This is a genomic window from Actinomadura sp. NAK00032 (assembly GCF_013364275.1).
Taxonomy (GTDB): Bacteria; Actinomycetota; Actinomycetes; order Streptosporangiales; family Streptosporangiaceae; genus Spirillospora.
In genome coordinates this window covers 112,833-166,281 of record NZ_CP054932.1, presented here as the reverse complement: position 1 = coordinate 166,281, position 53,449 = coordinate 112,833, and the positions used below count along the sequence as shown (strand labels likewise).

Annotated in this window: 61 protein-coding genes and 1 riboswitch (2 of these 62 only partly in view); of the genes, 29 read left to right on the top strand and 32 right to left on the bottom strand. The window is 70.4% G+C overall.

Annotated elements, in window-relative coordinates; translation table 11 throughout:
• Positions 1-633, top strand: partial view of an arginine deiminase gene (locus HUT06_RS00835; RefSeq protein ID WP_254714903.1) — the 3' portion only. It extends 570 nt beyond the left edge of the window; 633 of the gene's 1,203 nt are visible here — the last part of the coding sequence; its start codon lies beyond the left edge, outside the window; the stop codon is at positions 631-633.
• A gap of 564 nt (positions 634-1,197) precedes the next feature.
• Here the strand turns inward: HUT06_RS00835 and HUT06_RS00830 are convergent.
• The 4 genes from HUT06_RS00830 to HUT06_RS00815 form a co-directional block, all read right to left on the bottom strand.
• A complete protein-coding gene (locus HUT06_RS00830) occupies positions 1,198-1,719 on the bottom strand; it encodes an ATP-binding protein (protein ID WP_302931877.1) in 522 nt (173 codons plus the stop codon).
• Between the two features lie 395 nt (positions 1,720-2,114).
• On the bottom strand, positions 2,115-4,121 hold the full coding sequence (locus HUT06_RS00825) for a PAS domain-containing protein (protein WP_176193921.1): 2,007 nt from the start codon (positions 4,119-4,121) through the stop codon (positions 2,115-2,117).
• A gap of 76 nt (positions 4,122-4,197) precedes the next feature.
• Entirely contained in the window at positions 4,198-5,568 is a 1,371-nt protein-coding gene (locus HUT06_RS00820) for a cytosine permease (RefSeq protein WP_176193920.1), read from the bottom strand.
• A riboswitch (TPP riboswitch) is annotated at positions 5,561-5,678 on the bottom strand. (Overlaps the previous gene by 8 nt.)
• 55 nt (positions 5,679-5,733) lie before the next feature.
• The gene (locus HUT06_RS00815; protein ID WP_176193919.1) at positions 5,734-6,069 is read right to left on the bottom strand and encodes a rhodanese-like domain-containing protein; all 336 of its coding nucleotides are present in this window, start codon (positions 6,067-6,069) and stop codon (positions 5,734-5,736) included.
• Between the two features lie 46 nt (positions 6,070-6,115).
• Between HUT06_RS00815 and HUT06_RS00810 the strand changes: the two genes are divergently transcribed.
• From HUT06_RS00810 to HUT06_RS00795, 4 genes are all read left to right on the top strand, one after another.
• The gene (locus HUT06_RS00810; protein ID WP_176193918.1) at positions 6,116-6,577 is read left to right on the top strand and encodes an SSI family serine proteinase inhibitor; all 462 of its coding nucleotides are present in this window, start codon (positions 6,116-6,118) and stop codon (positions 6,575-6,577) included.
• A 227-nt stretch (positions 6,578-6,804) separates the two neighbouring features.
• Entirely contained in the window at positions 6,805-7,932 is a 1,128-nt protein-coding gene (locus HUT06_RS00805) for a hypothetical protein (RefSeq protein WP_176193917.1), read from the top strand.
• 88 nt (positions 7,933-8,020) lie between these two features.
• Entirely contained in the window at positions 8,021-8,890 is an 870-nt protein-coding gene (locus tag HUT06_RS00800) for a hypothetical protein (RefSeq protein WP_176193916.1), read from the top strand.
• 127 nt (positions 8,891-9,017) lie between these two features.
• Positions 9,018-9,545, top strand: a complete 528-nt coding sequence (locus tag HUT06_RS00795) for a DUF4240 domain-containing protein (RefSeq protein WP_176193915.1) — start codon at positions 9,018-9,020, stop codon at positions 9,543-9,545.
• Here HUT06_RS00795 and HUT06_RS00790 read toward each other — a convergent pair.
• Entirely contained in the window at positions 9,533-9,751 is a 219-nt protein-coding gene (locus tag HUT06_RS00790) for a DUF397 domain-containing protein (RefSeq protein WP_176193914.1), read from the bottom strand. The genes HUT06_RS00795 and HUT06_RS00790 overlap by 13 nt on opposite strands.
• Before the next feature lie 13 nt (positions 9,752-9,764).
• Complete coding sequence (locus HUT06_RS00785; protein ID WP_176193913.1) at positions 9,765-10,610, bottom strand: helix-turn-helix transcriptional regulator; 846 nt, start codon at positions 10,608-10,610, stop codon at positions 9,765-9,767.
• 255 nt (positions 10,611-10,865) lie between these two features.
• Here HUT06_RS00785 and HUT06_RS00780 point away from each other — a divergent pair, with 255 nt between their 5' ends.
• Together HUT06_RS00780 and HUT06_RS00775 are read left to right on the top strand one after the other, a co-directional pair.
• Entirely contained in the window at positions 10,866-11,174 is a 309-nt protein-coding gene (locus HUT06_RS00780) for a hypothetical protein (RefSeq protein ID WP_176193912.1), read from the top strand.
• The gene (locus HUT06_RS00775) at positions 11,174-11,440 is read left to right on the top strand and encodes a hypothetical protein (protein WP_176193911.1); all 267 of its coding nucleotides are present in this window, start codon (positions 11,174-11,176) and stop codon (positions 11,438-11,440) included. The genes HUT06_RS00780 and HUT06_RS00775 overlap by 1 nt, the downstream gene beginning before the upstream one ends.
• Before the next feature lie 367 nt (positions 11,441-11,807).
• Here HUT06_RS00775 and HUT06_RS00770 read toward each other — a convergent pair whose 3' ends face one another.
• Positions 11,808-12,584, bottom strand: a complete 777-nt coding sequence (locus HUT06_RS00770; RefSeq protein ID WP_176193910.1) for a hypothetical protein — start codon at positions 12,582-12,584, stop codon at positions 11,808-11,810.
• Positions 12,585-12,685: 101 nt separating this feature from the next.
• Positions 12,686-13,549 (bottom strand): Fpg/Nei family DNA glycosylase, encoded by an 864-nt coding sequence (locus HUT06_RS00765; RefSeq protein WP_176193909.1) that lies wholly within the window; start codon positions 13,547-13,549, stop codon positions 12,686-12,688.
• A 200-nt stretch (positions 13,550-13,749) separates the two neighbouring features.
• On the opposite strand from HUT06_RS00765, the gene HUT06_RS00760 reads away from it, so the two are divergent.
• The 3 genes from HUT06_RS00760 to HUT06_RS00750 all read left to right on the top strand — a co-directional run bounded on the left by HUT06_RS00760 (position 13,750) and on the right by HUT06_RS00750 (position 17,292).
• Positions 13,750-13,956 (top strand): heavy-metal-associated domain-containing protein, encoded by a 207-nt coding sequence (locus tag HUT06_RS00760; protein WP_176193908.1) that lies wholly within the window; start codon positions 13,750-13,752, stop codon positions 13,954-13,956.
• A gap of 61 nt (positions 13,957-14,017) precedes the next feature.
• A complete protein-coding gene (locus HUT06_RS00755; RefSeq protein ID WP_176193907.1) occupies positions 14,018-14,986 on the top strand; it encodes a hypothetical protein in 969 nt (322 codons plus the stop codon).
• A gap of 32 nt (positions 14,987-15,018) precedes the next feature.
• Positions 15,019-17,292, top strand: coding sequence for a cation-translocating P-type ATPase (locus HUT06_RS00750; RefSeq protein WP_176193906.1), 2,274 nt, complete (start codon positions 15,019-15,021; stop codon positions 17,290-17,292).
• Between the two features lie 69 nt (positions 17,293-17,361).
• Here the strand turns inward: HUT06_RS00750 and HUT06_RS00745 are convergent, their stop codons facing one another.
• Complete coding sequence (locus tag HUT06_RS00745; protein ID WP_176193905.1) at positions 17,362-17,799, bottom strand: MarR family winged helix-turn-helix transcriptional regulator; 438 nt, start codon at positions 17,797-17,799, stop codon at positions 17,362-17,364.
• Between the two features lie 96 nt (positions 17,800-17,895).
• On the opposite strand from HUT06_RS00745, the gene HUT06_RS00740 reads away from it, so the two are divergent.
• Positions 17,896-18,279: a RidA family protein gene (locus HUT06_RS00740; protein ID WP_138637382.1), complete on the top strand. Its 384-nt coding sequence runs from the start codon at positions 17,896-17,898 to the stop codon at positions 18,277-18,279.
• Positions 18,280-18,284: 5 nt separating this feature from the next.
• A complete protein-coding gene (locus HUT06_RS00735) occupies positions 18,285-19,370 on the top strand; it encodes an alkene reductase (protein ID WP_176193904.1) in 1,086 nt (361 codons plus the stop codon).
• Positions 19,371-19,388: 18 nt separating this feature from the next.
• Here HUT06_RS00735 and HUT06_RS00730 read toward each other — a convergent pair whose 3' ends face one another.
• The 3 genes from HUT06_RS00730 to HUT06_RS00720 all read right to left on the bottom strand — a co-directional run bounded on the left by HUT06_RS00730 (position 19,389) and on the right by HUT06_RS00720 (position 22,921).
• Positions 19,389-19,997 (bottom strand): TenA family protein, encoded by a 609-nt coding sequence (locus HUT06_RS00730; protein ID WP_176193903.1) that lies wholly within the window; start codon positions 19,995-19,997, stop codon positions 19,389-19,391.
• Between the two features lie 225 nt (positions 19,998-20,222).
• The gene (locus HUT06_RS00725; protein WP_254714902.1) at positions 20,223-22,385 is read right to left on the bottom strand and encodes a bifunctional polysaccharide deacetylase/glycosyltransferase family 2 protein; all 2,163 of its coding nucleotides are present in this window, start codon (positions 22,383-22,385) and stop codon (positions 20,223-20,225) included.
• A gap of 2 nt (positions 22,386-22,387) precedes the next feature.
• On the bottom strand, positions 22,388-22,921 hold the full coding sequence (locus HUT06_RS00720) for a hypothetical protein (protein WP_176193902.1): 534 nt from the start codon (positions 22,919-22,921) through the stop codon (positions 22,388-22,390).
• Positions 22,922-23,038: 117 nt separating this feature from the next.
• Here HUT06_RS00720 and HUT06_RS00715 point away from each other — a divergent pair, with 117 nt between their 5' ends.
• Together HUT06_RS00715 and HUT06_RS00710 are read left to right on the top strand one after the other, a co-directional pair.
• A complete protein-coding gene (locus HUT06_RS00715) occupies positions 23,039-23,644 on the top strand; it encodes an RNA polymerase sigma factor (protein ID WP_176193901.1) in 606 nt (201 codons plus the stop codon).
• Entirely contained in the window at positions 23,641-24,357 is a 717-nt protein-coding gene (locus HUT06_RS00710) for a hypothetical protein (RefSeq protein ID WP_176193900.1), read from the top strand. The genes HUT06_RS00715 and HUT06_RS00710 overlap by 4 nt, the downstream gene beginning before the upstream one ends.
• A gap of 15 nt (positions 24,358-24,372) precedes the next feature.
• Here the strand turns inward: HUT06_RS00710 and HUT06_RS00705 are convergent, their stop codons facing one another.
• Both HUT06_RS00705 and HUT06_RS00700 read right to left on the bottom strand, forming a co-directional pair.
• Positions 24,373-25,188: a transporter substrate-binding domain-containing protein gene (locus HUT06_RS00705; protein WP_176193899.1), complete on the bottom strand. Its 816-nt coding sequence runs from the start codon at positions 25,186-25,188 to the stop codon at positions 24,373-24,375.
• Positions 25,189-25,303: 115 nt separating this feature from the next.
• Positions 25,304-25,906: a TetR/AcrR family transcriptional regulator gene (locus HUT06_RS00700; RefSeq protein ID WP_176193898.1), complete on the bottom strand. Its 603-nt coding sequence runs from the start codon at positions 25,904-25,906 to the stop codon at positions 25,304-25,306.
• Between the two features lie 85 nt (positions 25,907-25,991).
• Here HUT06_RS00700 and HUT06_RS00695 point away from each other — a divergent pair, with 85 nt between their 5' ends.
• The gene (locus tag HUT06_RS00695) at positions 25,992-27,842 is read left to right on the top strand and encodes a cellulase family glycosylhydrolase (RefSeq protein ID WP_254714901.1); all 1,851 of its coding nucleotides are present in this window, start codon (positions 25,992-25,994) and stop codon (positions 27,840-27,842) included.
• On the opposite strand, the gene HUT06_RS00690 is transcribed toward HUT06_RS00695, so the two are convergent.
• Entirely contained in the window at positions 27,835-28,242 is a 408-nt protein-coding gene (locus tag HUT06_RS00690) for a phosphoribosyl-AMP cyclohydrolase (protein WP_176193897.1), read from the bottom strand. The two genes, HUT06_RS00695 and HUT06_RS00690, sit on opposite strands and share 8 nt — an antisense overlap.
• A 45-nt stretch (positions 28,243-28,287) precedes the next feature.
• Positions 28,288-29,136, bottom strand: coding sequence for a LysR family transcriptional regulator (locus HUT06_RS00685; protein ID WP_176193896.1), 849 nt, complete (start codon positions 29,134-29,136; stop codon positions 28,288-28,290).
• A gap of 111 nt (positions 29,137-29,247) precedes the next feature.
• Between HUT06_RS00685 and HUT06_RS00680 the strand changes: the two genes are divergently transcribed.
• A complete protein-coding gene (locus HUT06_RS00680) occupies positions 29,248-30,126 on the top strand; it encodes an MBL fold metallo-hydrolase (protein WP_176193895.1) in 879 nt (292 codons plus the stop codon).
• On the opposite strand, the gene HUT06_RS00675 is transcribed toward HUT06_RS00680, so the two are convergent.
• Positions 30,072-30,911 carry a helix-turn-helix domain-containing protein gene (locus HUT06_RS00675; protein WP_176193894.1) on the bottom strand — a complete coding sequence of 280 codons (840 nt, stop codon included), beginning with the start codon at positions 30,909-30,911 and terminating at the stop codon, positions 30,072-30,074. The genes HUT06_RS00680 and HUT06_RS00675 overlap by 55 nt on opposite strands.
• 87 nt (positions 30,912-30,998) lie before the next feature.
• Here HUT06_RS00675 and HUT06_RS00670 point away from each other — a divergent pair, with 87 nt between their 5' ends.
• Positions 30,999-31,427, top strand: a complete 429-nt coding sequence (locus HUT06_RS00670) for a hypothetical protein (protein WP_176193893.1) — start codon at positions 30,999-31,001, stop codon at positions 31,425-31,427.
• Positions 31,428-31,432: 5 nt separating this feature from the next.
• On the opposite strand, the gene HUT06_RS00665 is transcribed toward HUT06_RS00670, so the two are convergent.
• Complete coding sequence (locus HUT06_RS00665) at positions 31,433-32,011, bottom strand: TetR/AcrR family transcriptional regulator (RefSeq protein ID WP_176193892.1); 579 nt, start codon at positions 32,009-32,011, stop codon at positions 31,433-31,435.
• A gap of 137 nt (positions 32,012-32,148) precedes the next feature.
• On the opposite strand from HUT06_RS00665, the gene HUT06_RS00660 reads away from it, so the two are divergent.
• Together HUT06_RS00660 and HUT06_RS00655 are read left to right on the top strand one after the other, a co-directional pair.
• On the top strand, positions 32,149-33,471 hold the full coding sequence (locus HUT06_RS00660) for an MFS transporter (protein WP_254714900.1): 1,323 nt from the start codon (positions 32,149-32,151) through the stop codon (positions 33,469-33,471).
• Between the two features lie 54 nt (positions 33,472-33,525).
• Entirely contained in the window at positions 33,526-34,017 is a 492-nt protein-coding gene (locus tag HUT06_RS00655; RefSeq protein ID WP_176193890.1) for a GNAT family N-acetyltransferase, read from the top strand.
• On the opposite strand, the gene HUT06_RS00650 is transcribed toward HUT06_RS00655, so the two are convergent.
• Positions 33,998-34,585, bottom strand: a complete 588-nt coding sequence (locus HUT06_RS00650; RefSeq protein WP_176193889.1) for a TetR family transcriptional regulator — start codon at positions 34,583-34,585, stop codon at positions 33,998-34,000. The two genes, HUT06_RS00655 and HUT06_RS00650, sit on opposite strands and share 20 nt — an antisense overlap.
• A gap of 53 nt (positions 34,586-34,638) precedes the next feature.
• Here HUT06_RS00650 and HUT06_RS00645 point away from each other — a divergent pair, with 53 nt between their 5' ends.
• Positions 34,639-35,532, top strand: a complete 894-nt coding sequence (locus HUT06_RS00645; RefSeq protein WP_254714899.1) for an SDR family NAD(P)-dependent oxidoreductase — start codon at positions 34,639-34,641, stop codon at positions 35,530-35,532.
• Between the two features lie 2 nt (positions 35,533-35,534).
• Positions 35,535-36,041 carry a GNAT family N-acetyltransferase gene (locus tag HUT06_RS00640; RefSeq protein ID WP_176193888.1) on the top strand — a complete coding sequence of 169 codons (507 nt, stop codon included), beginning with the start codon at positions 35,535-35,537 and terminating at the stop codon, positions 36,039-36,041.
• On the opposite strand, the gene HUT06_RS00635 is transcribed toward HUT06_RS00640, so the two are convergent.
• Positions 36,013-37,191, bottom strand: coding sequence for an MFS transporter (locus tag HUT06_RS00635; RefSeq protein WP_176193887.1), 1,179 nt, complete (start codon positions 37,189-37,191; stop codon positions 36,013-36,015). The genes HUT06_RS00640 and HUT06_RS00635 overlap by 29 nt on opposite strands.
• A 270-nt stretch (positions 37,192-37,461) precedes the next feature.
• Here HUT06_RS00635 and HUT06_RS00630 point away from each other — a divergent pair, with 270 nt between their 5' ends.
• From HUT06_RS00630 to HUT06_RS00615, 4 genes are all read left to right on the top strand, one after another.
• Complete coding sequence (locus HUT06_RS00630; RefSeq protein WP_217711134.1) at positions 37,462-38,220, top strand: hypothetical protein; 759 nt, start codon at positions 37,462-37,464, stop codon at positions 38,218-38,220.
• Positions 38,221-38,835: 615 nt separating this feature from the next.
• A complete protein-coding gene (locus tag HUT06_RS00625) occupies positions 38,836-39,486 on the top strand; it encodes a hypothetical protein (protein WP_176193886.1) in 651 nt (216 codons plus the stop codon).
• Positions 39,487-39,625: 139 nt separating this feature from the next.
• On the top strand, positions 39,626-40,201 hold the full coding sequence (locus tag HUT06_RS00620) for a GNAT family N-acetyltransferase (protein ID WP_176193885.1): 576 nt from the start codon (positions 39,626-39,628) through the stop codon (positions 40,199-40,201).
• Positions 40,202-40,321: 120 nt separating this feature from the next.
• Complete coding sequence (locus HUT06_RS00615) at positions 40,322-40,807, top strand: hypothetical protein (RefSeq protein ID WP_176193884.1); 486 nt, start codon at positions 40,322-40,324, stop codon at positions 40,805-40,807.
• Here the strand turns inward: HUT06_RS00615 and HUT06_RS00610 are convergent, their stop codons facing one another.
• Positions 40,808-40,957 (bottom strand): hypothetical protein, encoded by a 150-nt coding sequence (locus HUT06_RS00610; protein ID WP_176193883.1) that lies wholly within the window; start codon positions 40,955-40,957, stop codon positions 40,808-40,810.
• Positions 40,957-41,898, bottom strand: a complete 942-nt coding sequence (locus HUT06_RS00605; protein WP_176193882.1) for a hypothetical protein — start codon at positions 41,896-41,898, stop codon at positions 40,957-40,959. The genes HUT06_RS00610 and HUT06_RS00605 overlap by 1 nt, the downstream gene beginning before the upstream one ends.
• Before the next feature lie 244 nt (positions 41,899-42,142).
• Between HUT06_RS00605 and HUT06_RS00600 the strand changes: the two genes are divergently transcribed.
• Entirely contained in the window at positions 42,143-42,658 is a 516-nt protein-coding gene (locus HUT06_RS00600; protein ID WP_217711133.1) for a pyridoxamine 5'-phosphate oxidase family protein, read from the top strand.
• On the opposite strand, the gene HUT06_RS00595 is transcribed toward HUT06_RS00600, so the two are convergent.
• From HUT06_RS00595 to HUT06_RS00585, 3 genes are read right to left on the bottom strand one after another with little or no spacing between them, the layout of a single operon-like run.
• Positions 42,591-42,830 carry a DUF397 domain-containing protein gene (locus HUT06_RS00595; protein WP_176193881.1) on the bottom strand — a complete coding sequence of 80 codons (240 nt, stop codon included), beginning with the start codon at positions 42,828-42,830 and terminating at the stop codon, positions 42,591-42,593. The genes HUT06_RS00600 and HUT06_RS00595 overlap by 68 nt on opposite strands.
• Before the next feature lie 23 nt (positions 42,831-42,853).
• A complete protein-coding gene (locus HUT06_RS00590; protein WP_176201056.1) occupies positions 42,854-43,078 on the bottom strand; it encodes a DUF397 domain-containing protein in 225 nt (74 codons plus the stop codon).
• 4 nt (positions 43,079-43,082) lie between these two features.
• Positions 43,083-43,937: a helix-turn-helix transcriptional regulator gene (locus HUT06_RS00585; RefSeq protein WP_176193880.1), complete on the bottom strand. Its 855-nt coding sequence runs from the start codon at positions 43,935-43,937 to the stop codon at positions 43,083-43,085.
• 171 nt (positions 43,938-44,108) lie between these two features.
• Here HUT06_RS00585 and HUT06_RS00580 point away from each other — a divergent pair, with 171 nt between their 5' ends.
• Positions 44,109-44,549, top strand: a complete 441-nt coding sequence (locus HUT06_RS00580; protein WP_176193879.1) for an ATP-binding protein — start codon at positions 44,109-44,111, stop codon at positions 44,547-44,549.
• Here HUT06_RS00580 and HUT06_RS00575 read toward each other — a convergent pair.
• Entirely contained in the window at positions 44,536-44,877 is a 342-nt protein-coding gene (locus HUT06_RS00575) for a helix-turn-helix domain-containing protein (RefSeq protein WP_176193878.1), read from the bottom strand. The two genes, HUT06_RS00580 and HUT06_RS00575, sit on opposite strands and share 14 nt — an antisense overlap.
• A 97-nt stretch (positions 44,878-44,974) precedes the next feature.
• Between HUT06_RS00575 and HUT06_RS00570 the strand changes: the two genes are divergently transcribed.
• Positions 44,975-45,850 carry an NAD(P)-dependent oxidoreductase gene (locus tag HUT06_RS00570; RefSeq protein WP_176193877.1) on the top strand — a complete coding sequence of 292 codons (876 nt, stop codon included), beginning with the start codon at positions 44,975-44,977 and terminating at the stop codon, positions 45,848-45,850.
• Positions 45,851-45,938: 88 nt separating this feature from the next.
• Here HUT06_RS00570 and HUT06_RS00565 read toward each other — a convergent pair whose 3' ends face one another.
• The 5 genes from HUT06_RS00565 to HUT06_RS00545 all read right to left on the bottom strand — a co-directional run bounded on the left by HUT06_RS00565 (position 45,939) and on the right by HUT06_RS00545 (position 51,499).
• Positions 45,939-47,966, bottom strand: coding sequence for a protein kinase (locus tag HUT06_RS00565; protein ID WP_176193876.1), 2,028 nt, complete (start codon positions 47,964-47,966; stop codon positions 45,939-45,941).
• A gap of 145 nt (positions 47,967-48,111) precedes the next feature.
• The gene (locus HUT06_RS00560; protein WP_176193875.1) at positions 48,112-48,645 is read right to left on the bottom strand and encodes a GNAT family N-acetyltransferase; all 534 of its coding nucleotides are present in this window, start codon (positions 48,643-48,645) and stop codon (positions 48,112-48,114) included.
• A gap of 77 nt (positions 48,646-48,722) precedes the next feature.
• Positions 48,723-50,108 carry an FAD-binding oxidoreductase gene (locus HUT06_RS00555; protein ID WP_254714897.1) on the bottom strand — a complete coding sequence of 462 codons (1,386 nt, stop codon included), beginning with the start codon at positions 50,106-50,108 and terminating at the stop codon, positions 48,723-48,725.
• Positions 50,109-50,158: 50 nt separating this feature from the next.
• Positions 50,159-50,965, bottom strand: a complete 807-nt coding sequence (locus tag HUT06_RS00550) for an SDR family NAD(P)-dependent oxidoreductase (protein ID WP_176193874.1) — start codon at positions 50,963-50,965, stop codon at positions 50,159-50,161.
• Between the two features lie 93 nt (positions 50,966-51,058).
• Entirely contained in the window at positions 51,059-51,499 is a 441-nt protein-coding gene (locus HUT06_RS00545; RefSeq protein WP_254714896.1) for a hypothetical protein, read from the bottom strand.
• A 127-nt stretch (positions 51,500-51,626) separates the two neighbouring features.
• On the opposite strand from HUT06_RS00545, the gene HUT06_RS00540 reads away from it, so the two are divergent.
• Positions 51,627-52,823: a site-2 protease family protein gene (locus HUT06_RS00540; protein ID WP_176193872.1), complete on the top strand. Its 1,197-nt coding sequence runs from the start codon at positions 51,627-51,629 to the stop codon at positions 52,821-52,823.
• Between the two features lie 102 nt (positions 52,824-52,925).
• On the opposite strand, the gene HUT06_RS00535 is transcribed toward HUT06_RS00540, so the two are convergent.
• Positions 52,926-53,449: the final stretch of an MFS transporter gene (locus tag HUT06_RS00535; protein ID WP_176193871.1), read on the bottom strand. The gene runs 940 nt beyond the window's last position; 524 of the gene's 1,464 nt are visible here — the last part of the coding sequence; its start codon lies beyond the right edge, outside the window — the gene reads right to left on this strand; the stop codon is at positions 52,926-52,928.

The following is a 53,449-nucleotide window of genomic DNA, read 5'->3' as shown; positions in this document are numbered from 1 at the left end:
TACGCCCACCACCCCCGCTTCGCCGAGGTGGAGCCGGTGTACTCGCCGTCCCTCGAACACGTCGAGGGCGGGGACGTCCTCCTGCTGTCCCCGGGCGTGATCGCGGCCGGCACCGGCGAGCGGACGACCCCCGCCGGCGTCGAGCGCCTGGCCCGCCAGGTCTTCGCCGCGAACCTCGCGCACACCGTCCTGGCGGTCCCGATCGCCCAGGAGCGCGCCACCATGCACCTCGACACCGTCTGCACGATGGTCGACGCCGACACCGTCGTGATGTACCCGCCGGTGGCGCACTCGCTGACGGCCCACACGGTCACCCTCGCGAACGGCGACCTGCGCGTCTCGGAGCCGCGCCCCTTCCTGGAGGCCGCCGCCGAGGCGATGAAGCTCGACCGCCTCAAGGTCATCGACACCGGCCTGGACCCGGTCACCGCCGAACGCGAGCAGTGGGACGACGGCAACAACACCCTCGCCGTGGCCCCCCGCCTCTGCGTCGCCTACGAGCGCAACATAGAGACGAACGCCCAGCTGGAGGCCGCGGGCATCGAGGTGATCCGCATCAGCGGCAGCGAACTCGGAACCGGCCGAGGCGGCCCCCGCTGCATGTCCTGCCCCGTCCTCCGCGACAACATCTGACCCGCACGACCGCCACCAAAGAACGGCGCACCACCCACCACCGAATGGCCCTGACCTGCACGAACCGAAAAGGCCGGCGCCGATCTCCTCACCAGCAACGGCCACGAGACGGTCAGGGGCCCAGCGGCCGCCATCACATTGGCGGCCTTGAGAGAGGGCCAATGCGGACGGGGACACCCCCGCCTCAATACGATCCACGAAACGGATCCATGCGAACCCCGCGCCAACCGACAGGAGCGCACCAGCGCCAGCCGACGCCCCTCAGCCACAGCAAGCCCGCAGGGGAACGTCCGTAAGCCAAGTCGGCGACAAGGGTCACGTTGCGATCGCGACCGAAGGCAGGTTACGAGCGAAGCAAGAAACCTGATCGCGAAGCGAGCCGCAAGGCGAGCCGAAGCGATGCAGCGATCGCCGTTTTTCTCGTTGAAGGAAGGCGCCCCAGCGCCTGACGCCGAGAGAAAAAAAAATTAATAGAGCTCGGGCGGTGTCGACGGGGGCACGACAGCGCCCGAGCTTGGGAGGACCATACAAGGTCGGGCGGGGTTCCTACCAGGCGGGGCCCTCTTATGCCGGATATGCCCCGCTTGGGGCACTTCCATTCCTACTTCTGTTGCACAGATCTTCGTCCGGCTCGTCCAGCAGGTCTGGAAAGTCGGACAGATCGGGCACGACGGCGTGCATCCCGGCGGGGGCGGCGCGGCCGTTGTCCTCCGCTGACCTGGGCGCACGCAGGACGGCCCACACCGTGGTGGCGCCCTCCTCGTGGCGCACGCCCCAGCCGTCGGACAGGGCCTCGACGATGCCGAGGCCGCGGCCGCCGAGCGAGGAGAGCGTGCCCGGGCCCCGGCGCGGTTCGGTCATCGCGCCGCCGTCGCTGACCTCGACTTCGAGGATGTCGCCGCGGCGCAGCCAGCAGACCCGGACGTCGCCGGACGGGAGCGGGCGGGCGTGGCGGAGGGCGTTGCTGATGAGTTCGCTGACGATGACGCTGGCGTCGTCCACGATGGATTCGTAGACCCCCGAGTCGACCAGCTCCGAGCTGAGGCGCCTTCGGGCGACCGCGACGCTGGACGGTGCGTGTGGCAGCAGTACGACGCTCAGACGCCCTCACCTCCCCCTGGTTCCGCTACTCGGACGAGTCCCGTCGCCGCTCTTCCGGTACGACCGAAATGCCCTGATGGCCAGGGCCGGAAACCCGGGCCATCCAGGTCACCACCTGCACAACGAGTCACCGGCCGTCCGGTCACGGTGATCACCCCCGGAACGGAATCTCGTCACCAACGGCAACCATCAAAGGATCTATCCAGCCAACGGCGGACTTACTCCTCCCGCGCGCGTTTCGTCCATCACACCCTGCGGTCACCGTACTTTCTCGCACCAGCCAAGGTTGCCACCCATCGAGACCGCCGAACGCCCAGGTCACAACGGTGTCACCAGGCCGCACCCGAGGGAGTGTCGTCACGGTGAGTAACCAATCCGGGTCAGCGGTCGGCGCGCAGCACGAGCCGCATGCACGTGCCCTCGCCCGCACGCGCGCCACCTGCGGGTCCGCGTCCGGGCGCGGTCCGCAGGAGCGTGGACGGACGGCTTATGGTCCGTTCCATTTCCGGCACGTCACCACTTGCGGTGACGTTGTCCGCTTTAATGTGAGATCCCTCACGTTCGGCCGGATGAGCTGAGATTCTCCCGCCCTGTGCCTCCGTCAGCCGTTTGACGATGTACAGCCCGAGCCCGATGCCGCCGAAGCGGCGGCGGTCGCCGGAGTCGCCCTGCACGAACCGCTCGAAGATCCGCTCATGGTCGCCGGCCGGGATGCCGACTCCCTCGTCCACCACCCGCACCACGATGTCGGCGCCCTCGGGATGGGCGTGGACGCTGACCGTCCCGCCGTCCGGCGAGTACTTGAACGCGTTCTCCAGCAGCTGCCCGAGCACGATGTCGGTCGCCATCGCGTCCCCCCGGCACGGCGGCAGGTCGGGCGCGATCTCCAGCTCCACGCGGTGCAGCGGCGACAGCGACCGGAATCCGGCGACGACGCCCTCCAGCACCCGGCTCAGGTCGAACGGCTCGATCGTCACGGCCAGCTCGTCGGCGCCGGCCCGGGAGCCGAGCAGCAGGTGCTCGACGAGGCGGGCGAGGGACTGGGCGCGCTCGGCGATGGTGGCGACGGCGGTGCGGCGGTCGGTGTCGGCCAGCTCGTCCCACCGGTTGACCAGGGTGGACGCGAAGCCCTGCACGACCGTGATCGGGGTGCGCAGCTCGTGGCTGGTGGTGGCGAGGAACAGGTCCTTGGCCTCTTCGAGGGCCTTCGCCTCGGACACGTCGCGGAAGTCGACGACCAGCTCGCCGGTCTCCTCGATCTCGGCGGCGAGGACGTTCAGCCACGTCCCCGACTCCAGCCGGAACGTGAGCATCTCGCCGAGCGCGGGCATGCCGAACGGCAGCGGGCGGCCGATCGCCTCCTCCGGTGGGACGCCGGTGAGCGCGTGCGCGGCCGGGTTCCACTGCCGGACGACGAGGTCGTGGTCGAGCACGGCGATGCCGTCCGCGCTGGAGTCGATCACCGCGCGCTCGTGCGCCCGCTGCCGGACGACCTCCGCGTACGCGACGGCGTTGCCGACCGCGACGCCGGCGTGCCCGGCGAGCAGCTCCAGCAGCTCCAGCTCGGTGTGCCCGGCCTTGCTGCCGGAGAACAGCGCGTAGAGCGCGCCGTACGGCCGGTTCTGCAGGTAGGACAGGCCGAGCGCGATCGTGTGCAGGCCGGGCAGCTCGGACCAGATCAGGTCGCCGAGGCGCTGCGCGCCGGTCGCGAGCTTGACGGTCTTGCCGGACCGCAGCAGCTCCCCGACGAGGCTCGACCGCAGCTCGGCGGTGCGGTCGCTCATGTGCTCAGGCAGCCCGGTCATGCTGACCAGCCGCAGCCGCTCCCCCTCGATCCGGACGAACCCGCCCGCGTCGGCTCCGGTCAGCTCGATCAGCGCGGTGGTGATCCGGTCGAGGACGACGTTCAGGTCCAGCTCGGCGTTCAGGTCGGCGACGATGTCGTTCAGCCGCCGGACGAGCCGGGCCCGCTCGGTCATGTGGTGCTGGACGATCTCGTCCTCCTCGACCGGGTGGTACACCCCCACCCAGCCGAGCAGCGTGCCGCTCGGGTCCTGCAGCAGGCTGGTGTCGATGCGCACGTCGATGAGGCGGCCGTCGCGGTGGAAGCGGCGGGTGGCGATCGAGATCTGCCCGCTGTCGCCCGGCCCGGCGGGCCGGGTGAGCAGCCGCTCCTGGACGGCGTTGTGCTCGGCCTTCAGCTCGTGCGGGACGATCGGCGGGACGCGCCCGATCATCTCCGCGGCGCTCCAGCCGAACATGCGCTCGGCCGCCGGGTTCCACACCGTGACCCGGTGCCGCTGGTCCACCGCCACGATCGCGTCGGCGGCGCTCTCGATGACGGCCCGCGCGATCGGATCGTGGACGTGTTCGTACACGTCTGTCATCGTGCCACCGGACTCCGGCGCGGCGCCGGGTAACTTGCATCGAAAATTGCCAGGGGAACCTTACCTTCTGGTAAGGCTACCGCCTGGTAAGCCTCCCGATGATGAGCGCGGCCGCACCCGCGACCAGGAACGACAGCAGCGAGGCGCTCATCCAGCTCTGCGGCGTGAAGTGCACCGCCTCCTGGACGTCCCGCCAGAAGTCCGCCCAGTGCTCGACCGTGCCCGGGTTGATCAGCTGGTAGGCCGCGAACCCGACCGCCCAGGCCGCGATCATCCCCCAGCGGGACGGCGCCCGCCGCGACACGTCCCACCCGTCCAGCCCGGCCTCCTTGCCGCCCGCGGCCCGGCGGCGGCCGAGGAAGAAGTCGGCGGCGAGGACGCCCAGCATCGGCACGAACACCGATCCGATCAGCGTCAGGAAGCCCGCGTAGTCGCCGATGTCCAGCACCAGTGCGAGGACGGTGACGCCGGCGCCGAGCGTGACGCTCAGCACCCGGCGGTCGGCGCGCGGGAACAGGTTCTGGATCGACACGGCGGTGGAGTAGGTGTCGGCGAACGACTGGTCCGCCTCCCGCAGCACGAAGATCGCGAAGAAGACCACGCCGAGCGTGGCGCCGAGGAACGGGTCGAAGATCCTGGTGCTGTCGCCCGCGACCAGCGCGAGCGCCAGCAGGCCGAGGACGTAGGCGATGATCTGCGTGACCGAGTAGCCGACGGACGCCGCGCCGAACGCCGCCCGCTCCGTCCGCGAGTGCCGGGTGTAGTCGGCGGCGACCGGCACCCACGAGATCGACACCGCGAGCGCGGCGTCCGCGCCGATCCAGAAGCCGCCCCACGAGCCCTCCGACAGGTCGGGCAGCGGCTGCCGGACGAGCTCCACGTAGAAGTAGACCAGCGCGATGCCCACCGCGACGGTCACGTACCGGCGCAGCAGCCGCACCGAGCCGAGCGGCCACACCGTCAGCACGGTCGTGATCGCGCCGGCGGCGACGACGTAGCCCCAGCGCGGCACGCCGTCCCACAGCTCGCGGGCCGCGTCCGCGATGACGATCAGCTCGAACGTCCCCCAGCCGATGAGCTGCGCGATGTTCAGGATCGTCGGCGCGTACGACAGCCGGGCGCCGAACAGGCCGCGCAGCAGCACCATCGCGGGCTGCCCGGTGCGGGCGCCGGGGACGGCGGCGAGGCCGAGCATCAGCCCGCCGAGCGCCGTCCCGACGGCCATCGCGACGATGCCCGCCATGATGGAGATGGTCGGCTTGCCGTCCGCGTCCGGCGCCAGGACGGTGTAGGCGCCGGAGAAGGCCAGGAGGCTGACGCCCAGGTTGGCCCAGAAGGCGCTCTGGTCCCAGAACCCGAGGACCTTGGGGGCGGGCTCATCGAGGGTGAAGGGGGCCTCATCGGCGGGCCGCTTGCCCTCAGGGCGCCGTTCGACGTCGGACGTCACGGGACACACTCCCTACGCCGGCATTACCCGGACAGGTTCATGCGGTCGGCGGCGCCCTGCTGGCCGCCCTCTCAGCCCGGCTTGTGGCCCGAGCTCCCGCGGTTATCGGTCAGACCTGATCGTACAACCGCCCGTCGTCCCCCAGAAGGGGGCATACGGTACGGATCACGCGACGAACGGCGGACCGTCGCCCGCGCCCTCCATGGGACGCCCGGCCTCCGCCCAGCCCTTCATCCCGCCGTCGACGTTCTTCGCCAGCCAGCCCGCCTGGTTGAGCGCCACCGTCACCTGCGCCGACCGCGCCCCGGACCGGCAGATCACGAAGACCTCCCGGTCGCGCGGCACCTCCCCGGCCCGGTCGCCCAGCTGCCGCATCGGAATGTGGACCGCCTCGGGCGCGTGCCCGGCGTCCCACTCGTCCTGCTCCCGGACGTCCAGCAGGTAGCCGTCCTGCGGGACGTCGGCGGCGCCGACCGCCGGCACGTCTTCCCCGAAATTCATCACACCCCCATGGAACCGCGCGAACCGGCCCCGCGTCGAATCACGCATGCGGTATCGGACGCTCCTGTTCGCCGCGCCGGGCGTGGCCATGCTCCTGACCCTGGCCGCCTGCGGTGACGAACAGGCCAACGGAAATCCCGCCGCGGAGCCTTCGGGCGCCACGTCCGTGCAGCCTTCCGGCACCCCGGCGGACACGCTCACCATCACCGTCAAGGCCTCCGCGGAGGCCCCCGCCAAGACCTGGACGCTGACCTGCGATCCTCCAGGCGGTACCCATCCGAAGGCCGCCGACGCGTGCGCGGCCCTGACCAAGGCCAAGGAACCCTTCAAGCCCGTCCCGAAGGACCAGATGTGCACCAAGATCTACGGCGGCCCTGAGATCGCCACGGTCAAGGGCAGCTGGCAGGACGAGAACATCGACACCAAGTTCACCCGCCAGGACGGCTGCCAGCTCCACCGCTGGACGCAAGTGGCCCCCGTCTTCGGCAACGTCCCCAAGGTCCGCTGAACCAGCCCTCCCCGTTCCGGCTAGGTTCTCCGGCATCCGCCACACGTCAGGCCCCGGCACCCGCCGGGGCCTGACTCGTGACTTGCACAGAACCTCAAGTTGCTCACATCAGGCAAGTCTGGGCCAAGGCAAACTTGCCTGAATCGGCAACTTGCGTGATTGAAGAAAGTTGGCCCTTCAGGCAAGTTTGCTTGGATGTGTTGGATCCCACGTGTCAGGATGGCAAGGTGAGCCTCGACAACGACTTGACTCCGGACTCGCTCCTTGAGCAGGGGCTGACAGTCTTGCGCGACCTTCTCGGCTCCGGCTGGCAGGTCACCGTCCAGCCGCACACGCAGGAGGCCCGGGGGGACCGGCCCCTGGACGCCTTGGTCGAAGTGAAGGCGGACGGCGACAGCGTCCTGACGCAGTTGATGATCGATGTGAAGACGAGCGTTTCGGCCCGCATGGTAGAGGAGCAGTTGCTGCCCAAGTGGAGCCTGCTGCGGCAAGTGAACCACTACACGAACCTTGTGGTGATCGCCCCCTGGATCTCACCGCGCGTCCAGGCGCTCCTACGCGAGTACGGCATCGGGTACATCGACCTGACCGGCAACGCGGCGCTGCGTATCACGCGACCGGCCATCGCCATCTTCACGCAAGGCGCGAGCCGCTCTCCGCACAGGACCGCCAAGAGCGGCAAGGTGACTCTGGCCGGGATCAAGGCTGGCCGACTTGTCCGGCTACTCGCTGATGTCGCCCCGCCCTACCGCGCCGCAGAGCTCGCCGGTACCGCCGGACTCAGCCTGCCTTATGTCTCACGGCTTCTCGACACCATGGCGGACCAGCTGCTGATCCGCCGCGAGGGCCGAACCATCACGTCTGTGGATTGGTCGCAACTTCTCCGCATCCGCGCCGAGAATTACCACCTTCTACGACATAACTCCTACGTAAGGATGGTCGCTCCGAACGGCATCGAGGCGGTGTTCGAGGCACTGCGCGCGCTTCCTGAGCAGCACAGGCGGCATATCACCCTAACAGGGCCATATGCCGCACGGACGGTGGCGCCGCTGGCTGTAGGCGGACAGTTGATGCTCTATCACCCCGCTGGTCCACCGCGCCTACCCGACGAGATCGGAGACGAACTCTCCCTGTTGCGGGTCGACAAGGGAGGCGATGTGCTTCTCCTACGAGCTCACGACCCGGTGGTCTTCGCGCGGACCGCGGACTACAACGGCGTCCGCAGGGTTGCTTTGAGCCAGCTTGCCGTGGATTGTCTCTCCGGTCCCGGCCGGATGCCCGCAGAGGGCGAAGCCGTCCTCGCCTACATGGCGGAAAACACCTCTCTGTGGCAGTTGGACCGACTGCCATCTTGATCAAGGTCTCCGGCTCTAGGCTCGAACGCCGACGACATCGGCCGACCAGCAAGGATATGGCCGGTTCAGAGAAGCGGAGGAGTCGGACATGGCCAAGGTCCCTGAGGGCCTCGACCGGAACCAGTTGGTTATCGCATCGCGGCGAGTCCTGCTCGACGGCCTCATCGCCCTTCGTCCGCACCTTGCAGCGTTCACCGTCGTCGGGGCCCAAGCCGTCTACTTGCGTACACCCGACGCCTCTTTGCAGAACGCTCCCTTCACCTCCGATGCCGATCTAAGCCTCGACCCCGCCGTACTGGATGATCAACCGCTCGTCGACGAAGCTCTGCGGACGGCGGGATTCACCCTGCTACAGGACGACCAGCCAGGTCTCTGGGCGCGCACCGAGCGGGTAGACGGCAAGGACGTCCCGATCGAACTGGACATCCTTGTAGGCAAGGAACTAGCAGACAAGATCGGAAGCAGAAGCGCCAAGATCCCTCCACACGGAAAAATGACTGCACGGTGGGTGCCCGGCCTGGAGGTCTGCGCCGTCAACCGCTCCCCAGTGGTCATCCGCAGTCTCGACCCGGCCGACGAGCGCAGCGTGACGGCCAACGTGGCCGGCCCCGCGGCTCTCCTGGTCGCCAAGGCTTACAAGATCGCTGAACGTCACGCCCAGGCCCACACCCATCCGGACCGCCTCACCAACAAGGACGCAGGCGATGTCTACCGGATCATGGCCACTGTTCCCGTCCGGGAAGTAGCCGAGACCTTTACTGCCCTCGTCCGGGACCCTCGGGTAGGGGTGATCGCTTCCGAGGGATTCACACTTCTCCGCCAGTACTTCGGCGGTGCCGCCACACCTGGCGTCAACATGGCCGTCGACGCGCACACCGGCGATGTTCCAGAAGAGACAATCCGCCTCACGGCTCCCGCCTACGTCGACCGCTTGGCAAGGGAACTGCCTCGTCTGTGAACGTCAGGACCAGGCCCCGACCACTGCCCTGGATCGTAGTCCCTGGACACTGCCGTACCGGCCGGCCGTTTTGCGGCCACCGTGTGCCCGACCATTGGGCCTCGTCACTGAGAGGTACCGTGCGTGCATGGACGAGGACAAGTTCTGGGCGGTGATCGAGGAGTGCCGCGCCGACAGCGGCGGCGACCTCGCAGCGTTGGTCAACTCCCTGGAGCGAAGCCTGTCGATGCTTCCCGCCGATGAGGCGGCCGCTTTCTTCGATCGTTGGCAGGCGGTCGGCGAGCGGGCGCGGCGTTGGCTGGTGTGGGACGCAGCCTGCGTGCTACTGAGTTGGACGATCGACGACTCGTTCGCCGATTTCCGGGCGTGGCTGATCACTCGCGGTCGTGCGGCGTTCAAGGCCGTCGTCGATGATCCGGACAACCTTGCGGACCTCGCGGGTGAGCTACTGGCAACTGCCTGGGCCGTGGCCGAGCAACTCGATGGGGTTGTGGGCTGGGCGGCTTCTGCGGCCAAGGGAGTCGAGCATCCCGCCGAGATCCGGCATGTGGCCGAGCCGGGAATCCGTCTCGGGGAAGAGCGGCTCGATCTTGATGACGCGATGGCGGTACGCGCCCGGCTTCCGCGCGTCTGGGACGCACGTCACCTGGTCTGATCGAGCCTCTGGCCGCTCTTCACACGGGTCATGAACTCCCGCCAGGCGGATGATGTGAACGCCAGCTTGGGTCCGTCAGGATCGGCGGAGTCACGGACGGCGATGAGCCCGGTCATGGCGGTGAGTTCGACGCACTCGTTGCCTGTCGCAGTGCTCTTGGAACTCTTCCGCCAGACCGCGGTGGGCGAGTCTGCGGAGGGATGCATGGGGTCAGGTTATCTACAGGTCTGCGGCTATTGCGGCGATAAGGGCCGCGCTCTGCTCCTCGCCAAGCGCAGCGCCCCAGATGGCGTCGAACGCGGCGTTGCAGCGGGCGACATGGTCGGCACCTTCGATGTAGACGTTGCCGTAGATGCCTTCGGAGTAGCCGATGTCGGGATCCAGCGGGTCGGCGTAGCCAAGTATGACGAAGGAGCCTTCGGCTCCGGCGTGGGCACCGACCGTGTAGGGAAGAGCGCGGACGTCGATGTTGGAGCGCTGGGCGGCACGGTTGAGTTCGGTGAGTTGGTCGCGCATCACCTGCGGGCCGCCGATGAGTTGCCGGAGCGCTGATTCGGCGAGGACGGTTCTGAGAGTGGGTGCATCCGGGCGGCTGAGCAGTGTCTTGCGTGCCATGCGGGCGTGGAGCCGTTTGTTGACCTCGTCTGGGTCGTCGGGGATGCCGGCGGAGATGATGGCCCGTGCGTAGTCCTCGGTCTGGAGGAGCCCGGGGACGAGTTGGACGTGGTAGGTGCGGATCTCTGATGCTTCGTCTTCGAGGCTGACGTATCCGCCGGTGAACACGCCGGAGTAGGCGGTCCACCAGCCGCGTCGGCCCGCGTCGCGTGCCAGTTGGATGAGTGCGGCGTGGACGAAGTCTTCGGTGCCGTAGAGGTCGAGGATGCGCTCCACGTCCGCCGCCGTGGCCTTGGTCTTGCCGGCCTCGATACGGCCGAGCTTGAACCGGTTCCAGCCCAGGGCCGCCGCAGCCTGGTCGAGTGTCATCCCGGCGCGCTCGCGGTGGGCTTTGAGTTCGCGGGCCAGTCGGCGGCCGCGTGCGGTGAGGCTGTGGGGTACCGGTGCCATGGCCCCTAGTGTGCCGGAAATGCGTTGCTCTGTGCACAGTCTATACAACAGAAAGTCAAAAAGATCATGCACAGTGCATTGACGGACAGCTCAGAGCATCACCAGAATCTTTTCGGGATGGCGCACACAAGTGGCCGTAGCAAGAGTCTCAGCAGTCCAGGGACGGACACCGAGCGCCACACTCAGAGACAAGGCGGCCCCGGACGCGGTGATAGCAGCACCGGCCGGGGCCTTGATCGGAAGGAGCCCCGATCCATGTGCAACGTAGCGGAAGCCGCCCGCTCGGGACGGACCGACGTGCGCACCGAACAGGTCAGGCGGGAGTTGGAGAGGCTGTTCCCCGGTGTGATCGCGTGGTTCGGCAGGCGCACCGGGCACTGGTGGGCCATGCTGGGCGATCGGCTTCTGGAAGCCGACAGTCCTCGGCAACTCGCCGACGAGATCCGTGCGGGGCTCGCCGTCCGTCCAGCGGGGTCTGCGGTCATACCGCAGGCCGGGCGGGCGGACGTCCCGTCCACCATGGGCGTGTCGAGTCGGGTCGCGCGCGGCGGGTACGTCCGGTGATGGGTTTCTACCTGGGCGGTCCAGTGGAGTTGTACGCGTGGGACGTCCCGTCTGGCGATGGTGGACGAGGTGGCGTCACCGACGACCGCGTCAAGGCGATCAGGGACGTCCACAACGCGCTTCGCGAGGCGGAAGGCGGTACGCGCGGGGTAGTGCGGCGTGTCGGGCTGTCGCCGGTCGGGTTCGCGAAGTACGTCGAACTCGGTCACGTCGGTGAGGCGTGGCGGGACGGGACGACCGGTGCGGTGACATGGCGGGACATGTGAACGCAGCCGACCACCTCGGCGCCTTGGGCCAAGCGCTCGCTGCGGCGGGCTGGTCTACGCGGGGGCAGTATGACAGCGTCCCGCCGGTACTGCTCGTTCTCGCGCCCAGGGTCGAGGTGTGCGTGAACGTCAAGGCCGGAACGGGTGGCGTGCCGTGGTTCATCGCGTCCGACGGCGACCCGTTGCGGCCATGCCATGACCTCGGCGGCACGGTTGTCGAGATCGAGGCCCGGTTGGGCACGGCCCCCACAGCATCCGTTCATCCGACTCGAGGGCGGGCGCTTGGGAGGCTCCGCTCACTCCCACGGAGATGAGGTGCATCGGGTGGCGGCGCCGGGGGCCTGGGCGGCGCCGCCAGCCGATGCGGCTAGATCCAGCCGCCGATGCTGCGGTTCTGGGAGACGGCGGTGTCGAAGGCGAGGGGGCAGGCCAGGATGAGGGTGCGCATCGGCTCCGCCTGCTGCGCGTACATCTGCAGGACGTAGCGGTCGGCGCCGGTGAACATCTGCGACAGGAACTCGCCGTAGCCGTCGAAGCCGCGCTGGATGCGGGCGATCTCCTGCTGCTGCCAGTCGGTGACGCGGCCGCTGAGCAGTTCGTAGTAGCCGATCTGCTGCTCGTGCGCGGTCAGGATCTCCCAGCCACGCAGCGCCCGCTTGCGCAGGTATCCGATGAGACCGCCCTGTGGAGTGAGCACCTGCATCTGGGGCGTGCCCATGAATCCGTACGGCTTGTAGAAGAGGAAGTACGGCATCCCGTCGGGGCGGTAGATGGTCAGCTTCCGCTCGGCCTTGGTCTGGCTCGCCTGGTTGAGGACGCGGAACGCCTTCTTCGCGCCGCTCACGCCCTCTTCGCGCACGTAGGCGGAGGGCTGCCCCTGCGGGCTCCAGATCGTGTAGTTCGCTTCGGTGGAGAAGAACTGCGCGGGCTGGTCGTAGACGAGGATCGGCGAGGCGTAGAGGTCGGGGGCGGCCTGCTGGGGCACCTGCTGCTGCGGCGGGGGCCCGTACCCGGGGGTGGGACGGGCTGGCACGTACGGCTGGGCGGGCGGGGCGCCGCCGTGCTGGGGGCCGCCGTAGCCGGGGTGCGGTGGACCGTAACCGGGGCCGCCGGGGCCCGAGGGTGGGGGTGGGGGGTATCCCATGGCGGCTCCTGACCGAGGTGATCAGCGGGGGGTTGCTCGCGACACGATACGCCGCCTCGCCGCCGTATCCCGGCCGGGCGGCCGGATTCAGCCGGGCCGGTTCACTTCAGCAGGCGCGACATCCGGCGGTCGGCCAGCGGCTTGCCGCCGGTCTGGCAGGTCGGGCAGTACTGGAGCGCCGAGTCGGCGAACGACACCTCGCGGATCGTGTCGCCGCAGACCGGGCATTTCTGGCCGGCCTTGCCGTGCACGCGCAGGCCGGTCTTCTTCTCGCCCTTGAGGTCCTGGGCCTCCAGGCCGCGCGAGCGCTCGACGGCGTCCCGGAGCGTGGTGACGATCGCCTCGTGCAGGACGGCCACGTCCTCCTCGGTCAGCGTGGCGGCGATCTTGAAGGGGGACATCTTCGCCGCGTGCAGGACCTCGTCGGAGTAGGCGTTGCCGATGCCGGCGATCACCTTCTGGTCGCGCAGCAGGCCCTTGATCTGGGTGCGCTTGCCGTTCAGGATCGCGGCGAGCGCCTCGGTGGTGAAGGCGTCGTCCAGGGGGTCGGGGCCGAGCGTCGCGACGCCGGGCACGTCGGACGGGTCGCGGACGACGTAGACCGCGAGGCCCTTCTTCGTGCCCGCCTCGGTGAGGTCGAAGCCCGAGCCGTCGTCCAGGTGGACGCGCAGGGCGAGCGGGTTCTTGCCGCCCGGCCGGACGGGCCTGGCGGGGATCTCGTCCCGCCAGCGCAGCCAGCCGGCGCGGGCGAGGTGGATGACGAGGTGCAGCCCGTCGACGTCCAGGTCGAGGAACTTGCCGTGCCGGGACGCGCCGGTGACGGTCAGCCCGCCCAGCGCCGTCACCGGCGGGTCATAGGTCTTCAGGGCGGAGATGGCGAGAACATCGACGCGGGCGACGGCGTGGCCGACCGCGCGTTCCCGCAGGAACCCCGCCAGCGCCTCGACCTCGGGTAGCTCAGGCATGACCCCAGTATCGGCGAACCGGCCGGGGGTTCGTCCACAGGCCTGTGGACACCTGTGGAAAACCCTGGGGAGCGCGTGTGACCCGGATCTCGAAATAACCCGTAGGGGGTACCGGTTGCGAGGGGGTACAGCGTTATGGCAGCATGAGGCGTGGAAGATACCCCCCAGGGGTAAATATCCGGAAAGCGAAGGAGATGCCGATGAGCACCGCCACCTACACCGTCACCGGTATGACCTGCGGCCACTGCGTGAGCTCGGTCACCGAGGAGGTCGAGCAGATCGCCGGCGTCACCGCCGTCGACGTCGACCTCAAGACCGGCGCGGTCACCGTCACCAGCGAGGCCCCGCTCGACGACGCCCAGGTCAAGGGCGCCGTCGAAGAGGCCGGATACCAGCTGCAGTCATGACCGGCGCGCGCCCCCCGCCCCGGGGGCGCGCCCGGACGAACAGCGAGTGGAGTGGATCGGCATGAACAGCGCGACCAAGGTCGGCGCGTACGCCCTGGGCCTCGCCGTCGTCTTCGGCGGCGCCGCCGGAGTCGGCAAGGCGGTCGGACCCGTCGGCGGCACCGCCGAGATGGCGTCCCATGAGGGCGGCGACCACGGCGGCGGGCACGGCGGGGACGGCGGCGCGGCGTCGCACGCCCCCGGCGGCCTCCAGGTCTCCGAGGACGGCTACACGCTGGCCCCGCGCACGACCACCGTCACCCCCGGCGAGAAGACCGACTTCCGGTTCACCATCAACGGGCCGGACGGCAAGCCGGTCACCGGGTTCACGCCGCTGCACGGCAAGCGGCTGCACCTGATCGTCGCGCAGCGCGACCTGTCCGGCTTCCAGCACCTGCACCCGACCGAGATCGGGGGCGGGGTCTGGAGCGTCCCGATCGAGCTGCCCGAGCCCGGCGTGTACCGGTTCTTCACCGACATCCAGCCGGACGGCGCGGCGCGGCAGCTCACCCTGGGCGCCGACATCTTCGCCCCGGGCGACCTGCGGCCGGCGCCGCTGCCGAAGCCCGCGCAGGTCGCGAAGGTCGACGGGTACGAGGTCGCGCTCACCGGCGGTCTCACACCCGGCAAGTCCACCGAACTCACCCTGACGGTGAGCAAGGACGGCAAGCCGGTCACCGACCTGCAGCCGTACCTGGAGGCGTACGGCCACCTGGTCGCGCTGCGGCAGGGCGACCTCGCCTACCTCCACGTCCACCCGGACGGGGAGCCGGGCGACGGGAAGACCAAGCCGGGCCCCGGCATCACGTTCTTCGCCGAAGCGCCCAGCACCGGCGCATACCGTCTCTACCTGGACTTCAAGCACGGCGACAAGGTCCGCACGGCCGAGTTCACCGTGCACGCCGGGCACACCGCCCCGGCCGAGCAGCCCACGGACAAGCCCACGGAGAAGCCGGGGCAGGGGCACGACGACACGCCGCACACGCACTGAACGTCCCACTCGATCGAGGCAGAGGAGGAGCGATGAGCACGGACATCGAGTCCGCGCGTATCGAGCTGGCGATCGGCGGGATGACGTGCGCGTCGTGCGCCAACCGCATCGAGAAGAAGCTCAACAAGATGGACGGCGTGACCGCGACGGTCAACTACGCCACCGAGAAGGCCAGCGTCGAGTTCGCCCCCGGGGTGTCCCCGGACGAGCTGATCGCCACCGTCGAGAAGGCCGGCTACAGCGCCGAGCTTCCCGCCCCGCCCCGGTCGGACGCGGGCGGCGGGGACGAGCCGGAGCCGGACGACGGGCTCCGCCCGCTGCGGCAGCGGCTGATCACCTCGGTCGTGCTGTCGGTGCCGGTCATCGCCATGGCGATGGTCCCGGCGCTGCAGTTCGACGCGTGGCAGTGGCTGTCACTGACGCTCGCCGCGCCCGTCGTGGTGTACGCGGGCTGGCCGTTCCACCGCGCCGCCGCGATCAACCTGCGGCACGGCGCGGCGACCATGGACACGCTGATCTCGCTCGGCACGATCGCCGCGCTCGGCTGGTCGCTGTGGGCGCTGTTCTTCGGCACCGCCGGCGAGATCGGGATCAAGCACGGCTTCGAGTTCTCGATGACCCGCTCCGACGGGTCGATGAACATCTACCTTGAGGCCGCGGCCGGCGTGACCATGTTCATCCTGGCCGGGCGCTACTTCGAGACGCGGTCCAAGCGCCGCGCCGGTGCCGCCCTGCGCGCCCTGCTGGAGCTCGGCGCCAAGGAGGTCTCGGTCGTCCGGGACGGCCGCGAGGAGCGGATCCCGGTCGACAGCCTCGCGGCGGGGGACGTGTTCGTCGTCCGCCCCGGCGAGAAGATCGCCACGGACGGGACGGTCGAGGAGGGCTCGTCCGCCGTGGACGCGTCCATGCTGACCGGCGAGTCGGTCCCGGTCGAGGTCGGGCCGGGCGACGCGGTGGTCGGCGCGACGGTGAACGCCGGCGGCCGGCTGCTGGTCCGCGCGACGCGGGTCGGCGCCGACACCCAGCTCGCGCAGATGGCGCGGCTCGTGGAGGAGGCGCAGACCGGCAAGGCGCAGGTGCAGCGGCTCGCCGACCGGATCTCCGGGATCTTCGTCCCGATCGTGATCGCGCTCGCGATCGGCACGCTCGGCTTCTGGATCGGCACCGGCGAGCCGCTCGCCGGCGCGTTCACCGCCGCGGTCGCCGTGCTGATCATCGCCTGCCCCTGCGCCCTCGGCCTCGCCACCCCGACCGCCCTCATGGTCGGGACGGGGCGCGGCGCGCAGCTCGGCATCCTGATCAAGGGCCCGGAGGTGCTGGAGTCCACCCGCGCCATCGACACCGTCGTCCTGGACAAGACCGGCACGGTCACCACCGGGAAGATGGCCCTGGTCGACGTCATCACGGCCGACGGGGTGTCCGAGGACGAGGTGCTCCGGCTGGCGGGGGCGCTGGAGAACGCGTCCGAGCACCCGATCGCGCAGGCGATCGCGCGCGGCGCCGCCGACCGGGTCGGCGAGCTGGGCACGGTCGAGGACTTCGCCAACGTCGAGGGCCTCGGCGTCCAGGGGATGGTGGACGGCCACGGCGTCCTCGCGGGGCGCCCGCGGCTGCTCGCCGAGTGGTCGCAGCACCTCACGCCCGAGCTGGAGCGCGCCATGGCGGAGGCGCAGGCGCTCGGCCGCACCGCCGTCGCGGTCGGCTGGGACGGCGCGGCCCGCGCGGTGATCACGGTCGCCGACCAGGTGAAGCCGACCTCGCGGGAGGCGATCGAGCAGCTCACGGCGCTCGGGCTGCGCCCGGTCCTGCTGACCGGCGACAACGAGACCGTGGCCCGCACGGTCGCGGACGCCGTCGGGATCGAGGAGGTCATCGCCGAGGTCCTGCCGCAGGACAAGGTGGACGTCGTCAAGCGCCTGCAGTCCGAGGGCCGGACCGTGGCGATGGTCGGCGACGGGGTCAACGACGCCGCCGCGCTCGCCCAGGCCGACCTGGGGCTCGCGATGGGCACCGGGACGGACGTGGCGATCGAGGCGTCCGACCTGACCCTGGTCCGGGGCGACCTGCGGGCCGCGGCCGACGCGATCCGGCTGTCGCGCCGCACGCTCGGCACGATCAAGGGGAACCTGTTCTGGGCGTTCGCCTACAACGTGGCGGCGCTGCCGCTCGCGGCGACCGGCCTGCTCACCCCGATGATCGCCGGTGGCGCGATGGCGTTCTCCTCGGTCTTCGTGGTCAGCAACAGCCTGCGCCTGCGGCGGTTCAAGCCGCTGACCGGCGGCGACGCCCCGTCGGCGGCCGGCTGAGCCGGAACCGGAACCGCGAAGCGCGCGGCCCCTGTCCACAGGGGTCGCGCGCTTCGGCGTTCTCGGAGGTCAGGGGCGCAGGACGGCCAGCAGCGGCGCGAGGGAAGGATCGTCGGCGGCGTCGTCGAGGGCCGCGGTGAGGGTCTCGGCGTAGGTGGGGGCGGCGTTCGCCTGGACGGTGCGCCCCTCGTCGGTGATGACGGTGTAGACGCCGCGGCGGTCCTTGGGGCACATGTCGCGGCGGGTGAGCCCGGCGGTCTCCAGCCGGGCGACCAGCCGGCTGACGGAGCTCTGGTTGAGGCCGATGAGGTCGGCCAGCTCCTGCATGCGCAGCTCGCCGTCGGCGGCGCGGGACAGCCGGCACAGCGCCCGGTACTCCGACAGGCCGATGCCATGGCGGCTCTGCAGCGCCTTGGAGAGCCGGTGCTCGACGCGCCCGTGCAGGGTCACGACGCCGTCCCAGAGCAGACCGTCCGCCGTGACCGGCGCCTTCTCGTCCACGCTCATCCCGCACCCGCTTCCTGGTTGACACCAGCTTACATGCAGTGCGAATATCTGCATGCACATACAAGGCATGCATGTACATGCAAATGGGAGTCCGTCATGATCGAGCGCGTCGCCACCACCCCCGACTGGTACGAGCCGTACCGGATCTCGCAGGCGATCCGGGCCGGCGGGTTCATCTACGTCTCCGGGCAGGCCGGCATCGACGAGCAGGGCCGGACGGTGCCCGGCGGCTTCCTCGACCAGGGGCGCCAGGCGTTCCGCAACGTCCAGCGGGTGCTGGCGGCGGCGGGCGCCGACCTGACCGACGTCGTGAAGATCGGCATCTTCGTCCGGGACATGGCGGCCGACCTCGACGACGTGATCCGGCTCCGCGAGGAGTTCCTCAGCGAGCCCTACCCCGCCGACACGCTCCTGGAAGTGAGCTCCCTGGCCCAGCCCGACTGGCGGATCGAAGTCGAAGCCGTCGCGGTCGAGAGGTGAACACGATGACCGGCACGCTGCTGACCCCCTACGAAGGCCCGCACCTCGCGCTTCCCAACCGGATCGTCATGGCGCCGATGACGCGCGGGCGCGCGGACGACGCCACCGGCGTCCCGCACCCGCTGACCGGCACCTACTACGCGCAGCGCGCGTCGGCCGGGCTGATCGTCACCGAGGGGCTGTGGCCGCACGTCCTCGGCAAGGGCGGGCCCGGCATCCCCGGCCTGGTCACGGACGCGCAGGTCGCGGGGTGGCGCGAGGTCACCGCGGCCGTCCACGCGGCCGGCGGGACGATCTTCGCCCAGCTCTGGCATGTGGGACGGATGACGCACCCGCTCACCCTGCCGGACGGGGCGACACCGGTCGCGCCCTCGGCCGTCCGGATCCAGGGCGAGCCGATCTACACCGCCGACGGCGACGTCGGGCACGTCACGCCGCGCGCCATGACCACCGCCGAGGCGGAGGCGGCGGTCGCCGACTTCGCGGCGGCGGCCCGCAACGCGATCCGCGCGGGGTTCGACGGCGTGGAGGTGCACGGCGCGAACGGCTACCTGATCCAGCAGTTCCTCGCCGAGAACACCAACCGGCGCGCCGACCGCTTCGGCGGGTCCCGCAACGGGCGCCTGCGGTTCGCGCTGGACGTGGTGGAGGCCGTGGCCGCCGAGGTGGGGCCCGGACGGGTCGGGCTGCGCGTCTCGCCGCACAACCCGGAGAACGAGATCGCCGAGGAGGACCCGCAGGGCACCTACCGGGCGCTCGTCGACGCCCTCGACCCGCTCGGCCTCGCCTACCTGCACGTCATCGAGCGGGGCGCCTACGGGGCGCTGGCCGACCTGCGCCCGCGCTGGTCGGGCACCCTGATCGGGAACTTCAACGGGCCGGAGCCGACGACGCAGCGGGCCGGTGAGGAGGTCGTGGCGGTGGGGCTGGCCGACCTGTTCTCCTTCGGGCGGCTGTTCATCGCCAACCCGGACCTGCCGGCCCGCTTCGCCGCGGACGCGCCGCTCAACCGGCACATCCCAGGGCTGGTCTACGGCGGGGGCGGCGAGGGCTACGTCGACTACCCGGCCCTCGCCGCCGCTGACGTCTAGAGCGGACCTGGAGGGCGCCTACAGAGGGACGTCCCAGAAGGCGAGTTCGTGGCGCATGCCCTCCAGGAAGAAGCGCTCGGCCGTCTCGGTGTCCGCCCCGGACTCATCGATCATCTGCGCGATGCGGGCGGTCAGCTCGGCGAAGCCTGGGTCGGCGTAGGTGTCGACCCAGCGGCGGTAGCGCGGCTCTGACGGCGGGTTCTCGGCGAGCCTCTGCCCGAGCGTGGAGTAGCCCCACATGCAGGGGTACAGGGCGGCCAGGCCCTCGTCATAGACGGCGGCGCTCTCCAGGAGGAACGAAGTGTAGGCGACGCAGGCGGGGCCCTTCTTGGCGCCATCCAGGTCGGCGTTGAACTCGGCGGAGAGAGTGCGGTGCAGCTCCATCTCGTCGTGGAAGGTCGAGTAGGCGAGGTCTACAAGGTCGCCCAGATGGGGGTCCGGGGCCTGCCAGGCGAGGCGCGAGAAGACGCGCACGTAGTCGTGCAGGTAGAGGTAGTCCTGTTCGAGCCAGGAGCGGAATACGGCCTCGTCAAGGTTCCCTTGGGCGATGCCCGCCACGGTGGGGTGCTTGAGCTGCTCCTCCACGAGGGGACGGCCGAGTTCTTCCAGATGTGCGGCGAGACTCATGGCCGCCAGTCTGCCCCAGACCCGCCCTGACCTGGACATGGCCGGCGTGGCCTGTGTATGGGCCCGGACATGACCAGACCCCGCCGGATCGTGAGACCCGGCGGGGCCCTGGTCGTGCGGCCGATGTGCGGGTCGCCTCTCGGCGAAAGGCACAACACGGCTCCAGCCGAACGGTATTCCGTGAAGGCAATAGGTGAGGCCCGGGGACACCAGGCACATCGGCCATCATGTGTAACCGACGGGCCCCCAGGATTGTTCCCGGCCTTCCGCGAAGGTCCCGGTACGCCGGATCGTGTGCCAGCCCAGGCGCGCCCCCAGGAGCGCGGTGACCACGGACTGGACGACCACCAGGTACATCAGCTGCCGGTAGACGAACTGCTGGAGCGGCAGCGCCCACAGCGGACGCACGGACTCGCCGTCCAGCCATAGGGCGTAGGCACCGGCGGCGGCCTGCGCGGCGACGAACGCCGTCCAGGTGAGGACGGGCAGGGTCGGGTCGAGGAAGACCAGGCCGAACAGGGCGAACAGGTCCACGGCGGGCGCGAACAGCGGAAGGAGCACCTGGAACACCGTCAGGTAGGGGAGGCAGCGGCGTCCGAAGCGTCCCGAGTCACCGCGCTCTATGAGGGAGCGGCGGTGCTTCCACATCGCCTGCATCGTCCCGTAGCACCAGCGGTAGCGCTGCCTCCACAGCTGCCGGAGGGACGACGGGGCCTCCGTCCAGGCGATGGCCTTCTCCTCGTAGACCACGCGCGCGCCAGTGCGGCATATGGCCATGGTGAGGTCGGTGTCCTCGGCCAGGGTGTCGTCTGGCACGCACTCCACCTCGGCCAGGACCTTCCTGCGGAAGGCGCCGATCGCGCCGGGGACCGTCGGCATGCACTGCAGGACGTCGAACATGCGCCGGTCGAGGTTGAAGCCGATGACGTACTCGATGTGCTGCCAGCGTCCGAGGATGCCGCCCCGGTTGGCGACCTTGGTGTTGCCGCTGACCGCGCCCACCCTCGGGTCCGTGAACGGCGCGACGAGGTGCCGGAGGGTGTCGCGCTGGAAGACGGTGTCGCCGTCCACGAGCACCATGACGTCGGCCCGGGCCACGAACAGGCCGGCGTTGAGCGCGCTCGGCTTGCCGCCGTTCGGCTTGCGGATCAGGTGGACGCCCGGCAGGCCGAGGTCCTCGACGATCGCGGCGGTGCGGTCGGCGGAGCCGTCGTCCACCACGATCACCTCGACGCTGCCCGGATAGTCGGTGTCCAGGAGGGACGCGACCGTCGCCGCGATGCCCGCCTCCTCGTTGTAGGCGGGGACGACCACCGACACGGGCGGGAACGGGTCGGGCGGCAGCTCCCCCGGCTCCCCGATGTCCGGCATGGCCGGCGGGCCCGGCCGGCGGACGCGGCGCATGTGGACGTGCGCGAACACCAGCAGCAGCAACAGCCGCAGCACGTAGAGGAGCCCGGCGACGGCGAACAGGGCGCCCATCGTTCCGGTGAGCGCCGACGCGGCGCGCTGTGCGCCGACCAGCGTCCAGCCGACGGCCTTCTCGCGGGCCGGGACGGCGACCTCCGCCGCAGGCATGCCGAGCGCCCCGGTGACCGTCGTGAAGCGGTACCCCTGCGGCTGGAGCCGGTCCAGGATCCGCTCGACGGCCGCGACGGTCTCGGCCCGGTCGCCGCCCGAGTCGTGCAGCATCACCACCGCGCCCTCGCCGCGCCGCTCCGCCGCCAGCGCCGTCCGGACGATGGCGTCGGTGCCGGGCCGCGCCCAGTCCTCGGTGTCGCGGTCGGTGAGGACGACGATGTACCCGTCCGCGCCCGCCCGCTCGGCGGCCCGCCACTCCGGCGCCGTCAGGCCGTCCGGGCGGGACGAGTACGGCATCCGCATCAGCCGGGTGTGGACGCCGGCCGCGCCCGCCAGCGCCCGCTGCGTGAGGTCCAGTTCCAGGCGCCCGCGCCACGCGGGCGCGGTGGCGAGGTCGGCGTGCGTGTAGGTGTGCGAGCCGATCTCGTGGCCCTCGCGGAGGATCCGGCGGGTCAGCGCCGGGTTCTCGGCGACGCGCGCGCCGACCGTGAAGAACGTCGCGCGGGCGTTGTGGCGGCGCAGGACGTCCAGGATCCGCGGCGTCCACTCGGGGTCGGGGCCGTCGTCGAACGTCAGCGCGATCGTCTTCGGCGGCATGCGGCGGCTGCGGGGCGTGGCGTCCGCGAGGTTCAGCACGGGCCCGCCGGTGAGCGCCCGGGACGGGGCCGGGGCGGGGTGCGCGGGCTCGTCCCTGGGCGCCTCGCCCACGGCGCCGTTCGCGAAGCCGTCCAGCAGAAGGAGCACGGCGAGCGCCAGCCCGCCGAGCAGGAGCAGGATCCAGTGGCCTCGCGGTTCGCTGCGCCGCACGGTCAGGGCTTCTTCTTGTTGCGTCCCCACGCCGGGGGTTCCGCCGTGGACTTGCCCGGGTGGCTCGTGGACGCGGCCCTGGCCGGAGTCGTCGCCGGCGTAGACGACGGCTTGGGCGTCGCAGGGGGAGCCGGAGCCGCGACCCGCCTGGTGGGTGTCGGCCTAACGGCGGCGGGCGGTTCGGGCCTGTCGGTCACGGTCGGCTTGGCCTCGGGTGGATGGCTCACCTGCACGCGCGGGTGCGGGGACGGCTCGCTCCATGGCGTCAACGGCACATCGGTCCCCGTCGTCATGCCAAGGGCCAGCGCGCCCAAGAAGACAATGAGCAGCGCGCCGGTGAGCAGGCCCAGCCGCCGCCCGAGGCGCGTCCGCCATCCGGACGCGTCGACGAAAACGGGCGCCGCGGCCGTTAACGGTTTCGTCTCGGTGGCGGGGTCGGCCGAGGGGTCCGTCAGCGGGCCGGGCACCGGTTCCGCGGCGGGCGGGATGCCCGTTACGAGGAGTTCGTCCCGATCCTGCGAGCTGTTGCCGTTCATTCTCGTCCATCACTCTGGGGCGGGGAGAGGACGTCCCGGCGGCGCGGGAGTCATTCGTTCAGCGCCGACCCACGGGTACGTGTCACACCACCGGGAGATTTTCTGCACAATGGCGCGATGGGCGAGGAGGAACTCGGTCGTGCGCTGCGGGCGGCGCAGGACGGCGACGAGGAGTCCTTCCGCATGCTCTACCGCGATGTCCAGCCCCGGCTGATCCGGTTCGCCGGCGCGATCGTCGGCGCGGACGCCGAGGACGTGACGTCGGAGGCGTGGCTGCAGATCGCCCGCGACCTGCGCTCCTTCCGCGGCGACCTCGACGGCTTCCGCGGCTGGACCGCGACGATCACCCGGCACCGCGCGCTGGACCACCTGCGCCGCAAGTCCCGCCGCCCCGGCTCCGACCTGCCCGTCGAGGAGCTGGTCACGATGGCCGCGGACGGCGACACCGAACTCGACGCGCTGGACGGCATCGCCACCGAGGAGGCACTCCGGCTGATCTCCGAACTCCCCCGCGACCAGGCCGAGGCGGTGCTGCTGCGCGTCGTCGTGGGCCTGGACGCCAAGTCCGCGGGCAAGGTCCTCGGCAAGCGCTCGGGCGCCGTCCGCACCGCCGCCTACCGCGGCCTGCGCCGCCTCGCCGACCGGCTGTCGGACGCCGGCGCCGAGCGGCCGCTGGTCCGGGGTGACAAAAGCGGCGGTACGGGCGCTGAAGGGGTGTCATGAGCGACCACACCGAGGCCGGACGGCTCGACCAGCGCACCGCCGAGCGCCTGCTCGACAGTGCCGGCGGGCACGCCGGCGAGCACGCCGCCCTGCACGCTCTGCTCGCGTCGGCCGCCGCCCCCGCCCGCCCGGCGGAGATCGCGGGCGAGGACGCCGCCACGGCCGCGTTCCGGTCCGCCCCGCCGGCGGCCCGGCCGTCCCGGCTGGCGGCGCTGCGCCGCTTCCTGACCGCCAAGGTCATCGCGCTGGTCGGCGGCGCGCTGCTGGTGCTGACGGGCGGCGTCGCCTACGCGACGGGGCACTTCCCCGGCATTGAACCGGCGCCCGCGCCGTCCCCGACGCATCAGGAGCAGGAGAGCGGCGGCCACGACAGCACCCCGGCGACGCAGTACTCGCCGTCGCCCCTGCCCAGCCCGTCGCCCTCCTCGTCGGAGGCGTCGTCCTCGGCCGCCCCGTCGTCCTCGGCCGCCCCGTCGTCCTCGACGCCCGGAGCCTCCTCGTCCGCGCCGAACGGGGAGCACGGCAGGCCGACCTCGCCGGGCAGGTCGTCGCAGAGCCCGAAATCGCACAGCACCAGCCCGCCGCCGCGCGGCCCCGGCAGCAGCAACGGCAAGAAGCCGAGCGCCACGCCCACCAAGGGCAAGAGCCAGAGCGTCGAGAAGGGCGCCCCCATGGCCGGTACCCCGGAAGGCGTCGGCGGCCGGCCCGAGTGACCGCGCCGGCGGCGGTCAGAGGCAGCCCTCGAACTGGGGGACCTCCAGGTCCGACAGGTCGAGGCCGGACGTGGCGAACCATCTGCTCATGAACTTCTCCATCGCCCCGTCCTGGTACATCTGGGTGATGGCCCGGTTCAGGGCCTCGCACCCCTCGGGATCGCCCTTGCGGATCGCGATACCGGTGCGCCGCTCGCCGAACCTGGCGTTCAGCAGCCGGAACCCGGCGCCCTCCCGGGTCTTCAGCCCGGCCAGGATCGTGTCGTTCGTGGTGATCGCGTCGATCCGGCCGTCCCGCAGCATGGTCATGCAGTCGGCGTAGGACCGCGCCGCGACCGGCACCGCCGGCACCTGCCGCTCCACGGTGACGGCCTCGGCGGCGCCCGACCCGGTAACGGCGCAGATCTTGCGCCCCTGGAGGTCGCGCACGCCGCGCACGGCCTTCTCGGTGTCCCGGACGAGGATGTCCTGGTACGACAGCAGGTACGGCCCGGCGAACGCGAGGCGCTGCTTCCACTCGGGCTCCAGCCAGAACGTCAGGACCATGTCGACATTGCCCTCGCGGAGCAGGCGCTCGCGGTCGCGCGCCAGCGCCGGGGCGAAGCGGACCCGCTTCCCCAGCCGCCGGGCGAGGTAGCGGGACACGTCCACGTCCAGGCCCTCGAACGTCCCGTCGGGGCGCCTGAACCCGATGCCGGGCAGGTCCGGCCGGACGCCCGCCACCAGCGTGCCCTTGCCGAGGATGGTCGCCGCCTCGCCGTCGCCGCAGCCGCCGAGCGCGGCGCACGCCGTCGCCACCGCCGCCGTCCAGGCCGCGATCAGTCGCCGCATACCCGGACCCCCGACTCGTCAGCGCGGCCTGCCCCGGCGGAGCGCGGGGCCCACTGCGATCAAAAGTCGCAGCCGAGCGGGGACGGCTCCAGTCCGTGACCGCATCCGGCCCATCTCATGACGGCGCGTCGCCGCCCGGAGGGTCGGTGATGAGGGCGGCGAGGGCGGCGGCGAACCGCTCGGGGGCGACGTCCGCCGGCGGGCGGCCGAAGAAGCCGCGGGACAGCTCGTACCCGGTCAGCGCGGACACCACGACCGCGAGCAGGGCGTGCGGGTCGGCGTGGCCGTCCCCGTCCGGCATGTCGCGGGTCAGGTGCTCGGCCTCCTCGGCGATGCCCCGGTCGACCAGGACGCTGCGGATCCGGCGCGTCACCTCGGGGAACCGGCCGTGCTCCCGCGCCAGCAGGTTGATCAGCGGCCGGACCCGCGCCAGGTAGTCGAGCTGCTGGACGAGCCGGCGGGCCAGCGCGGCGCGCGGATCGTCGTCGACGGGGCCACGCTCGAACTCCTCGCGGTGCCGCCGGGCCCGGTCCAGTTCCCGCTCCAGGACGGCGCGGAACACCTCCTCCTTCGAGCGGAAATGCCGGTAGAAGCTGCCGCTGCCGGGGGAGAGCCCGGCCAGTTCCTCGATGTCGGTGACCGTGGTGCCGCCGAATCCGTGCTCCTGGATCAGCTCCAGGGCGGCGTCGAGAACGCGGTCGCGCGTGGTGGAGGGCACGTCTGCAAGATAGTTCTTGCGCATGCAAGAGGGTTCTTGCACACTGCTGATCAAGAGCCCTCGGAAAGGCCCCGCCATGGCAGCGATGCGCGCTTCGTCCGCCCGTCCCCTCCGGATCGTCCTGGCCGCCGCGATGGTCGCCGCCGCGGGCACGGTGGCAATCACCGCGACCCCCGCGCACGCGGACGTCGTCGTCTCCCCGCAGCAGCGGAATTGGGTGCTGCGGGATGCTGCGGGACGCGAGGTCACACTGCGCGGCTTCAATGTCTCGGGCAGCACGAAGCTTTACGAGAACGGCCTCCTGCCCTTCCGCAGCACCGCCGACGCCGCGAAGTCGGCGCAGGCGATGCGCGACCTGACCGGCGCCAACGCCGTTCGCTTCCTGATCAGCTGGGAGGGCGTCCAGCCGGCCCCGGACCGGATCGACCACGCCTATCTCGACCGGGCCGTCGCGCAGATCAGGGCGTTCACCGACCGGGGGATCCGCATCCTGCTGGACTACCACCAGGATCTGTACTCGTCGCACCTGTTCAACTCCGGCAGTTGGTACACCGGGGACGGCGCTCCGAAATGGGTGATCGACGCGGGCGGCTACCCGAAGGAGTCGTGCGGGATCTGCATCCTGTGGGGCCAGAACATGCAGACGAACACCGCCGTGCGCAAGGCCGCCTACGACTTCTGGCGCAACCGCGTGCTCACCACCCCGGCCGGCCAGATCGGCGTCCAGGACGCCTACATCGCGCAGGCCAAGGCGACCATGGCCTACCTCAAGCAGAAACTCCCCCAGCCTGCGTTCGACAACATCCTCGGCCTCGACGCGTTCAACGAGCCGTTCGACGGCGGTCTCGACGGCAAGAACGGCACGGACTGGGAGAAGAACCTCCTGATGCCGTTCTACCAGCGCGTCCGCACCGCCATGGACGAGGCCGGCTGGACGGCCAAACCGGCGTTCGCCGAGCCGCTCGTCTTCTGGAACACCGGATTCTTCGAGCAGGGCGGGATGACGACCGTCGGGCAGCTCGGCACCCGGACGGTGTTCAACACCCATTACTACGACGGGGCGCGCATGACGCTCGACCCGACGGCCGCGTCCGACGGCACCTACGACGCCGCGATGAACGAGATCCGGCAGCGCGCCGCCGACCTCGGCACCGCGCCCCTGGTCTCGGAATTCGGCAACAAGATGTCCGACAACCGCACCCCGTGGATGGTCCGCGCCATGTACCAGGCGATGGACTACGGCGTTCCCGGCAAGAACTGGTGGAGCACGCCCGCGTCCGGCGGGCAGGTGCTGTCGTCCATGCAATGGCACTGGGACATCTACAGCGGCCGGCACCACGAGCTGATGAACGGCAATCCCGACAAGGTGCAGACCGAAGGCGACGGCTGGAACGACGAGGACCATTCCGTCGTGGCCACCGACGACGCGGGAACCGTCGCGCTCCGGCTGGACCGGCGCGTCCTCGACCGGCTCTACCCGTCCGCCGTCAACGGCGACACCCTGGCGTTCGCCTTCGAGGACCTGGCCCGTTCCGGTTACGGCGGCACCGGGCAGGAGAAGGCGTGGCTGACCGCCCCGTCGTCCCTCGCCGCCCTTCTCCAGGGCCGCCAGTACGGCGTTCTCGTCTGGCGTTCAGCGGGTACGAGCGCACCGACCGAACTGCACCTGCCGAATTCCTTCGCCCCGTCCGGCACGGCCATTGTGAGCGACCTGGCGACGCTCAACGGCGTCCCGGCGTCCGGCCCGATCGCGGCCGTCGCCGAGACCGGTTCCGCGACGGCCAGGAAACTGCGGATCACCGCTCAGGACAACGCCGTCCACTTCGCTCTCGTGGTCAACACCGCGACCGGCACCCCGCCCACCGAAGCGCAGCTCAGCGCCGCCCGCACGACCCTCTCCACCTGGCTGACCGAGGAATTCCCCGCCGCTAACTGAGGTGGCGGAGCGTTTCGGTGTCGGTGACCGAACGGTAGTAGCACGTCGGCCGGGCCTGGCCGGACGCGTCCTTGGTGTGGCAGGCCCCGCCCGTCGTGCGGTCGACCAGGTAGAGCAGGGAGTTCTGCTCGCAGTTGACGCGGACGTCGACCACCCGCAGCACGTCCCCCGACGTCGCGCCCTTGCGCCACAGCTCGTTGCGGGACGTCGACCACAGCACGGCGATCCGCTCGTCCAGCGTGGCCTTGAGCGCCTGGTCGTTCGCGTAGCCGATGAACAGGACGTCGCCGCTCTCCGCGTCTTGCAGGACGACGGGCACGACCCGCGCCCCGGTCGCCGCGACACCGGCGAGCTTGTCGAAGTCCAGGGCCGGCCGGGTGCCTTCTTCGAGTTCGTTCACCCCGCCATCCTGCCCGCCGAGCCGTCCCGCGGCGTCCCGTGACACTCAGACGACGCCGACGGCGAGCGTCACGAGGGACTGGACGAGCGGGCTCGGGTCCGCGGCGGGCCACGCCACGACCAAGCGGCTCGGCGGCTTGTCCGCCAGCGGCACCGAGACCAGTCCGTCCGGAAGCTTGTGGTCGAGGATCGTGAGCCCCACGGTGCCGTTCCACAGAACCGCTTGCAGGCATTCGTGGACGGTCCGCACCACAGGGTCGTCCGGATGCGGTGAGGGACCGCTCCAGAACGCCTGCCACACCGGGTCGGTGCCGTCCGGGAAGCGGAACCAGCGCCGCTCCGCCAGCTCTTCCAGCGTCAGGCTGCCCCGGTCGGCGAGCGGGTCGTCCTCGCGCAGGACTACGCCCACCGGGTCCTCGCGCAGGACGCGGGTGGCGATGCCGGTGTCGTCGAACGGGGCCCGCGTGAGGGCCGCGTCCACCAGTCCGGCGCGCAGCCCCGCGGTCGGGTCGGCGAAGTCGCCCTCGCGGATGCGGACGCGGATGCCGGGATGCCGCCGCCGGTACTCGGCGGCGATCCCGGCCCCGACCTGCTCGCCGCTGTCGGCGAGCATGCCGAGGGTCACGGTGTCCGTCCCGGCGGCGGCCGCCACCCGCACCCGGACCTGGTCGGCGTGTGCGAGCAGCGCGCGGGCCTCGGCGTAGAGGGACGTCCCGGCGGGGGTGAGCGTCACCCCCGTGGACGTGCGGTTCAGCAGGACGCAGCGGAGGTCGCGCTCCAGGTGCTTGACGGCCCGGCTCAACGGCGGCTGGGTCATGTGCAGCCGCGCGGCGGCCCGCCCGAAGTGGAGCTCCTCGGCGACCGCCACGAAGTACTGCAAGGTGCGCAGGTCCACCACCGCGACGATACCCGCCGGGTATGGGGGCCGATAATCCGGTATTGGACGCCGGAGCCTCCCGCGCGCTCTCCTGTACGGGTCGCACTTTCACGCATTGCAGGAGCCGATATGGAAGACCCGATCGTCCAGGTGAGCGGCGCGGAGGAGATCGCCCGCGACATCGTCGTCATACCGAACCGCCATGTGCAACTCGTTCCGAACATCGGCATCATCGGGGGCCGCGATGCCGTCCTCGTAGTCGAGACGGGCATGGGCCCGCACAATGCAGAGAACGTGCTGAAATTCGCTACCGAAATCGCGAAGGGACGCCGGATCTACCTCACCACGACGCATTTCCACCCCGAGCACGCCTTCGGCGCGAAGACCTTCATCCCCGAGGCGACCTATCTGGTCAACGAGCGCCAGGCGGACGACCTGGCCCGCAAGGGCCCCGCCTACCTGGAGATGTTCCGCGGTCTGGACGAGGCGATCGCACACCGGCTGGAGGGCGTCGAACTGCCGGCTCCCGACCTCGTCTACGGCACCTCGCACGACCTCGACCTGGGCGGACGGATCGTGGAGCTGCGCGCCACCGGCCGGGCGCACAGCCTCGGCGACCAGGTGGTCAGGGTGCCGGACGAGGATGTCCTGTTCACCGGCGACCTGGCGGAGACGGGCCAGTTCGCCATCTTCCCGTGGTTCCCGCCGCACGACACCGACGTCTCCGGGATCCGCTGGATCGAGGTCATGCGCCGGCTCGCGGAAGGGCAACCGCGCGTCGTCGTCCCGGGCCACGGCGACATCGGCGGCCCGCGGATCCTGGCGGACGTCCGCGACTACCTGGAACTGCTCCGCGACGAGACCTGGAAACGCCGCGACACGGCGGTGAGCGAGCGGACGATCACCGAAGAGGTCTCGGCGCTGCTGGTCGAACGGCACCCCGAATGGGCCGGTCAGGAATGGATCGAAAAGGGCGTCGGCTGCTTCTGCGCGGAACACCCCGCCTGATCTCCGGCGCGCCGCCTGAGAATGGTCGCGGACGCCTCGTCCGCCGGCAGGAACGCTTCGAGGCGCAGCTCCGACAGCGTCACGTCGACGGCGGTCGCGAACGACGTCAGCGTGGTGATGAGCCGCAATTCGCCCTCCGGCACCCGCAACAGCAGCGGCACCGCGAAACCCAGGTGGTCGGCGGGCGACTCCAGTTCGGGCAGGTAGCCGTCCAGCTCTTCGATGAGCTCCGCCAGGCCCGGTCCGGGCGCGCGGCGGGCCTGGTCGCGCAGGCTGCCGGTGATGTGGCGGCCCCACTCGGCCAGGTTGCCGACCCTGCGGGCCATCCCGTCCGGATGCAGGGCGAGGCGCAGCACGTTGACCGGCGGTTCCAGCAGTGCGGGCGCGGCGCCCTCGGAGAGCACGTCGAACGCGGGATTGGCGGCGACCAGTTCCCCGTACGGCCGGACGACCACCCCCGGGTACGGCATGTGCCCGTCCAGGATGCGCTCCAGGGCCTCGCGCACCGGCCCGAGTTCGGGGGCGTCCAGCCTCGACTCCGTGTAGACCGGCGCGTAGCCGGCGGACAGCAGCAGCTCGTTGCGTTCCCGGAGCGGCAGTTCCAGGGACTCGGCGAGCCGCACCACCATGGCGCGTCCGGGCCGCGAGCGTCCCTGTTCGAGGAAGCTCAGGTGGCGCTGGGTCGTGTCGGCCCGGATCGCCAGGTCGAGCTGGCTGAAACGGCGGCGCGCCCGCCATTGCCGCAGCTCACGGGCGAACTGGCCGGGTTCCGCCGTCACGGTCATGCCTCCCATTCAAACGGTGCGCCCGCCGTTCCGCGATTCCCTGCGGGGAATCGCCCAGCCGCAGGCCGGGCCCGCACACTGCTCGGCATGAGCGACACCTTCGACGCGAAACGACTGACCGACCGATACATCGCCCAGTGGAACGAGCCCGACCCGGCGGCGCGGAGCGCGCTCATCAGGGAGCTGTGGGCACCGGACGCGCTGCACGTGCTCGTCAACCCGCCGGAGGCGGTCCGGGACGCCGCCGCCGGGCTCGCCGTCCCGGCGCCGCCGCTGGACGTCCGCGGCCACGACGCCCTGGAGGCACGCGTCACCAGGGCTTACGAGCTGTTCATCGCGCCGGGCGAGCATGTCTTCGCGGCCGCCGCCGACCCGGTCGTCCTGGCGCCGAACGTGGTCGCCGTCCGCTGGTCGATGGTGACGGCCGGCGCGCACGAGCCCGTCGGCGGCGGCCTGGACGTCCTCTACCTGGACCCCGAAGGCCGCATCCGGACCGACCACCAGTTCGTCGGCTGATACCGCTACGCGGCCAGGATGGACTGGACGGTCGCGATCACGACCCGGCCGGTCTCCCCGGGCTCCAGCCGGCCGGCGCGGTTCTCCTCAGCGGCGCCGTGCAGGACGTAGTGGACGACGTTGACCAGCCAGTCGATCGGCATGTCGGTGCGGAAGGCGCCTTCGTCCTGGCCGCGTCGGACGAGCTCCTCGACGCGCTTCGCGGACCCGGCGTGCATCTCGCGGACGCGTCCGGCGGGGAGGACGCCCTGGGCCGCCGCCAGCAGCGCGGTCGACTCGGCCACGAGCGCCCAGCTCGATTCGAGCAGCCGGCTCAGGACGTCCCGCGCGGGGCCGTCGAGATCGACGTCCGACAGCACCTCCTCGCCGTCGCGGAGCGCGTCCGCCAGGGCCGCCTCGACCAGTTCCCGCCGGTTGCGGAAGTGGCCGTAGAGCGTCATCCGCCCGACGCCGGCGGCCTTGGCGATGTCGTCGATGCTCGCGTTCGGGTCGACGCGCAGGCTCTCGCGGGCCGCGGACACGATGCGGGCGATGCTGCGCTCGGCGTCCGCGCGCCGCCGGCGGCCGGTAGGGGCGGTGGGCATGCCCGCATCCTAACTCGTACTACCTCATACGTGTTACTCTCCAGGAATTCGTATGACGTAGTACGAGTTAGGCGGGCATGATGACACGACCGACATCCCCTCACCCACTGCGCTGGCGCATTCTGGGCTTCCTGGGCGTGGCCCAGCTCATGCTGATCCTCGACGTCACCGTCGTGGCCATCGCCCTGCCGCACATGGAGACCGACCTCGGCCTGAGCCGCCAGGCCGTGACCTGGACGGTCAGCGCCTACACCCTCACCTTCGGCGGGCTGATGCTGCTCGGCGGCCGCACCGCCGACCTCATCGGCGCCAAGCGCGTCGTCCTCGCCGGACTGCTGGTCTTCACCGCCGCGTCCCTCGCGACCGGCCTCGCCGGATCGGCCGAGGTCCTGCTCGGCGGCCGCATCGCGCAGGGGCTCGGCGCCGCGCTGCTGTCTCCCGCCGCGCTCTCCCTCGTGGTGAGCATGTTCGACGGCGACGAGCGGAACCGGGCGCTCGGCATCTGGTCGGCTCTCGGCGGTGGCGGCGCCGCACTGGGCGTCCTGCTCGGCGGCGCCCTGACCGCCGGTCCCGGCTGGCCGTGGGTCTTCTACGTGAACGTCCCCATCGGCGTGGTGATCATCGCGGCGCTCGCCCGGATGCTGCCGCACCAGCAGGCCACCGCGCCCCGCCCCCGGCTGGACGTCCTCGGCGCGCTCCTCGTCACGGCCTCGTCCGGCGCGCTGATCTACGCGTTCATCCGCGCCGGCGACGGCGGCTGGCTCACCGCCGCGACCGGTGTCCTGGTCCTGCTCGCCGCGCTCGGCTACCTGGCGTTCGTCGTCCGGCAGCGGACCGCCCGCTCGCCCATGATGGACCTCGCGCTCCTGGTCAGGCGGCCGGTGGCGACAGGCACCTTCCTGATCCTGATGGCGACCGCCCTGATGATCGCGGTGTTCTTCCTCGGCACGTTCTACTTCCAGCACGCGGAGGGCTACGGCGCCCTGCGCACCGGCCTGCTGTTCCTGCCGGTGGCCGTCGCGACGATGATCGGCGCCAACCTCACCGGCCGGACGATCGCCACGCTCGGCGCCCGCCGCCTGGCCGTCGCGGGCCTGCTCACGGCAGCGCTGGGCATGGCGCTGCCCGTCCTGTCGCTGCAACCGGTGTCGGTCGTGATCGGGACGGCGGTGGCGGGCGCCGGCACGGGAGCGATGTTCGTCGTCGCCTCGGCGACCGCGCTGGGCCAGGTGGCACCGCACGAATCCGGCATCGCGTCCGGCATCGTCAGCACGTTCCACGAGTTCGGCGCGTCCATCGGGGCGGCGGTCATCTCCAGCGTCGCCGCCGCGAGCCTCACCGGCGACACCCTCGACGGCTTCGCCGACGGCTTCGTCCTGGCCGCCGTGGCCGCCGCCGCGGGCGCCCTGGCGGCCGCCGCCCTCACCCCGCCCCGCGCGCCGCACACCGCCGACACCTGACCCGGCGCCACGCACCCGCTATCGTCCGAGCCGCGCCGCCGAGAAAGTGAACCGATGATCGTCAGACCGGCCGAACCCGCCGACCTGCCGACGCTCGCACCGCTGTGGCGAGCGGCGTGGCTCGACGGCCACACCGGCCACGTCCCCGCCGCGCTGATGGACGCGCGCGGCCCCGACCACTTCACCGCCCACATCGAGAAGTACGCCGCCTCCACCCTCGTCGCCGCCGGAGATCGCGTCCTCGGCCTGATCATCCTCGGCGACGAGGACGGCGAGGTGATCCAGCTGGCCGTCGACCAATCGGCCCGGGGCCAGGGCGTGGGCGGCGCGCTGCTACGGGCCGCCGAAGACCGCTTCCGGGGCCGGCACTCCCAGACGTGGCTCGCGGTGGTTCCGGGCAATACGCGCGCCCGCCGCTTCTACGAATTCCACGGCTGGCGAGACACCGGCCCCATGACCTACCAGGCCCCGACCGCGACCGGCCTCGTCGACGTCCTCGTCCAGCGCTACGTCAAGGATCTGGACGCTATTCGCCGGACGGACTGAGAACGCCGAACGCGCGGTCGAGAAGTGCGGCGCGGTCGGCCGCGCCGCCACTGCGGAGCCATTCCCGGTCGGCCGCGTCGAGGGCGGCGCCGGCGGCTCCCGTGAGGAGGTCGGCGGTGAAGGCGTCCACTCCGCCGCCGGGCCGGTCGCGCAGCGCGGCGCTGATCAGCTCGCGCATCCGGTCGCGCTCGGCATGCAGCCGCGCCCGGAGCGCGGGCGCCTCCTCGATCAGCTGAAGCGTCCGCAGGTCGGGTTGGGCCGCGTGGATCGCGTCCTGCCACTCGCGCAGCACCGCGCACAAGCATTCCCATGCCGCCTCATCGCGCGGCCGGCCGCGAATGGCCGCCGCAATACGTTCGGCGACATCCCCCGCCTCGCCGAAGACCACGTCCTCCTTGGACGGGAAGTAGCGGAAGAAACTGCGCCGCGACATGCCCGCCGCCGCCGCGATGTCCTCCACCGTCGTGCCCTCGTAGCCGCGTTCCAGGAACAACTCGACCGCCAACGCGGACAGCTCCGCCCGTACCGCCCGCCGCGTCCGCTCCCGCAGCCCCTCACCAACGCTCACGCATGGAGGATACTTCTGACACCTGCTAGCGTTTGTGTCACTGAGTGCCACACATGACAGGAGACGTCATGCAGATGAGCGGCAAGACCGTCCTGGTGACCGGCAGCACGGGCGGAATCGGCAAGGAGACCGCACGCGAACTCGCCCGGCTCGGCGCCCGCGTCATCCTCGTCGGACGCGACACCGAACGCGCCGAGGCCGCCGCCACCGAGATCGGCGCGACGGCCTGCACCGGCGACCTCACCACCCTCGACAGGGTGCGCCGCCTGGCCGACGAGATCGCGGACCGGCATCCCCGCCTGCACGTCCTGGTGAACAACGCCGGCGGCATGAGCGCGTCCCGCACCCTCACCCAGGACGGCGTGGAACGGACCTTCGCCCTCAACGTCCTGGCGCCCTACGCCTTGACCTGCCGGCTAGTGCCGCAATTGCGCGCCGCAGAGGGAGCACGCGTCGTCAACCTGACCGGCGGAATCCCCGGCAAGCCCCTGGACGTCGCCAATCTCCAGGGCGAAAAGAAATACCTGGGCTGGACGTTCTCGCAGTACAACCACGCCAAGACCGCCCTCATGGCCGTCAGCCGCAGGATGGCCGACGCCTTGGCCCCGGACGACATCACGGTCAACGTCGCCTACCCCGGCCACGCCTACACGCCGGGCAACAAGGCCACATCAATCAGCGCGTTCCCCTACGCCTACCGGCCCGTGGCCCCGCTCATCCATTTCTTCGGCCCCCGCCTGCTGAACGACCTGGCAAAGGCAGCGCGCTCAAGCGTCCACCTGGCCGCCAGCCCCGAACTGGACGGCATCACCGACGCCTACTTCAACGCCCAGCTCCGGCGCGTTCCCTGGCCGGCCGGAGCCCGCGACGAACAGACGGCCACGACCGTCCAGCACCTCTGCGAGAACCTCTCCGGCCTCACCCTCCACAGCCCGCGCACACTGTGATCATGACGATCCTGCAGACGGAACGCCTGACCCTCCGTCCCCTCACCGGAGACGACTTCGACGACTACGCCGCGATGATGGCCGACCTGCAAGTGGCGGACGGCCTGGCCGACCCGATCGGCCCCACACCCGCCGACGCCTGGCGCAGTTTGGCTCTTTTCATAGGCCACCGAGAAATCCGCGGATACTCCCACTGGGCCGTGATCGAACGAGCAACGGGCCTTTTCGTCGGACGCGCGGGCCCCTGGCAACCGCACGGCTTCCCGGGCCTGGGCGTCGGATGGTGCCTGGCCCGCGCGCACTGGGGCAAGGGCTACGCCACCGAAGCCGCCCGCGCCGCCATCGCCTACTGCTTCACGGACCTGAAGGCCCCCGAGGTCATCTCGGTCATCCGCCCGGGAAACACCCGCTCCATCTCCGTCGCCGAACGAATCGGCCACCGCCTCCTCCACGAAACCAACTACAAGAACGCCCCCGCCCTCATCTACGGCCAGCAAAACCCGCAGTGATCGAAGCCATCAGCACAGCCGCGGCTCCACCGAGCAGCATGACCGTAGACAGGGGCGTGCGGTCCACGACGACGCCTCCGACCAGGGCACCAGTGGAGAGCGTCGCCTGAAACGACGACGTGAACAGCACGGATGCAGCCTCGGGCGCATCCGGAGCTGCCCTGATAAACCATGTCTGCGAGCAGACCGGAACGGCGCCGTAGCCGACGCCCCACACGATCAGCAGCACGATGGCGCCCGCCTCCCATCGGCCGAGAAGAGGAAAGGCCAGTGTGGCGACCGCGATGAGCCCCCCGGCGACGCCGAAGGCGGCAGACGGGTGACGCGCGACCGCCGCGCCCCCGAGGAAATTGCCGAGGATTCCGGCCAGCCCGTAGACCAGCAGGAACACCGTGAGCAGTTCTGGCGGCACACGCGTGACCCGTTCAAGGAAGGGCGTCACATACGTGTAGGTGGCGAAATGCGCCAGGACGACGAGAAAGGTCGCCAGCAACGCGAACCGGGTGCCGCCGTTCCGGATCATGCTGCGCAGGACGTCCAGCCGCGTGGCCTGTTCGGCGGGCAGCGGCGGTACCAGCACGGCGAGCGCCACGAGCACCGCCGTGGACAGCACGCCCATCACCGCGAAACTGGCCCGCCACCCGGCCAGGTCGCCGATCAGCGTCCCCAGCGGCACCCCGAAAACCGATCCCAGCGGGACGGCCGAGAAGATCACCGCAGTGGCCCGCCGCACGGAACCGGCGGGCACCAGCCGTTCCGCCAGGCCCGCGCCGATGGACCAGAAGCCGCCGATGACGACCCCGACCAGAACCCGCGACACGAGCATGGCCCAGTAGCCCGGAGCGGCGGCGGCGAGGAAGTTCGCCGACGCCAGGAGGAGCATGCAGGCGCACAGCATCAGCCGACGGTCGACCCGTGCCGTGGCGATGGTGACCGTCGGGGCCGCGGCCGCCGCCAGGTATCCGGGCATGGCCATCATCAACCCGGCCGTCCCGTCGGAGACGGTGAAGCCGGAGCCGATGGACGTCAGCAGTCCGATCGGGAGGATCTCGGTGGTGACGATCGAGAAGATCCCCATCGTCACCGAAAGCACCGCCGCCCAGCCCGCCGTCGACGTACGGGCCGGCGTGACGGTTCCTGCTATGGACATCGATTCCGTCCTGCGAGTGGGAAAACGCCAGTAGAAGCGCAACCCACCCAACAGCCGTCATCACCGAAGCTCTCGCAAGTTTCCGCCGTCACCCCGCCCACCAGAGGTCAACGTCGCATTCCCGCGACAAGCCGTCCATTCCCCGGCGGGCCGAGCCGCCGCGCCCTACTCCCGGCGCCCATCACTCTGATCACGTGGAGCGGCAGCCAGCCTCCCACCTGCAGAGCTAGTACAGTGTACTAGCAACACTGTTCATTCAAGGGAGTCGTTGTGAAGGATCCACTGGGCTTCGGGTGGGACCGAGAGGCCATCGCCGAGTCGCTCGCTGCGATCCCGACGCACTCGATCGAACGAGCCGTGTGGCGGTATCGAAGAGCCCTGCCCGAGTTCGTATGGGACGCCGCCCAACTCGAAGGCAACCCGTTCACCTATCCAGAAGTGCAGACACTCATGGAGGGTGTGACGGTCGGAGGGCGGAAGGTCAGCGACGAGCAGCAGGTCCTTGCTCTGGCGGATTCCTCCCGGGAACTGCTTGATCTCGTCACCAACGGCGACTTCGTCCTGAACAAGGCGACCTCAGACCGTCTCCACGTGATCATCGCGCGAGACGAGGCACTGGAGTCCGGCATGTTCCGAGGCGAGGGGACGGTCATGCTGACTCCGGGCGTCAGCCTTGGCGAACACGGCCGGTATCTGCCACCGGAGACCGAGCCTGGCGGAGATAATCTGCGCGCGCTCCACGCTGAGGGCGTGGCCTGGCTTACGGAAAGCCTCCCAGATGTGACCGAACAGGCCATGGCCTACTTTCTTTTCGCCGCTCTCCAGCAGTTCTACTTCGACGGAAACAAGCGGACCGGGCGATCAATGATGAATGGTCATCTGATGATGCACGGCATCGATGCGATCAGTGTTCCGGCGGCGCGGCGGCAGGAGTTCAACTCGGAGATGGTCCACTTCTATCTGGAACGCGATGCGACTCGAATGCTCGCCTTCCTACTGTCATGCCACCCCGAGAACGCTGGATATTGAGGTGCCGGCCAGCGGGCGCCGCAGGGACGTCGACGGCCGGCCCGTGGACAGTCTCGGCCGGCACAGGTACCCCATCGCCATCGACAGCGAGCGGGAGTACATCCCGGCGATGGAACGCGCCCAGCGAGAACGGGTGACGATGCAGTGGGTAATGCAGTCTCTCACCCGCGCGTACGGAGCGGGCCTGGTGGATTTGGGCCCACCTCCGTCCGGGCCACCCGGTCGCGCGGGCAGGCCGTTCGCCCAGACCCGTCAGTTCTGGCTGCACCAAGAGACCGAATACGCCGCCGCGAAACGGCGCGCGTCCGACCACGACGGCGTGGGGTTCAGCACAGCTGTACGGCGACTGATGCGAGCCTACGGCGAGGGCCTTATCGACCTGCGTGTCCTGGTGGTGGACAAACGCCCTGAGCGATCCGCCTAATGCGGCTTGCAGGCACGTTGAGCCACCCAGGGTGGGGCTTCGCGGCCTTGGCGGCTGAGGCGTTTAGGCTGGGCTCGCTGGCCGCCGGCGGCCAGACCCCTTGCCGGGCACCGGCGACTCGGCGCCAGAGAACTGCGGATGGATGAATGGCCCTCGGAAGAACCAGCAGAAGCGAACGACGAGAACCCCCCGTGGAGCCGGTCGGCTGGGAAGGCGTACGGAAATTTCGCATCACCTCCGTGGAACGACCGGTGACCACAAAGCGAAAGCGAGCCGTATCCGGGGTACGCGCCGTCCGGACGCCTCAAGGCGGCAAGAACTTCTTGGTCTACGCGCCCTGCGCCCACTTCGCCCCAGAAGGCTCGGAAGTGCCGCTGCCGTCATCCCGTAACTTGACGTTGTTCGAAGACGAAGCGGCCCAGAAACTGCTGTGCTACGTCGAGCCGGCCAAGGAGGTGGACGGGCAGCTGCACCACGTGGTCCGAGACGGCGACCACGCGGTGATCGGAGTGGTGCGGCGCGTCCCTCCGCGGCGGCCGTTCCGCCACACATGGCGCATCGACCGGCCCGACCTCCCCGAGATGGTCGGACGGAACGCGTGGGCCAGCAGCGGACCGGGCGTCGCGTCCCGCGTCGCCGTCACCACCATGAGGGTGGGCATGTCGGTGATCGACTCGCTGGGTTCCGAGGGCGAGGGGCGCGGCACGACCTCGCGCGCTCTGGAGTGGTGGTCGGGTGACGACATGGTCATGGAGTCCACCGGCAGCGAGGAAGTGACCATTCACAACCATCTGGTCGACCGCAGGCTCGCCTTCGCCTTCGCTCTCGTGGGCGATCGCTGACCGCCTTCAAGGGACGGCCTCTCGTTGGCCGGGGCTTCAGGACGCGGGTTTCTGGGAGCCCTCGTCGCTTCGCTGTCCTGGCAGTTCCTGAGCAGTAATCCGTTTTGTGGGGCACCAGGCCCTCTGCCAGCATGAGCCCATGCGCCACCCTCTTGACACGTTGGACTGGCCGATTTCCACCGACCGACTGCTGTTGCGCCGCGCTACCCCCGACGACCTGGACGCGACCTGGGTCTTCCGGCAACTGCCGGAGGTTCACGAATGGGTCGGGGCCGCCACGACAACGTACGACGACTACCGCGAGCGTTTTCTCCGCGAGGATCGGCTCGCAGACCTGCTCATCGTCGAAGCGGACGGCCGGGTGATCGGCGACCTGATGCTGATGGTCCAGGACGCCTGGGCCCAGGAGGAGGTCGCCGACCAGGCGAAGGGCGTCCAAGCAGAACTCGGGTGGACGTTGGATCCCGCCTACGGCGGCAAGGGCTACGCCACCGAAGCGGTACGCGCCCTCATCGACATCTCCTTCGGCCGTCTTGGCCTGCGCCGCCTGCACGCGGACTGCTTCTACGACAACGAACCATCGTGGCGGCTGATGGAGCGGGTTGGGATGCGCCGCGAACAGCACACGGTGCGAGACTCTCTCCACCGCACCAAGGGATGGCTCGACGGTCTCACCTACGCGCTCCTGGCCGAGGAATGGCCCACTTCCAAGTGATGGACCGCCCGCCGGACGCACTCCACGCACGTCTCATGGCTCGGCGCTCCGGGCGCGAATGCGGGTAGCGGCCACGCCGGTCCCTGCCGACTCGGGAGAAGATTCCCTTATGCTCGCCGCATGCAGCTTGTGGCGGTTGGCGAAGTTACCCCGGCGGTCTTCGCGATCGGCCCTCAGTCCGTCGGCGTGTTCGCCGTCGGGCAGGAAGCCACCGGGATCATCGCCTTCGGCCAGATCGCCAACGGGGTGATCGCCGTCGGCCAGCTGGCGCGGGGCGTCGTCGCCATCGGCCAGCTCGCCACCGGGGTCTTCGCGGTCGGCCAGGCGGCCTTCGGCGTCTTCGCCGCGGGAATGGCCGCCATCGGAGTGGTCTGCCAGGCCGGGGTGGGTTTCGCCGCCACCAGCGCGGTCTCGCCCATGCTCGGATTCTGGGGCAAGCTCCACGTCCAGCGGATGTTCGACCCCCACGCCCCCGGTCGGATTCTCGAGACCGGCGGCCTACCCGGCTGGCGGGTCGTGCTCGCGACGGTCGGCACACTGATCCTCGCCGCGGCCTGGTGGAAGATCATCGGCGAACCGCTCCGCGCGACGATCCTCGACCTGTGATCAGAGGAAGAGCAACAGGCAGAGCATGACGGCCAGGACCAGCCCGCCGAGGGTGTTCAACCAGATCGGGATCCGGCCGAACAATTCCTCACCGCCCGGCGACAGCGCCGAAAACGTCCTGGCCTCGCCGCTCTCATCCTGGGGCGCCATCAGCCCGCCTCCGCCAGCCCGCCGGGCAGCAGGGTGAGCCCGGTTCTGCGCGCCTTCTCAACGCTGCGGCGCAGCGCTTCCTCGACCTGCTTCGCGTCGTCGGTGAGCCCGTCGATCTCCGCGATCGCCAGTTCGTCCCGGACGGTCCGCGCGAGCAGTTCACCGTAGGCGTCGTTGTTGTCGGCCAAGCGCTGCAGGGTCTTCCACTGCAGGAATGCCCGATCGGCGGCCTTCACCTGCTCGGCGTACCGCTCGATCGCCTCGATCCGCTCCGTCACCGAGGCCGTGGCCAGCTTCAGCGCTTTGGCCTGCGGGCCCATGACCTGCGCGAGGTCGGCATTTCGGCCGGCCTGGCGGGCTATCCGCTGCTCCTCCGACAAGCGGCTGATCTCCAGCAGGATCTGGGCGACCTCCCACTCCTGCCCTGGCAGCATCACGGCGTTCCGCAGATCGTCCAGCAGGCCCTCTTTGGTGACCTCCGCGGTCAGAACCACCTGGATCGCCTGCTGGACCCGCCCGAGCAGAGCAACCGTGTCGGTGTCGAAGTCGCCCGGCACCGCATAGGAGCCGTGCAGCCGACGCGCGAGGGCGCCGGCGCGGCCCTGCCCGCACCGGGCCAGCAGCACACCGAACGCGACGACGGCCGCTCCCGACAACACGAAGACGCCACCCGGCGCGAGAACCAGCACCGCAATCGCCGCGACCTGCCCGATCGCTCCGGCGATCAGCGCCTTGCGCCCGTAGAACGGGGCGACAACGAGCGGCAGGACGGCCCACAGCGGGGCATTCCAGAGGCTGAAGAGGACGTCCCGGGAGGTCCGTCCGCCGACCGGTCCCACCGGCCGCACTCCGGCAGCGGGGTGCAGCAACTCCGGCCGCGCCTCCAGCAGGACGCGATCCTCCGCCGCGATGAGCGGGTCGAACGAGGGTCTGACGGTCACGGGCTCATCTAAGCACGCACATGCCCAGGAACTAAGAAAAGCCGTCGCCGACGGGACGTCCCGCCCTGACCCACCCCGGCGGCGGGTATGCCTCCACCCGCGTCACCGCACGCCGTCTCCGCCGGTCAGGAGTCGGACGCGCAAGGTTCCGGCCATGTGTCGAAGTGCGCGCGGCGCCGTTCGTCTACGAGGTAGAGCCTCCCGGCAGGGGAGGAGAACTACACCCGTGTGAAGGGGAATCGTCGTGCACGTTGACGAAGAACTCGCCTCGATCCCGGTCCCGCGCACCCTGGCCGAGCGGCGGGCCCATGCTCGCAAGCGGCTCGAAAACGGCTCCCAGATGTGGCTGGCCACCGGCGGCGACGGTCATGGTCCACATCTGATCCCCGTGGCCTACGTGTGGTCCGGCTCGGCTCTGTACACCGCGACCTTCATTAGGAGCCGCACTGTCGCCAACATCGAACGACGCCCGCAAGCGCGGGTCGCCATCGGCGATACGGCCGACGTCGTCATGATCGACACCAGTGTGTCGCTTGTGGACGTCCTCGGCGTCGACTCCGACATCGCCGACCGCTACGCCAAGGTTTCCACGGACCCCCGTACCTCCTCGGACGGCACGTTCGTCTATCTGTGCCTGCACCCGCGTCGCATCCAGGTCTGGAACGGCCTTCACGAATTCGTCGGACGCACGGTCATGCGGGATGGCCGGTGGCTGGACGAACCCGTCGACCAGCGGAACGACGCGACCCGCCGCCCTTGAGCTGGACAAGCAGCGCGTCCCATGCCGCATGGCTCAGGACGAGATGCGCCCCGTCCGGATCGGTCGAGTCACGAACACGCACCGCCCTGTCTCGCCCCAAGGGCAGGGCCGCGCACTCCACACACGTCTCAGGGTAGCTGCCACTGTGACTGCTCTTCCGCCACCGAGTCATCTGTCGCGCCTCCTCCGCAAGGGTCAGGTCTGGCGCTCCAACCCGCCTGTCTTGAGCTGGACGAGCAACGCACTCCAGGTTTCGGGCGTCAAGGTCAGATGGGGCCCGCTCGGGTCCGTGGAGTCCCGGATCCCGACGGCGCCTTCCAGCCCATTCGGCAGGAGCGCGCACTCAACGCAGGTCTGCGGCTCAGCGCCGCTGTGACTGCTCTTTCGCCAGCGAACCACTTGTCGTCTCCTTAGGCGCATCGGTTCAGAGATCACGGATGGCCTGTTCGATCCGCTCCCTCGTCTCTTCCTGGGAGAGCGCGACCCGGTGCAGCTCCGCCTGTATGTCCCGGTATGGCGCAACCTCCTCGTCTTCTTCCAGGAAGATGCTCCGCCGGAGGCCATCGATGACCACGATGAGGAAATCTCCCGCCTCAACGTGCAGGATCGAGAACGATCCGTCAACACCGGGGTTCCGAGGGGCGGTGAAGGGCAAGATCTGGATCTCGATGTTTGGATGCTCCGACTGTTCGAGCAGGTGTCGAAGTTGGGCGACCATGACCTCGTGGCCTCCCGTCAGCTGACGGACCGCAGCCTCACCGATCACGACGGTGAGTTTCAAGGGATCTGCTCTGGTGAGCGCGTCCTTGCGCGCCATCCTGTAGGCCACCGCGCGGTCGATGTCACGTCCGGCATTGCTGGGTACCGACGTCATCACGGCACGGGCGTACTCCGGCGTCTGCAGGAGCCCGTGGATGAGGTCAACGTGGTACGCGAAGAGCTGTGAGCTGTCTTGTTCGAGAAGAACGTACTCGCCGTAGTTTGCCCCTATCCCCAGCTGCTTGTGCCGCCGGATCCAGTCGCGGGAGGGGCCGCCGGTGGCTAGGCCGATCAGCGCTGTTCTGAGGTCGTCGTCCTCCTCGAAGCCGTACATCATCAGGATGTAGTTGATCTCGTGGACGCGCGCCACGATCTGGGCGTTCTCCATCCGGCTCAGGGCGGATTTGGAGATCTTGAGGAAGGCCGCGGCACCGTCGAGGGTGAGGCCGCGGTCTTCGCGGATCTTGCGCAGTTGGACGCCGAGTCGCCTGCGGCGAACGGTCGGGGGTCGTGTCGCCATGACACTGATTGTCACTGGCTCGACACAGACTGTCACGCATTTTCCAAGAAAGGGGAAATCCCGCTTTGCGCATCTCCCGCCCGACCGCCCTCCCTCTCCCGACGAAGATGGTTGTGGGCTCTCACCTGGGCATTCATGCTTGCGGGCGTCGCTTACGGAGGGAGTGAGGCAATGACGCCTTGTGAGGCGGAGTCCGGAGACCTGCGGTTCCTCGGGACGATCACGATGCCCGGTGAGCCGAGGTCCGCGCGGGTCGCGCGGGCCTTCGTGAGCGGGGTCGCGACCCATGTGGACGGCGATGCGCTGGCCGATGTCGTCCTCTGCGTGGACGAGTTGGTCGCCAATGCGTGCGAGCACACCGCGTCCGGCACGGGCGGGCAGGTCACCGTCGTGGTGAGCGCACGCGAGGACGTGTTGCGCGTGACCGTCCTCGACCAGGGCGGTGTTCAGAAGCAGCCGCGCGTCCGCGACGATCCGTTCGCGGAGGACGGCCGTGGGCTGTTCCTCGTTGACGCGCTCTCCAAGAGTTGGGGGTCGCATCCATCGTTGAACGGCACGGCCGTGTGGGCGGAGTTCCGCGCGGTGCCGGCCGAGGACGTCAGCGGTGCGTGATGTCGGCGATGACGTTCTCGCGCCCCCAGGCGCCGAGCGGGGCCAGGGCCTCGTTGAGCGAGACGCCGAGCGGTGTCAGCGAGTACTCGACGCGGGGCGGGACCTCGTCGAACACCTCGCGGTGGACGATGCCGTCCTGCTCCAGCTCGCGCAGCTGGGCGGCGAGCACCTTCTCGGTCACGCCGGGCAGCTCCCGGCGCAGCTCGCCGAAGCGGTAGGGCCGCTCGTTCAGTGCCCAGAGGATCAGCCCCTTCCACTTACCGCTGATCACGTCCATCGCCGCGTCGATCCCGCAGATGTACGCCCCTGGTCGCTGTGCCGTCCGCATCGTCCCGTCCCCTGACCTCGTCGCTGAGGCCAGGGTAACCACGCACTTCGAAGTGCGTACTTGATCATGTGCGCGGACGGGGCCGAGCCTGGACGGCATGGGACATGACTCTAAGCAGATCAGCGTGCTCGGCCTCGGTGCGATGGGCGCCGCGGTCACTCGCGCGTGGCTGGCCGCCGGATACGAGACGACCGTGTGGAACCGGACGGCGAGCCGCGCCGAGCCGCTCGTCGCCGAGGGCGCGAAGGCGGCGGCGACGGCCGCCGAAGCCGTCGCCGCGAGCGGCCTCGTGATCGTCTGCCTGCTCGATGACGCGTCGGTCGGCGCAGCCCTCGCGGACGCCGACCTCGCGGGCAAGGACCTGGTCAACATCACCACCGGAACGCCTGGTGACGCGCGCGAGCGTGCGGGATGGGCGGCCGGACGCGGTGCCCGGTACCTGGACGGCGGGATCATGGCCGTGCCGCCGATGATCGGCGTCCCCGGCTCGGGCGCCTACGTCTTCTACAGCGGGTCGCCGGAGTTGTTCGCCGAGCACCGCGACGCGCTGGGCGTCCCGGCGGCTGCCAAGTACGTCGGGCAGGACGCCGGTTCGGCCGCCCTGCACGATGTGGCGCTGCTGAGCGCGATGACCGGCATGTTCGCCGGGATGGCGCACGCGTTCGCGCTCACGCGCGGGGCGACGTCGCCGCGGGAGTTCGCGCCGCTGCTCATCGAATGGCTCACCGCCATGGCCGGTGGGGCGGACGGCATGGCCGCGCACCTGGAGAGCGGCGACTACACGACGGGCGTGACGTCCAACCTCGCCATGATGGTGCAGGGCAACGCGACCTTGCTCCGCACCGCCGAGGAGCAGGGCGTCAGCCCCGAACTCCTCACCCCGTTCATGGCCCTGATGGAACGCCGCCTCGCCGACGGCCACCCCGACGAGGACACCACCGGCGTGGTCGACCTGCTGCTCCGCGAAGCGTAAGGACGTCTCAGGAAGGGGACGGTGATGGCCCTACGGCTGGCCGCGCCGCAACGTCTAGGGCGATCTTCTACGGCGGTCGCCGGAGGTGTTAGCCGGGCATCCCGGTTGGAGCCGGGTGGTAGGGGCCAAAGTCCTCCCAGTCGGACCAGTCCCCGTCTCGTACGACCTGCCACAGGTGCCACAGGTGGCCGTCGGCGCCGCGCACGAACACCTCAATGCGCCCATCGGCCGAACCGTGCGCGGCCGGGTCGCCCACGACCGTCAACAGGTCGCCATTCGGGAGCGGACGGTGGCGGCTGAGGTTCTCCCAATTCGACCAGCCGCCGTCTCGCGCCACCTGCCACAGATGCCACAGGTGGCCGTCCGCGCCGCGCACGAACACCTCAATGCGCCCATCAGCCGCATTATGCGCAGCCGGGTCACCCGCCACCGTCAACAGATCGCCATCCGGGAGCGGACGATGCCGACTGAGGTCCTCCCAATTCGACCAGTTGCCATCCCGAGCAACCTGCCAGACATGCCACAGATGACCATCCACACCACGCACGAACACCTCGATCCGACCGTCAGCCGCATTATGCGCAGCCGGGTCACCCGCCACCGTCAGCACATCACCATCCGGGAGCGGACGATGCCGACTGAGATCCTGCCAATCCGACCAATCGCCGTCTCGTACGACCTGCCACAGGTGCCATAGGTGGCTGTCGACGCCGCGCACGAACACCTCGATCCGGCCGTCAGCAGAAGCATGCGCAGCCGGGTCACCCGCCACCGTCAGCACATCGCCATCCGGGAGCGGACGGTGCTGACCCAGATCCTGCCAGTTCGACCAGTTGCCGTCCCGAGCGACCTGCCACGCATGCCACAGGCGACCGTCCGCACCACGCACGAACACCTCGATCCGACCATCGGCCGAGCTGTGCGCGGTCGGGTCGCCCGCGACTTCCAGCGGGCCATCACTCGCAAGCGTGCGATATCCGCTCATATCATCCCAGTTGGACCAATTGCCATCCCGAGCAACCTGCCACGCATGCCACATATGGCCGTCCGTGCCACGCACGAACAGCTCAATCCGGCCATCAGCCGCATTATGCGCGGCCGGATCACCCGCGACCTCCAGCGGGCCATCACTCGCATCAAAGCGATACCCGCTCATATCATCCCAATTAGACCAGCCGCCATCTCGCGCGACCTGCCACACATGCCGCACACGATCGTCCGCGTCACGCATGAACACCTCGATCCGCCCGTCAGCCGCACTGTGCGCGGCCGGGTCACCCGCCTCTGGCAGAAGGCCGTTCGGCATGATCAGGGTCGCTTTGGAGGCGTCCGCGAAATGGTCCAGAATCTCGGTGAGACCCGGCCGCCGCCCAGGGTCTTTGGCCAGGCAGTCGCTGATCAGACCGGTGAGGTGGGAAGGGAGCCGGGCCAGGTCGGGGCTCTCGTGGACGATCCGGTAGACGATCGTTCCGGCCGGCCCCGTGCCGAAGGGACCGCGTTCGGTCGCGGCGAAGGTGAGTACCGCTCCCAGCGCGAACACGTCGCTGGGCGGCCCGACCTCCAGCCCGCGCGCCTGTTCGGGTGACATGTACCCGGGAGTCCCGAGCGCGACGGTCGAGGTATGGGCGTCGTCCAGCGCACGGGCGATACCGAAGTCGATGACGCGGGGACCGTCGGCCGCGAGGATGATGTTGCCGGGTTTGAGGTCACGGTGCACAAGACCGGCGTCGTGAATTGCGGCCAGCCCCTCCGCGAGTCCCGCTCCCAGGGCGCTGAGCGCATCGTCGGGCAGCGGCCCGTGTCCGCGAACGGCCTGTTCGAGCGACAGACCGGGGATGAATGCCGTGGCCAACCACGGAGGGTGCGCCATGGTGTCGGCGTCGACCACCTGCGCGGTGTAGAAGCCGCCGACCCGCCGGGCCGCCTCCACCTCGTTGGTGAACCGGCGCCGGAACCCGGCGTCATCGGCCAGCTCCGGGCGCACCACCTTGATCGCGACCGGCCGCCCGCCTTGAGACCGGCCCAGGAACACCAGTCCCATCCCGCCCCCGCCGAGCCTCCCCTCCAGCCGATATGGGCCCACCCTGCGCGGGTCACCCGGCTGCAACGGCTTCATCCAGAGGCCTCCCAAATGATGCCCACCCCCGAAGGACGAGTTGAGATCATCCCAAACAACTCATCCTTGGGGGAAGCATGGCGACTCAGCCCAGGCCAGGAGATCGGGTGCCCCTGGACGATCACGTCCGCGGCCTCCTGCGGGGCTATGCGGTGGGCGTCCAGAAGCGGAGTTTGCCGCCGCGCTCGCCCTCGAGCACGCCGCCGTTGGCCTCGATCACCTTGCGGGACGCGACATTGTCCACATCGCAGGTGATCAGCGCGGATTCGATTCCGAGCGAATGCGCGACGGGGAGCGCCTCCTTGAGCATGAACGTGGCGTGGCCGCGGCGACGGGCGGACTTGCGGACGTCATAGCCGATGTGACCGCCGATTTCGCGAAGGAAGTCGTTGAGCCGGTGGCGGATCGCGATGCGGCCGAGGAACTCCTCGCCGTCGACCAGCCAAAGGGTCGTGGCCGTGACGAATCCCTCGCGCCGCGGGGTCCACCGCTCGTCGAGCAGCGTCATCACGTACCGGCCGAAGACCTCGGGGTCGCGCCAGGTGTCGCCGAACTCGCGGAGTTCCTGCGTGATCGAGCTGTTGCCGACGGCTTCTGCTCGGCCTTCAGCCCGGAACTCCTCCATCGCGGCCACGAATGACTCCTGGACGGCAGCGGTTGGCAGCACGAGTTCGGGCATGTCCCAATCTGTAGCGCGCAGGGCGCCCGAGCGGCAACGCAATATCCGCGTCAAGCTCGGGCGCCGTGGGTCTTGATTCAAGTGGCGGGTGGGATGTTGTGGTTCAGGCTGAAGACATTGGACGGGTCGTAGGTCGCCTTTAGCTCGGCCAATCGCCGGTACGTCTCCGGCGCATAGGCCCGGCGTACCTGGTCTGGCGTTGCGTTCTGTCCGAAGAGGAAGTTCAGGAGCGTGCCGGACGCCTTTTCCGCGAGCGCGTCCCCGACTCGTGCGTGCAACGGCTCCACATCAGCACCGGGCTCCAGCTTCGACAGGACGCCGACCAGGTAGCCGGCGCCGCGGTTGCCGACCGCGGTCGGGACGGACGGCTGCCGCGCCATCGCCCCGCCCAGCTGGCGGATCTCCAGGATCGCGCGCTCGGGCGCGCCCGGTCCCACGAGATCGAGCAGGTCGCGGACGGTCCCCGCGTCAAGGCTGTCCAGGGCGACGTTCGTCGCGTGGTACGCCATCGGGATCGGCGGCTCGTTGTGGATCGTCGCCGACTCGGTGTACGGCATGTCGTCCACCGTGTCGATCAGGCGAGGGGCGACGGCGCGGAGGGGCTCGATGAGCCGTTCCCCGTCCTCCCCCAGATACGCGATGCGGACATGCGCGACATGGCGCCCCCGCAGCGGTTCCGGGAAGACCGGGATGTCGGGGACGGGCATCAGCGCGACCGACGACGTCATCTCGTCCGGCACGGTCGCCGTCCACCTGCGCCACGTCTCCAGGACGTCCGGTATGTGCTCGGCGTCGAAGTAGAGCCCGCCGCCGTACAGGCGCGTGACCGGGAGCAGCCCGATCTCCAGGCCGGTCACGACGCCGAAGTTGGCCCGGCCGCCGAGCAGCGCCCAGAACAGGTCGTCGCCGGGCGTGACCCGCCGCGCCCGGCCGTCCGCCGTGACGACGTCGATCGACCGGACGTGGTCGGCCGCGAACCCGTACATCCGCGACATCAGGCCGACGCCACCGCCCAGCGTGTACGACACGGCGCCGACGCCCGGCGACGATCCCGACAGCGGCGCCAGCCCGTGCTTCGCCGCCTCCTCGACGACCTGCGCCCATCGCACGCCGGCCTCGATCCACACCGTGCGGGCCTCGGCGTCGACGCGCAGCCCGGTCATCCGCCGCGTGCTGATCAGGAGGCCCCCGTCGGCGCCGAGCGGCAGCCCGTGGCCGGTGTTCTGGACGGCCACGGGCAGCCCCTGCCCGGCCGCGTACCGGACGGCGGCGCGCACGTCGTCCGCGTCCGCCGCGGCGACGATCACGGCGGGACGGTGCGGGCCGGCCGTCTGGAAGCCGACCCGCTCGTCGTCGTATCCCTCGTTACCGGGCTCGAAGACCGATCCCTTCACCATGTCGAGCATGGCGCCCCCCTCGTGGACGTTCTCGCTGTTCACCGCCCATTCTGGGGAGCCGTCCACCAGAAGTCCAAGAGATAGATCTGATCGAAGCCAGCAGGATCGCTTATGACTCAGAGTTCCTTGAGGAAGCCGGAGTCGACCGCGTAGTCGGCGCCGGTCGTGCTCGCCGAGCGCGGCGACGCCAGCTGGACGATCACATCCGCGACCTCCTGGGGGTCGGCGAGGCGGCCGGTCGTGAGGGCCATCATCTCGGCGGCACCGCCGCCCAGCACCGCGTCGCGGTCGGAGCCGGTCGCCCCGGCGATGACGTCGGCGGCGCCGCCCTCGTCCGTCCACCACGGGGTCAGGACCGGGCCGGGCGACACCGCGTTCACCCGCACGCCCTGCGGCGCGTACTCCTCCGACAGCCCCAGCGTCAGGTTGGTCAGCGCCGCCTTCGCCGCGTTGTAGTCGAAGTTCATCGGCCCGGGGCGCCGGGCGTTGCCCGACGACACGTTCACGATCGACGCCGCGTCGCTGCGCAGCAGGTGCGGGAGCGCCGCCCGCACCGCCCGGACCACCGCGAACAGGTTGAACTCGAACATCTCGCGCCAGTCGTCGTCCGAGGGGGTCAGGAAGCCGAAGCGCGGGAGCGCCGCGCCGGGCGGCGGGCCTCCCGCGTTGTTGACCAGCACGTCGAGCCCGCCGAACTCCTGCACCGCCTGCTCCACGGCCGCGGCCGGGGCGGCCGGGTCCATGAGGTCGGCGGGGACGTGCAGGAGGTTCGGCCCGGCGAGCGCGTCCAGCTCCGGCCCCGACTTGCGCGACACCGCCGCCACGCGGGCGCCCTCGTCCAGCAGCGTCCGCACGACCGCCAGTCCGATGCCCTTCGATGCTCCGGTGACGACGGCGACGCGTCCGGCAAGCCGCAGATCCATGGGGTTTCCCTTCAGAGAGCGAGCACGCCCGATCGGACGTGAACCCTCTGAACCCCACTCCGCCCGCCCAGGTTGCAGCCCGGCCGGAAACCTCTAGCGGAGGGCGGCGTAGGTGGCGGCGGCCACGGCGCCGTAGGCGAGGTGGGGGACGGCGTCCATCAGCCAGTCGGTCGGTGACCATTCGCGGGGGTCGGTCAGGCCGAGGGCGGTCATCGGCGCGCTCGACCCGATCATCGCGAGCACGGTCAGCGCCGCGGTCGCGACCGGCATCGGGACGCTGCGGCGCCCGGCGATCGCGCCGTAGGCGGCCCCGGCACCGAGGCCGGTGCCGAAGCCCAGCATCGGGCCGAGCCCGGCCTTGCGGTTGTCCGCCGTCTCCCCGTCGCCGAGGTCGACTCCGGCGGCGTCCGCCAGCTTCTCCACGCTCTGCTCGGGGGTGCTGCTGGCCGGACGCCCCCGGACCGCCATGTCCAGATACGTCACCGCGTTCAGGGCGGTGGTCCCGGCGGCGCCGGCGATCAGTCCACGCGTCATCTTGTCCATGCCCTGCCGCTACCCGCACGATCGGCGATCCCACCCGAGCGCGGCGAAGGCATGGACGTCCGGGCAGCGGGTAGCTCGTGCGTGCGCGGGCCGAGCACGCACCGACGAGGAGACGCCGATGAGGGAGTCGCTCCGCCTCGGCCGCATCGCCGGCGTCCGGGTCGGCGTCAACTACAGCGTGCTGCTGATCGTGGTGATCCTGGTCTTCGGGCTGGCGTTCGGCCGGTTCCCGCAGGCGCATCCGGGCCTCGCCACGTGGGCCTACGTCGTGGCGGGCCTGGTGAGCGCGATCCTGCTGCTGGTGTCGCTGCTCGTCCACGAGCTGGCGCACGCGGTCGTCGCGCGCCGCAACGGGATCGAGGTCTCCGGCATCACGCTGTGGCTGCTCGGCGGCGTCGCCGAACTGCGCGGCGAACCGCGCTCGGCGGGCGCGGACCTGCGCATCGCCGTCGTCGGCCCCCTCGCGAGCCTCGCCGCGGGCGGGGTGTTCGCGGCCGCGGCCGCGGTGGCGGCCGCCGCGACCGGCGCCGGCCTCGGCGTGGAGACGCTCGCCTACCTGGCCGGGATCAACGTGATCCTCGCCGTGTTCAACCTGGTCCCGGCGGCGCCGCTGGACGGCGGCCGGGTGCTGCGGGCGTTCCTGTGGTGGCGCCGCGGCGACCGGACCGCCGCCGCCGTCACCGCCGCCCGCGCCGGGCGGATCTTCGGCTACGTCCTGATCGTCCTCGGATTCCTGCAGTTCGTGTTCGGGCTCGGCTTCGGCGGGCTGTGGCTGGCCCTCATCGGGCTCTTCGTCGTCGGCGCCGCGAGCTCCGAGGAGCAGCAGGCGAAGGTCAACGCCGCCCTGCACGGCATCCGCGTCGGCGAGGTCATGACGCCCGACCCCGTCGTGGCGGACGCCGAGCAGCCGGTGCAGGGCCTGATCGACGAGATCGTCCTGACCCACCGCTTCTCGACGTACCCGCTGGTGGAGGACGGGCGGCTGGCGGGCCTGGTGACGCTGAACCGCGTCCGCGCGACCCCGCCCGACGAGCGCGCCGCGCTCCGCCTGGCGGACATCGCCTGCCCGCCGGACCAGGTCCCGACCGCCCATCCGGACGACCCGCTGACCGATCTGCTGCCCCGCATGGCGGGCTGCACCGACGGCCGCGCCGTCGTCCTGGGCGGCGGCAACCAGGTCGTGGGCCTGGTCAGCCCCAGCGACATCAGCCGGGCGATGCAGACCAGCGACTTGCGCGGCAGCCACCCCTACGCGCCGCCGCGCGGCGCCGACCTGACCGTCCCGCACGGGCGGCGCGGCCCTTGGTGGTCCTGAACAGGTCCCGGTGGTCCTGAACATGGGCCCGCCCGCCGGAGCGGGGTGCGGTCGCTTCGGCGGGCGGAGTCTCGGTAGCGGTGACGGACGCGGAGGACGTGCTCAGGTGTCGCTGGTGACCTGCTTGGACAGGGTCGCGGCGGCGGCCGGGGCGCGGTGGGCGCCGGCGACCGCGCGGCGGCCGGACGGGATGGTGGCGGCGATGAGCCCGGCCAGCAGCGCGACGCCGGCGCCGATCAGCAGGCCGACGCGGAACCCGTTCTCGGACGCGAGCTCGTGCCCGCCGAGGTTGATGGTCATCTCGGCCAGCACCACGCCGACCACGGCGGCGCCGATCGAGGTGCCGAGCGAGCGCATGAGCGCGTTGAAGCCGTTGGCGGCGGCGGTCTCGCTGAGCGGCACCGAGCTCATGATCAGCGCGGGCATCGCGCCGTAGGCCAGCCCGACACCGCAGTTGATGATCATCAGGCCGACCATCAGGCCCCAGGCCGCGCCCATCAGCCCGAGCGAGGCGCCGTAGCCGGCGGCCACCACCAGGATGCCGATGACCAGCGTGAACTTCGGGCCGCGGACGTTGGTGATCTTCCCGCCGATCGGCGAGACGAGCATCATCACGATGCCGGCGG

What these genes read in the sequence shown, in the direction of transcription:
- HUT06_RS00790 (WP_176193914.1), bottom strand. Translation starts at nt 9,751, where the DNA reads ATGCATCCCTCCGCAGACTCGCCCACCGCGGTCTGGCGGAAGAGTTCC.
- HUT06_RS00815 (WP_176193919.1), bottom strand. Translation starts at nt 6,069, where the DNA reads ATGAATTTCGGGGAAGACGTGCCGGCGGTCGGCGCCGCCGACGTCCCG.
- HUT06_RS00680 (WP_176193895.1), top strand. Translation starts at nt 29,248, where the DNA reads ATGGAAGACCCGATCGTCCAGGTGAGCGGCGCGGAGGAGATCGCCCGC.
- HUT06_RS00770 (WP_176193910.1), bottom strand. Translation starts at nt 12,584, where the DNA reads ATGGGATACCCCCCACCCCCACCCTCGGGCCCCGGCGGCCCCGGTTAC.
- HUT06_RS00540 (WP_176193872.1), top strand. Translation starts at nt 51,627, where the DNA reads ATGAGGGAGTCGCTCCGCCTCGGCCGCATCGCCGGCGTCCGGGTCGGC.
- HUT06_RS00585 (WP_176193880.1), bottom strand. Translation starts at nt 43,937, where the DNA reads ATGGCGACACGACCCCCGACCGTTCGCCGCAGGCGACTCGGCGTCCAA.
- HUT06_RS00640 (WP_176193888.1), top strand. Translation starts at nt 35,535, where the DNA reads ATGACGATCCTGCAGACGGAACGCCTGACCCTCCGTCCCCTCACCGGA.
- HUT06_RS00785 (WP_176193913.1), bottom strand. Translation starts at nt 10,610, where the DNA reads ATGGCACCGGTACCCCACAGCCTCACCGCACGCGGCCGCCGACTGGCC.
- HUT06_RS00780 (WP_176193912.1), top strand. Translation starts at nt 10,866, where the DNA reads ATGTGCAACGTAGCGGAAGCCGCCCGCTCGGGACGGACCGACGTGCGC.
- HUT06_RS00715 (WP_176193901.1), top strand. Translation starts at nt 23,039, where the DNA reads ATGGGCGAGGAGGAACTCGGTCGTGCGCTGCGGGCGGCGCAGGACGGC.
- HUT06_RS00775 (WP_176193911.1), top strand. Translation starts at nt 11,174, where the DNA reads ATGGGTTTCTACCTGGGCGGTCCAGTGGAGTTGTACGCGTGGGACGTC.
- HUT06_RS00695 (WP_254714901.1), top strand. Translation starts at nt 25,992, where the DNA reads ATGCGCGCTTCGTCCGCCCGTCCCCTCCGGATCGTCCTGGCCGCCGCG.
- HUT06_RS00550 (WP_176193874.1), bottom strand. Translation starts at nt 50,965, where the DNA reads ATGGATCTGCGGCTTGCCGGACGCGTCGCCGTCGTCACCGGAGCATCG.
- HUT06_RS00740 (WP_138637382.1), top strand. Translation starts at nt 17,896, where the DNA reads ATGATCGAGCGCGTCGCCACCACCCCCGACTGGTACGAGCCGTACCGG.
- HUT06_RS00825 (WP_176193921.1), bottom strand. Translation starts at nt 4,121, where the DNA reads ATGACAGACGTGTACGAACACGTCCACGATCCGATCGCGCGGGCCGTC.
- HUT06_RS00560 (WP_176193875.1), bottom strand. Translation starts at nt 48,645, where the DNA reads ATGCCCGAACTCGTGCTGCCAACCGCTGCCGTCCAGGAGTCATTCGTG.
- HUT06_RS00665 (WP_176193892.1), bottom strand. Translation starts at nt 32,011, where the DNA reads ATGCCCACCGCCCCTACCGGCCGCCGGCGGCGCGCGGACGCCGAGCGC.
- HUT06_RS00720 (WP_176193902.1), bottom strand. Translation starts at nt 22,921, where the DNA reads ATGAACGGCAACAGCTCGCAGGATCGGGACGAACTCCTCGTAACGGGC.
- HUT06_RS00615 (WP_176193884.1), top strand. Translation starts at nt 40,322, where the DNA reads ATGCAGCTTGTGGCGGTTGGCGAAGTTACCCCGGCGGTCTTCGCGATC.
- HUT06_RS00565 (WP_176193876.1), bottom strand. Translation starts at nt 47,966, where the DNA reads ATGAAGCCGTTGCAGCCGGGTGACCCGCGCAGGGTGGGCCCATATCGG.
- HUT06_RS00710 (WP_176193900.1), top strand. Translation starts at nt 23,641, where the DNA reads ATGAGCGACCACACCGAGGCCGGACGGCTCGACCAGCGCACCGCCGAG.
- HUT06_RS00595 (WP_176193881.1), bottom strand. Translation starts at nt 42,830, where the DNA reads ATGACTCGGTGGCGGAAGAGCAGTCACAGTGGCAGCTACCCTGAGACG.
- HUT06_RS00590 (WP_176201056.1), bottom strand. Translation starts at nt 43,078, where the DNA reads ATGCGCCTAAGGAGACGACAAGTGGTTCGCTGGCGAAAGAGCAGTCAC.
- HUT06_RS00810 (WP_176193918.1), top strand. Translation starts at nt 6,116, where the DNA reads ATGCGGTATCGGACGCTCCTGTTCGCCGCGCCGGGCGTGGCCATGCTC.
- HUT06_RS00730 (WP_176193903.1), bottom strand. Translation starts at nt 19,997, where the DNA reads ATGAGTCTCGCCGCACATCTGGAAGAACTCGGCCGTCCCCTCGTGGAG.
- HUT06_RS00635 (WP_176193887.1), bottom strand. Translation starts at nt 37,191, where the DNA reads ATGTCCATAGCAGGAACCGTCACGCCGGCCCGTACGTCGACGGCGGGC.
- HUT06_RS00570 (WP_176193877.1), top strand. Translation starts at nt 44,975, where the DNA reads ATGGGACATGACTCTAAGCAGATCAGCGTGCTCGGCCTCGGTGCGATG.
- HUT06_RS00575 (WP_176193878.1), bottom strand. Translation starts at nt 44,877, where the DNA reads ATGCGGACGGCACAGCGACCAGGGGCGTACATCTGCGGGATCGACGCG.
- HUT06_RS00580 (WP_176193879.1), top strand. Translation starts at nt 44,109, where the DNA reads ATGACGCCTTGTGAGGCGGAGTCCGGAGACCTGCGGTTCCTCGGGACG.
- HUT06_RS00745 (WP_176193905.1), bottom strand. Translation starts at nt 17,799, where the DNA reads ATGAGCGTGGACGAGAAGGCGCCGGTCACGGCGGACGGTCTGCTCTGG.
- HUT06_RS00545 (WP_254714896.1), bottom strand. Translation starts at nt 51,499, where the DNA reads ATGACGCGTGGACTGATCGCCGGCGCCGCCGGGACCACCGCCCTGAAC.
- HUT06_RS00645 (WP_254714899.1), top strand. Translation starts at nt 34,639, where the DNA reads ATGACAGGAGACGTCATGCAGATGAGCGGCAAGACCGTCCTGGTGACC.
- HUT06_RS00705 (WP_176193899.1), bottom strand. Translation starts at nt 25,188, where the DNA reads ATGCGGCGACTGATCGCGGCCTGGACGGCGGCGGTGGCGACGGCGTGC.
- HUT06_RS00755 (WP_176193907.1), top strand. Translation starts at nt 14,018, where the DNA reads ATGAACAGCGCGACCAAGGTCGGCGCGTACGCCCTGGGCCTCGCCGTC.
- HUT06_RS00675 (WP_176193894.1), bottom strand. Translation starts at nt 30,911, where the DNA reads ATGACCGTGACGGCGGAACCCGGCCAGTTCGCCCGTGAGCTGCGGCAA.
- HUT06_RS00670 (WP_176193893.1), top strand. Translation starts at nt 30,999, where the DNA reads ATGAGCGACACCTTCGACGCGAAACGACTGACCGACCGATACATCGCC.
- HUT06_RS00765 (WP_176193909.1), bottom strand. Translation starts at nt 13,549, where the DNA reads ATGCCTGAGCTACCCGAGGTCGAGGCGCTGGCGGGGTTCCTGCGGGAA.
- HUT06_RS00655 (WP_176193890.1), top strand. Translation starts at nt 33,526, where the DNA reads ATGATCGTCAGACCGGCCGAACCCGCCGACCTGCCGACGCTCGCACCG.
- HUT06_RS00800 (WP_176193916.1), top strand. Translation starts at nt 8,021, where the DNA reads ATGGCCAAGGTCCCTGAGGGCCTCGACCGGAACCAGTTGGTTATCGCA.
- HUT06_RS00760 (WP_176193908.1), top strand. Translation starts at nt 13,750, where the DNA reads ATGAGCACCGCCACCTACACCGTCACCGGTATGACCTGCGGCCACTGC.
- HUT06_RS00620 (WP_176193885.1), top strand. Translation starts at nt 39,626, where the DNA reads ATGCGCCACCCTCTTGACACGTTGGACTGGCCGATTTCCACCGACCGA.
- HUT06_RS00610 (WP_176193883.1), bottom strand. Translation starts at nt 40,957, where the DNA reads ATGGCGCCCCAGGATGAGAGCGGCGAGGCCAGGACGTTTTCGGCGCTG.
- HUT06_RS00750 (WP_176193906.1), top strand. Translation starts at nt 15,019, where the DNA reads ATGAGCACGGACATCGAGTCCGCGCGTATCGAGCTGGCGATCGGCGGG.
- HUT06_RS00795 (WP_176193915.1), top strand. Translation starts at nt 9,018, where the DNA reads ATGGACGAGGACAAGTTCTGGGCGGTGATCGAGGAGTGCCGCGCCGAC.
- HUT06_RS00735 (WP_176193904.1), top strand. Translation starts at nt 18,285, where the DNA reads ATGACCGGCACGCTGCTGACCCCCTACGAAGGCCCGCACCTCGCGCTT.